Below are 55,162 nucleotides of genomic sequence, written 5' to 3'. Positions count from 1 at the left end.
AGGACGACCTTCAAACCGTCCAGACGGTTCGGAACCGCCGTGATGAGGTGGGCGACGTACCGCTCGAACCCCTCCTCGTACGTCCGGACGCGCCCGACGCCCGCACCGGTGGGCCGGTCCCAGGGAGCCCCGGTGCGGTGCTCCTCGTACACGGCCTCGATCCGGTCCTCCAGCTGGTCGGCGAGTTTGTGGCCGCCGCGCTCGAAGAACTTGATGCCGTTGTCGGGCATGGCGTTGTGGCTGGCGGAGAGCATCACGCCGAGGTCGGCGCCGAGTGCGCCGGTGAGGTACGCCACCGCCGGCGTCGGCAGCACGCCCACGCGCAGTACGTCCACGCCCGCGCTGGCGAGGCCGGCGACCACGGCGGCCTCCAGGAACTCCCCGGACGCCCGTGGGTCCCGCCCGACCACCGCCGTGGGCCGGTGGCCCTCGAAGGTGCCCGCCTCGGCCAGTACGTGCGCCGCCGCGACGGACAGGCCGAGCGCCAGCTCAGCCGTCAGGTCCGCGTTGGCAACACCGCGCACGCCGTCCGTGCCGAAGAGTCGTCCCACTGGTGTCCTCCGAACATGCTCAGAAATTGCGGCTCAAGCCGAGTGTCCAGGTAAGGCCTTGCTCACGAGTATCCCCAGTTCCCAGGCTGATGGACGGTGACGTAAGGCCGCGATAAGTGCTACTTGCCGTAAACGCCACGCCCCGGCGGCACAGGAGTGCCGCCGGGGCGGATGCTGCGTGCGGTGCCCCGTACGGGGCACAGGGCCGCGCCCCGAAGGGGCGCGGGGGAACTGCGCGACCAGCCACAACGAACCCGCAGCTGATAACCCAGCCCCTCAGCGGAGCGTTACCGCTTGCTGTACTGCGGCGCCTTGCGGGCCTTCTTCAGACCGGCCTTCTTGCGCTCGACCGCACGGTCGTCGCGGCGGAGGAAGCCGGCCTTCTTCAGGGCGCCGCGGTTGTTGTCCACGTCCGCCTCGTTCAGCGCGCGGGCCACACCGAGGCGCAGGGCGCCGGCCTGGCCGGAGACGCCGCCACCCGAGATGCGGGCGACAACGTCGTAACGGTCGTCGAGCTCGAGCACCTTGAAGGGCTCGTTGACTTCCTGCTGGTGCACCTTGTTGGGGAAGTAGTCCTCAAGGGTGCGACCGTTGATCTTCCACTTGCCGGAGCCCGGAACGATCCGGACGCGGGCGATGGCGTTCTTGCGGCGGCCCAGTCCGGCGGCCGGCTGCGGCTCGCCGAAGCGGGAGGCCAGGGACTCCGAGGTGTACTCGCCCTCGACGGGGACCTCGGACTCGGTGGTGTACTGCTCGATGTCGACGAGCTCGGTCTCGGTCTCTTCGACCGGCTGCTCGGTAGTGGTCTCGGCCACGATTCTCCTCAGATTCTCTTCTGGTCTTAGGGGTGGCCGGACTTACTGCGCGACCTGGGTGATCTCGTACGGCTGCGGCTGCTGCGCGCCGTGCGGGTGCTGGTCACCCCTGTAGACCTTCAGCTTCGAGAGCATCTGACGGCCCAGGGTGTTCTTCGGGAGCATGCCCTTGACGGCCTTCTCGACCGCCTTCTCGGGGTTCTTGTCCAGCAGCTCGTCGTAACGGACGGAGCGCAGACCACCCGGGTACCCGGAGTGGCGGTACGCCAGCTTCTGGGTCCGCTTGTTGCCGGACAGGTGGACCTTGTCCGCGTTGATGATGATGACGAAGTCACCAGCGTCGACGTGCGGAGCGTAGATCGGCTTGTGCTTGCCGCGCAGAAGGGTGGCAGCGGTGGTCGCCAGACGGCCGAGAACGACGTCCCGGGCATCGATGACGTGCCACTGGCGAGTGATGTCGCCGGGCTTGGGGCTGTACGTACGCACGGTTCGTAGCCTTCGCTTCTTCAGTGAGTGGGGTCCTGACAAGGCCACCACGGACGATCACGACAGCCCTGACCGCACGGCGGCGACGCAACCGCATGCAGATCGCTGGTCATCGGCCCCGGTGGACCGGTGTAAGGGCCTCTCACGTGAGAATGAGCAAGCCAATACACATAACGAAGGGCAAGAATAGCTCCGGCGGCCCACACGGGTCAAAACGCGCGGGGGCCGAGGGTTACCACTGTTACCGCTGTGGTACCAGTAGACGCCTTGTCCTGTCATAAGATGCGCCCCATGAGCTTTGGGCAGGGGGGACCTCAGTGGGGTCCCGGGGGATCGGGTTCTCAGCCGCCGCAGTGGGGAAACCAGACCCCCGACTGGGCGGCGCTCGCCGAGGCGTCCGAATCGCGCAACCGGCGCCGCAGATGGCTGATGGTCGGCGGCGGCGCGCTCGCCACGGTCGCGATAGGCGCGGCCGTCGCCGTGGCCGTGGTCTCGGCCGACGGCAACGACGGCCAGGTGGTGAACCAGCCTGCCTCCGACCTGCCCGCCACCTCGGACATCCCGCCGGACACCACCAGCCCCGGCCCTTCGTTCGCGGAGACCTCGGCGCCTCCCCCGCTGGACCCGAAGGACTTCATCTCCAGCGCGAAGAAGGACACGGCGCCGCTCAGCCCGGACATCCTCTTCCCCGGTTCGCGGCTGACGATGGGCGAGTCCCGCTATGAGAAGGGCAAGACCGCGTCCACGAAGGACTGCGCGTCGGCCGTCCAGGGCACGCTCGGCACGGTCCTCACGAAGAACGACTGCACGCGGCTGATGCGCGTCACGTACTCCCTGAACGGTGTGGCGGTGACGGTCGGCGTGGCCCTCTTCGACACCGAGGCCCAGGCGGCCAAGGCCAAGAACGACGCGGACACCAAGAGCGTCGTCCAGTCGCTGTCGGGCGACGGCGTCCCCGCCTTCTGCCGCGCGGCGGTCTGCCGCTCGACGACCAACTCGTACGGCCGCTACGCCTACTTCACGGTCGCCGGCTTCACCAACGGCAAGGACGTGACCCAGAAGGACACCAAGGTCTTCTCCACCGGTGACGACCTCGCGGAGTTCACCTTCCGCCAGATCCGCCGCCGGGGCGAGGCGCAGGCTTCGGCCGCGGCCAACGAGTAGGAATCCGCGGGGAGTTGAGCCCGGGGCGACGGCGACGGCTGAACACGGCGCCGGGCAGTACGCGGGCAACGGGAAGGCGGTGGCCCCCACGGGCGACCACCGCCGACAACCAACCCCCGCTCTCCCTTCAGCAACACCCCGCCCCCGGCAACGACCGCCGGTTCCGCGCCTCTTTGTTCCGCGCCGCCAGCAACTCGTCCGCCGGGTACCCGACTTCCTCCAGCGTCAGCCCGTGCGGCCGTACGACATGCACGGCGGAGTCCCGCACCCCGGCGGCGAGCACCTTCCCCGGCCAGTCGGGACCGCGATGTCCGTCCCCCACGAACAGCAGCGCCCCGATCAGCGACCGCACCATGTTGTGGCAGAAGGCATCGGCCCGCACCGTGGCGGTGATCACTCCGTCCGCCCCCCGCGCAAGGCTCAGCTCCTGAAGCGTACGAATGGTCGTCGCCCCGTCCCGCTTCTTGCAGTACGCGGCGAAGTCGTGCTCCCCGAGCAGCGGCCGCGCCGCCTCGTTCATCGCGCCGACATCGAGCGGCCAGTCGTGCCAGAGGACGTGGCTGCGCAGCAGCGGATCGACGCCACCCGGGTTGTCGGTGACGCGATAGGCGTATCGCCGCCAGACCGCCGAGAAACGGGCGTTGAAGCCGCTGGGCGCCTCCCGCAGCGACCACACCCGCACATCCTTCGGCAACCGCCCGGCCAGCCGCTTGAGCAGCTTCTCCCGATGCTCGGCCCACAGCCCTTCGGGCAGATCGACATGCGCCACCTGCCCCCGCGCATGCACCCCTGCATCGGTCCGCCCGGCCACGGTCAGCTCGTACGTCACCTCCCGCGACCGCGTCACCGTACGCAGCGCGTCCTCGATCTCCCCCTGCACGGTCCGCCGCCCCCCGGCCTGCTTGGCCCACCCGGAGAACGCGCTCCCGTCATACGAAAGATCAAGCCGCACCCGTACGAACCCGGGCTCTACCTCGTCACTCACACCTGGATCCTTTCAGGAACACGAAAACGGGCCCGCCCCCGGAGGGGCGGACCCGCTCGACGCGAGGTGAAACCTCAGGCGTCCTTGGACTCGTCGCCCTCGGCAGCAGCCGGCTTCGCGTCCTCGACGACCTCTTCGGCCTCGGCCTCAGCGGCCTCGTCCTTCTTGAGAACGTCTTCCTTCTTGAAGGCGTCCTCCTTGACGGCACGCTTGGTGGCCGCCTCGGCCTCACCGGTGGCCTCCTGGGCCACGGTCAGCGCCTCCACCAGCTCGATGACAGCCATGGGCGCGTTGTCGCCCCGGCGGTTACCGATCTTGGTGATACGGGTGTAGCCACCCGGACGGTTCTCGTACCGCGGGCCGATCTCGGTGAAGAGCGTGTGCACGATGCTCTTGTCCGTGATGACCTGGAGCACCTGACGGCGGTTGTGAAGGTCGCCCTTCTTCGCCTTGGTGACCAGACGCTCGGCGTACGGCCGCAGCCGGCGGGCCTTCGCCTCGGTCGTGGTGATACGACCGTGCTCGAACAGCGCCTTCGCAAGGTTCGCAAGAAGCAGCTTCTCGTGCGCGGCACCGCCGCCCAGACGGGCACCCTTGGCGGGCTTCGGCATGGTTCTTCTCCTAGGTGTCTGCCCCGGCCGTACTAGGTACCGAGGTCAGTATCCGAGCAGGCGGTCGCCTGTCGGAGATCCGGGCACCCTTTTCAAGGCGCCCGGAGCACCCGCGCCCCTTCAGGGGCGCGGGGAACTGCGCGACCAGCCACAGCGGACCCGCAGTCAAAAATCCGGCCTACTCGCGGAGCGACTAGTACTGCTCGGTCTCGACGAAACCGGCATCCGCGTCGTCATCGGCGCCAAAGGCGTCCGCCGCAGCGGTCGGGTCGAATCCGGGCGGGCTGTCCTTCAGGGCCAGACCCATCCCGTTCAGCTTCGCCTTGACCTCGTCGATGGACTTCGCACCGAAGTTACGGATGTCGAGCAGGTCGGCCTCGGAACGCGCCACGAGCTCACCCACGGAGTGGATGCCCTCGCGCTTGAGGCAGTTGTACGACCGGACGGTGAGCTCCAGCTCCTCGATCGGCAGCGCCAGATCGGCGGCGAGGGCTGCGTCCGTCGGCGACGGGCCCATGTCGATGCCCTCGGCGTCGATGTTGAGCTCACGGGCCAGACCGAACAGCTCGACCAGCGTCTTACCGGCGGAAGCCATCGCGTCACGCGGACGCATCGCCTGCTTGGTCTCGACGTCGACGATCAGCTTGTCGAAGTCGGTGCGCTGCTCGACACGCGTGGCCTCGACCTTGTACGTGACCTTGAGCACCGGCGAGTAGATCGAGTCGACCGGAATACGCCCGATCTCCTGACCGACCTGCTTGTTCTGCACGGCGGAGACATAACCACGGCCACGCTCGACCGTGAGCTCCATCTCCAGCTTGCCCTTGCCGTTGAGCGTGGCAAGAACCAGATCCGGGTTGTGCACCTCGACACCGGCCGGCGGCGCGATGTCGGCGGCGGTCACCAGACCCGGCCCCTGCTTGCGCAGGTACATCACCACAGGCTCGTCGTGCTCCGAGGAGACGACCAGCTGCTTGATGTTGAGGATCAGGTCGGTGACGTCCTCCTTGACGCCCGGCACGGTGGTGAACTCGTGCAGGACACCGTCGATACGGATGCTGGTGACAGCAGCTCCGGGAATCGACGACAGGAGAGTACGACGCAGGGAGTTGCCGAGGGTGTAACCGAAGCCCGGCTCCAGCGGCTCGATCACGAACCGGGAGCGGAATTCGTCGACGACCTCTTCGGTCAACGAGGGACGCTGAGCAATCAGCATGTTGCGTTCCTTCTGTCAGGGGCGCCCGCTATTTGACGCCCTGATGTATTGCAAGGGTACGGGCGATACGGCTCCGAAGAGCCATACCGCCCGAAAACCTCAGACCAAGCAGCCGTACGTCAGGTCAGACGCGACGGCGCTTCGGCGGACGGCAGCCGTTGTGCGGGGTGGGCGTGACGTCCTGGATGGAGCCGACCTCAAGACCGGTCGCCTGAAGCGAACGGATGGCGGTCTCACGACCCGAACCCGGGCCCTTGACGAACACGTCCACCTTGCGCATGCCGTGCTCCTGCGCGCGGCGGGCGGCCGACTCGGCGGCCATCTGCGCGGCGAAGGGGGTCGACTTGCGCGAGCCCTTGAAGCCGACGTGGCCGGCGGAGGCCCAGGAGATCACGTTGCCGGTGGGGTCGGTGATCGAAACGATGGTGTTGTTGAACGTGCTCTTGATGTGCGCGTGGCCGTGAGCGACGTTCTTCTTTTCCTTGCGGCGCACCTTCTTGGCAGCGCCCTGACGTCCCTTGGGGGGCATCTATTACTCCTACGGGGAGGTGGTCGGTCCTACAGCGAAGACCGCTGATGAAGCGTTGTCCGCTGAGGACTACTTCTTGCCCGGCTTCTTCTTACCGGCGATGGCGCGACGCGGACCCTTGCGGGTACGGGCGTTGGTGCTGGTGCGCTGACCGTGGACGGGCAGGCCACGACGATGGCGGATGCCCTGGTAGCAACCGATCTCGATCTTGCGGCGAATGTCGCCCTGAACCTCGCGACGGAGGTCACCCTCGGTCTTGATGTTGTTGTCCACGTACTCGCGGATCTTGACCAGCTCCTCCTCGGAGAGGTCGCGAACGCGGGTGTTCGGGTTGACGCCGGTCTCGGCCAGCGTCTTCTGCGAGAGGGTCCGGCCGATGCCGAACACGTAGGTGAGGGCAACCTCCACGCGCTTTTCGCGCGGGATGTCAACACCGGAAACGCGTGCCATTCAATGGCTCCAGTTGTCGTTCGGAGGTCTTCCGCAGAACCGGCTCCCGCCCGCCGTCCTCTTGGACTCCAAGATTCGGTACGAACGGGTCCCCAGCCTCCGACCGGGGGTATCGGATCCTTGCTGAACATGGGATCCGGGCTCTGCGTATGAACATGTGCTGCTTGCGTCGCGCGAAGTCTGCGGATGCAGAAGGTTGGTCGTGCGTCAGCCCTGGCGCTGCTTGTGGCGCGGGTTTTCGCAGATGACCATGACCCGACCGTGACGGCGGATCACCCTGCACTTGTCGCAGATCTTCTTGACGCTCGGCTTGACCTTCATTGGGTGAGGTTCTCCGGGTCAGTGCCACCACCCCGCGGGTGCGGGGCACAGGCAAGATCTACTTGTAGCGGTAGACGATCCGGCCACGCGTCAGGTCGTACGGAGACAGCTCCACCACGACCCGGTCGTCAGGGAGGATGCGGATGTAGTGCATACGCATCTTGCCGCTGATGTGTGCCAGGACCTGGTGGCCGTTCTGGAGCTCGACCTTGAACATCGCGTTCGGAAGAGACTCGACGACAGTGCCCTCGATCTCGATGGCACCTTGCTTCTTGGCCACGCTTCGCCCTTCGAATCGACTACCTTGATCGGCTCCACACAACCGCATGCAGACATGCGGGTACACAAGAGCCGACGAGTCAGTCTACGTCAGGGCCATCGGAAACACGAATTGAGAGCCTGCCCACCCAGGAAGATCCTTAAGCGGGCAGACAGGAGCCGCCCCGCCAGGGGCGCCCTTCAGGGGCGCGGGGCTGTATCCGATTTGCGGCTCCGCCGAGTGGGCGCGACAAGCCACAACGCACCCGCAGCCACGACATGACATGTCACCCCACCCCCTGGCGGGGGGCCTGGGGGCGCAGCCCCCTCACGCGACGGAGCCGCAAATTGATACAGCCGGGAAGGGGCGGGCCTGGGGAAAGAAAACCCCTCCCCGCCACCCCGTCACCCCAGCGGATCAGGCGCAGCCACAACGCCGTACTCGGCAAGCTTCGCCTTACCCCCGTCCGGAGCCGTCAGCACGAGCGGCCCCGCCTCCGTCAGAGCGACCGAGTGCTCCCAGTGGGACGACCACGTGCCATCCGTGGTGATGACCGTCCAGTCGTCCGAGAGCACCTCGGTCTTCGCCGTCCCCAAGGACACCATCGGCTCGATGGCAAGGCAGAAGCCGGGCACCAGCTTCGGCCCCCTCCCCCGCTTCCGCTCGACGTAGTTCAGCAGATGCGGATCCATGTGCATCTCCGTACCGATGCCATGCCCGCCGTAGTCCTCGATGATCCCGTACCGCCCGCCGCCGGGCTTGGGCTGCCGCCGGATATACGTCTCGATGGCACGGGAGACATCGACAAGCCGGTGCCCCACCTTCATCGCGGCGATCCCCGCCCACATCGATTCCTCGGTCACCCGCGAGAGCTCAACGAGTTCGGGAGCGTGCCCGCCCCCCACGAACGCGGTGTACGCCGCGTCCCCGTGCCACCCGTCCACGATCGCGCCGGCGTCGATGGAGATGATGTCGCCGTCCTTGAGGACGACCTCGTCACTGGGGATGCCATGGACGACGACCTCGTTCGCGGAGGTGCAGATCGTCGCGGGAAAGCCGCCGTACCCGAGGAAGTTCGACTTCGCCCCGTGCTCGTCCAGCACCTTGCGGGCGACCTCGTCGAGATCCTTGGTCGTGGCCCCGGGCACCGCCGCCTCACGCGTCGCCTTGTGGACGGCGGCGACAACAAGGCCCGCCTCACGCATCTTGGCGATCTGCTCGGGCGTCTTGATCTGCACCATGGGGGCCTGCGCTCTCCGTCTTCTTGACCGTCACGTACACACAACAGTACGGCCGCGGCACCCTGAAGGGGACCGCGGCCGAATCAGCAGGACACCTACGCGCTCGCGTCGCTCACGGAGTTCGTGTCGCCCTCACGCTTGAGCGCGTCCATGGCCCGCTTGGTGACCTCGTCCACCTTGCCGAGCGCCGAGATCGTCACGACCAGGCCTTGCGCCCGGTAGTAGTCGATGATCGGCTCGGTCTGCGTGTGGTAGACCTCCAGCCGCCGGCGAACGGTTTCCTCGGAGTCGTCGTCGCGCTGGTACAGCTCGCCGCTGCAGACGTCGCAGACGCCTTCCTTCTTCGGCCGGCTGTACACCACGTGGAAGACATGGGCCGAGTCCCTGCGGCAGATGCGGCGGCCGGCGATGCGCTTGACCACCTCGTCCTCGGGGACCTCCAGGTCCAGCACCGCGTCCAGCTCCACCCCGTCGGCCTTCAGCGCCTGGTCCAGCGCCTCGGCCTGCGAGACGTTGCGCGGAAAGCCGTCCAGCAGGAAGCCGTTCACGGCATCGGGCTGCTCCATGCGGTCCCGCGCCATCCCGATGGTGACCTCGTCCGGTACCAGGTTCCCCGCGTCCATGTAGGACTTGGCAAGTTTGCCGAGTTCCGTCTGCCGGTTGATGTTGGAGCGGAAGAGGTCGCCCGTGGAGATGTGCGGGATCGACAGGTTCTTGGCAAGAAACGCGGCCTGCGTTCCCTTGCCGGCACCGGGCGGTCCGACGAGGACGATTCGCATCAGCGGAGGAACCCTTCGTAATTGCGCTGCTGGAGCTGGCTCTCGATCTGCTTCACCGTCTCCAGACCCACACCCACGATGATCAGGATGCTGGTACCACCGAACGGGAAGTTCTGATTGGCGCCGAAACCAGCCAACGCCACTGTCGGCACGAGAGCGATCAGCCCCAGGTACAGCGAACCCGGCCAGGTGATCCGGTTGAGTACGTATCCCAGGTACTCAGCGGTCGGTCGGCCAGCCCGGATGCCCGGGATGAAGCCACCATACTTCTTCATGTTGTCCGCGACTTCCTCGGGGTTGAACGAGATGGCCACGTAGAAGAACGCGAAGAAAATGATCAGGAAGAAGTAGAGGATGATGTGCGGCGTCGCACCCGGATCCGCGAGATTCTTCTCGATCCAGGTCTTCCAGCCGGAGGTTCCACCGGAGAACTGTGCGACCAGTGCCGGGATGTAGAGCAGCGACGAGGCGAAGATCACGGGGATGATGCCCGCCTGGTTCACCTTCAGCGGGATGTACGTCGATGTGCCGCCGTAGGAGCGGCGGCCGATCATCCGCTTCGCGTACTGGACCGGGATACGGCGCTGAGCCTGCTCGACGAAGACCACCAGGCCGACCATGAACAGGCCGACCGCGATCACGACGCCGAACTCGATCCAGCCGCCCGCCAGGCTGCCCTGCTGCTTGATGGCCCACAGCGCGGACGGGAAGGTGGCGGCGATCGAGATGAACATCAGGATCGACATGCCGTTGCCGATGCCGCGGTCGGTGATGAGCTCACCGAGCCACATGACGAAGGCCGTACCGGCGGTCATGGTGATGACCATCGTGATGGTCACGAAGATCGAGCGGTCGGGCACGATCTGCGTGGCGACCGGGCAGCCCTGGAACAGCGCGCCCGTGCGGGCGGTGGCCACCAGGCCGGTGCCCTGCAGGACGGCCAGCGCCACCGTGAGATAACGGGTGTACTGCGTGATCTTCGCCGTGCCGGACTGGCCCTCCTTCTTCAGGGCTTCCAGGCGCGGGATCACCACGGTCAGCAGCTGCAGAATGATGCTCGCCGTGATGTACGGCATGATGCCGAGCGCGAAGACCGTGATCTGCAGCAGAGCGCCACCGCTGAACATGTTGACCAGGCCGAAGATGCCCTGGTTCGCGTTGGCGTTGTCGATACAGGTCTGGACGTTCCCGTAGTCGACGCCCGGGATCGGGATATGCGTACCGACCCGGTAGATCACAATGATGCCGAGCGTGAAGAGCAGCTTCTTGCGCAGGTCGGGCGTCTTGAACGCCCGGGCGAACGCGGTGAGCACGGTGCCTCCTGCGACCCCCGCGCAACTGCGTCAGAGGCGGTCTTGAGGTTCGACGAGTAATGGACAGCTAACTAACAGTCAAAAGCCGTCTGGAGTTCCCAGTGGGCACACCAGGCGAAAATGAGCAGTGCTGGCCACCATACCGGCGACACAGCTTTCCTTGGAACGACCGACCGGGGATGCCCCATTTGTGGGGCATCCCCGGTCGGGTGCGCTCAAGTCATCGAGACGCCTGTGGTGTTCAGACGAGCTCGGTGACGGTGCCGCCGGCGGCGGCGATCTTCTCCTTGGCGGAGGTGGAGGCCGCGTCGACCTTCACCTCGAGTGCCACGGAGATCTCGCCCTGGCCGAGGACCTTGACAAGGCTGTTCTTGCGAACGGCGCCCTTGGCGACCAGATCGGCCACCGTGACCTCGCCACCCTCGGGGTAGAGGGAGGCCAGCTTGTCCAGGTTCACGACCTGGTACTCGGTCTTGAACGGGTTCTTGAAGCCCTTCAGCTTCGGGAGCCGCATGTGGAGGGGCATCTGCCCGCCCTCGAAGCGCTCCGGAACCTGGTAGCGGGCCTTTGTGCCCTTGGTGCCACGACCGGCCGTCTTACCCTTCGAGGCCTCACCACGACCGACGCGGGTCTTGGCGGTCTTGGCGCCCGGGGCAGGACGGAGGTTGTGGATCTTGAGCGGGTTCTGCTCCGCCATGATCAGTCGACCTCCTCGACCGTCACGAGGTGGCGGACGGTGTGCACCATGCCGCGGAACTCGGGGCGGTCCTCCTTGACGACCACGTCGTTGATCCTCTTGAGACCAAGCGAACGCAGGGTGTCACGGTGGTTCTGCTTGCTGCCGATGTACGACTTCGTCTGCGTGATCTTGAGCTGAGCCATTACGCAGCACCAGCCCCGGCACGCGCACGCAGCAGAGCCGCGGGAGCGACGTCCTCGAGGGGCAGACCGCGGCGGGCCGCGATCTCCTCGGGACGCTGCAGACCCTTCAGGGCTGCCACGGTCGCGTGCACGATGTTGATCGCGTTCGACGAGCCGAGCGACTTCGACAGGATGTCGTGCACGCCGGCGCACTCGAGCACGGCACGCACCGGGCCACCGGCGATAACGCCGGTACCGGGGGAAGCCGGCTTGAGCAGGACGACGCCCGCGGCCTTCTCGCCCGTGATCGGGTGCGGGATGGTGCCCTGGATACGGGGGACCTTGAAGAAGTGCTTCTTGGCCTCCTCGACACCCTTGGCGATGGCGGCCGGCACCTCCTTGGCCTTGCCGTAACCGACACCGACGGTGCCATCGCCATCGCCCACTACGACGAGCGCAGTGAAGCTGAAGCGACGACCACCCTTCACAACCTTGGCGACGCGGTTGATCGCGACGACGCGCTCAACGTACGCGGTCTTCTCGGCGGCAGACGCACCGCCGTCACGGCCCTTCCGGTCCCGCCGCTCGCCGCCACCGGCACCGCTTCCGCGGCGCTGGGGTCCAGCCATTGGATTTACCTCTCTCTGTTTCCGCTAGCTACGGCAGGCTCAGAACTTGAGCCCGGCTTCGCGGGCGGCGTCCGCCAGGGCGGCGATGCGCCCCGCGTACTGGTTGCCACCACGGTCGAACACGACGGCCTCGACGCCCGCGGCCTTGGCGCGCTCGGCGACCAGGGCGCCGACCTGCTTGGCCTGCGAGGACTTGTCGGACTCTCCGCCGCGGATCGAGGTGTCCAGGGTGGACGCCGACGCAAGGGTGTGCCCCTTGAGGTCGTCGATCACCTGGGCCACGATGTGGCGGTTCGAGCGCGTCACGACCAGGCGGGGACGCTCAGCCGTACCCGAGACCTTCTTACGGATCCGGATGTGGCGCCGCTTGATGGCAGCACGCTTGTAGGCGTCGCCCTTGGCGATCTTCTGCCCGTATGCCATGGCTTACTTACCCGCCTTTCCGACCTTGCGGCGGATGACTTCGCCCTCGTACTTGACGCCCTTGGCCTTGTACGGGTCGGGCTTGCGCAGCTTGCGGATGTTGGCCGCAACCTCGCCGACCTTCTGCTTGTCGATGCCCTCGACCGAGAACCGCGTCGGGTTCTCGACCTTGAAGGTGATGCCTTCGGGGGCCTCGACCAGGATCGGGTGGCTGTAGCCGAGCGAGAACTCCAGGTTGGAACCCTTCGCCAGGACTCGGTAACCGACACCGCTGATCTCGAGCTTCTTCACGTAACCCGTGGTCACGCCGGTGATCATGTTCGCCACCAGCGTGCGGGACAGGCCGTGCAGGGCCTTGTTCTGACGCTCGTCGTTCGGGCGAACGACATTGAGAATGCCGTCCTCGCCCTTAGCGATCTCGATCGGCGCCGCAATGGTGTGGGAGAGGGTGCCCTTGGGGCCCTTCACCTGGACCGTGCGGCCATCGATGGTGACGTCCACGCCGGCGGGAACCGTGATGGGGAGCTTGCCAATGCGCGACATAGCTGTTTCCTCCGTTCCCTTCCGCTACCAGACGTAGGCGAGAACTTCTCCGCCTACGCCCTTCTTGCCGGCCTGCTTGTCGGTGAGGAGTCCGTGGGACGTGGAGATGATCGCCACGCCCAGGCCGCCGAGCACCTTGGGCAGGTTGGTGGACTTCGCGTACACCCGGAGACCGGGCTTGGAGATCCGCTTGATGCCCGCGATGGAGCGCTCACGGTTCGGGCCGAACTTCAGCTCGAGAACGAGGTTCTTGCCGACCTCGGCGTCCTCGGTCTTCCAGCCCGTGATGAAGCCCTCCTGCTGGAGGATCTCCGCGATGTGCGACTTGATCTTGCTGTGCGGCATCGCCACGGTGTCGTGGTATGCCGAGTTCGCGTTACGCAGACGCGTCAGCATGTCTGCGATCGGATCAGTCATGGTCATGAATTGGCCTTCGGCCTCTCTCGCCGGGGTTTCCTGGTGCGCCATCCCTCTCCCCGATCCGAGACGGGACGGGTGCGGCGCGGTGGACCTACGGCGTAGTAAGTCGTACGGGCGTCAGGCGCCCAACCCTCCTAGCCTAAGCCATGGAGGGGTGGGCCCCTGACCGGACCCTTTACTTACCGAGAGCCCTGACAATCCCAATCCAGCCTGTCGGCCCGAAGGGCCGCCCTTGAGGGGCGGTGGTCGGGCGACGGGTGGGCGGAATTACCAGGAGCTCTTGGTCACGCCCGGCAGCTCGCCACGGTGAGCCATCTCACGAAGGCACACGCGGCAGAGGCCGAACTTGCGGTACACGGAGTGCGGACGACCACAGCGCTGGCAGCGCGTGTAGCCACGTACACCGAACTTGGGCTTACGAGCAGCCTTGGCAATCAGAGCCTTCTTCGCCATCTCGCTTACGCCTCCTTGAAGGGGAAGCCGAGGTGACGGAGGAGCGCGCGGCCCTCGGCGTCGTTGGTCGCCGTGGTGACCACGGTGATGTCCATACCCCGGACGCGGTCGATCTTGTCCTGGTCGATCTCGTGGAACATGACCTGCTCCGTGAGACCGAAGGTGTAGTTGCCACGGCCGTCGAACTGCTTGGGGGACAGACCACGGAAGTCGCGGATGCGCGGCAGCGCGAGCGACAGGGTGCGGTCCAGGAACTCCCACATGCGGTCGCCACGGAGCGTGACGTGGGCACCGATCGGCTGGCCCTCACGCAGCTTGAACTGCGCGATGGACTTACGGGCCTTGGTGACGGCCGGCTTCTGACCGGTGATCGTGGTGAGGTCGCGGATGGCGCCCTCGATCAGCTTGGAGTCGCGGGCGGCGTCGCCCACACCCATGTTGACCACGATCTTGACGAGGCCGGGGATCTGCATGACGTTCTCGTACTTGAACTCGTCACGCAGCTTGCCCGCGATCTCCTCGCGGTACTTCAGCTTCAGACGCGGAGCGGTGGTGGTAGTCATCAGATGTCCTCACCCGTCCGCTTGGCAACGCGGATCTTGTTGCCTTCGTCGTCGAAGCGGTAACCGACACGCGTGACAACCTTGTTGCCGTCCTTCTCAACGACCAGCTGGACGTTGGAGACGTGGATCGGCGCCTCGGTCGTGACGATGCCGCCGGCCTGCGAACCGCGAGCGGTCGGAGCGGCCTTGGTGTGCTTCTTGACCCGGTTGACACCCTCGACCAGGACACGCTCGTCGCGCGGGTAAGCGGCAATGACCTTGCCCTGCTTGCCCTTGTCCTTGCCGGTGATGACCTGAACCAGGTCGCCCTTCTTGATCTTCATGCTCACAGCACCTCCGGCGCGAGGGAGATGATCTTCATGAACTTCTTCTCGCGCAGCTCACGGCCCACGGGGCCGAAAATACGGGTGCCGCGAGGGTCGCCGTCGTTCTTGAGAATGACAGCGGCGTTCTCGTCGAAGCGGATGTACGAGCCGTCCGGACGGCGGCGCTCCTTGACGGTGCGAACGATGACCGCCTTGATGACGTCACCCTTCTTCACGTTGCCACCGGGGATCGCGTCCTTGACGGTGGCGACGATGACGTCACCGATGCCCGCGTAGCGGCGACCGGAGCCACCGAGCACACGGATGCAAAGGATTTCCTTCGCTCCCGTGTTGTCGGCGACACGCAGCCGCGACTCCTGCTGGATCACGTCTATCTCCTGTTTGTCTGCCGGTTCCCGCAGGGCCCTTTCGGGGCGACCCTGCGAGCCTGGCGGAACCGTCCTGCGGGTTGCTCCCGCAGGAATTACTGGTGCCTCTAGAGGCGGAAACCCTCGCCGGGCTCGGCGCCACCGGGCCCGAGGGCCGGTGGCGCCGCCTTGCGGGGGCCGCGGGGCTTTCGCCCACCTGGCCCGGGAGCCTGGGGGCGGAGCCCCCAGCGGGGGTCAGCGGGGGCGGAGCCCCCGCTTATTACTTCGCCTTCTCGAGGATCTCCACGATGCGCCAGCGCTTCGTCGCCGAGAGCGGGCGGGTCTCCATGAGGAGGACCCGGTCACCGACACCGGCGGCGTTCTGCTCGTCGTGCGCCTTGAGCTTGTTCGTACGGCGGATGACCTTGCCGTACAGCGCGTGCTTGACGCGGTCCTCGACGGCGACGACGACGGTCTTGTCCATCTTGTCGCTGACGACGAGACCCTCACGGGTCTTGCGGAAGCCGCGCGCGGCCTTCGTCTCTTCAGTCACGTTGTTCTCGCTCATCAGGCGCTCTCCACCGTCTCGATGCCCAGCTCGCGCTCACGCATCAGGGTGTAGATCCGCGCGATGTCCTTACGGACCGCCTTCAGACGGCCGTGGTTCTCGAGCTGACCGGTCGCCGCCTGGAAGCGGAGATTGAACAGCTCTTCCTTGGCCTCGCGAAGCTTCGCGAGAAGCTCCTCGTCGCCCAGTTCGCGCAGCTCGGACGCCTTGGTACCGGCCGACATCACGCTTCACCTGCCTCGCGCCGCACGATGCGGCACTTCATCGGAAGCTTGTGAGCAGCGCGGGTAAGCGCCTCACGCGCAATCTTCTCATTCGGGTAGGACAGCTCGAACATCACCCGACCGGGGTGAACGTTCGCGACCCACCACTCCGGCGAACCCTTACCGGAACCCATGCGGGTCTCGGCGGGCTTCTTCGTGAGGGGACGGTCCGGGTAGATGTTGATCCAGACCTTGCCGCCACGCTTGATGTGGCGGGTCATCGCGATACGAGCCGCCTCGATCTGGCGGTTCGTCACGTACGCCGGCGTGAGGGCCTGGATGCCGTACTCGCCGAACGCAACCGTCGTACCACCCTTGGCCTGACCGCGGCGCTTGGGGTGGTGCTGCTTGCGGTGCTTGACCCTACGAGGGATCAGCATGTCGGTCAGGCCTCCGTTCCAGTGCTCTCAGCCGGAGCGGCAGCGGCGGCGGGAGCCTCAGCCTTGGGGGCCTCGGCAGCCGGCGCGGACTGCTGCTGCGGCTTGCGACCGCGACCGCCACGCTCGCCACCGCGGCCACCGCCACGGGCCGGGCGGTCAGCGCCGCCACGGGCCGGACGGTTGCCGGCGCGGGCGGCGGCGTTCTCGGCGCGGACCTCGGCGATGTTCTTGACGTCGCCCTTGTAGATCCAGACCTTCACACCGATGCGGCCGAAGGTCGTCTTGGCCTCGAAGAAGCCGTAGTCGACGTTCGCGCGGAGCGTGTGCAGGGGCACGCGGCCCTCGCGGTAGAACTCCGAGCGGGACATCTCGGCGCCGCCGAGACGGCCACCACACTGGATCTTGATGCCCTTGGCGCCGGCCTTCATCGTGCCCTGCATGCTCTTACGCATGGCGCGACGGAAGGAGACGCGGGAGGACAGCTGCTCGGCGACGGCCTGGGCCACCAGCTGAGCGTCCGTCTCCGGGCTCTTGACCTCAAGGATGTTCAGCTGGACCTGCTTGCCGGTCAGCTTCTCCAGGTCGCCGCGGATACGGTCGGCCTCGGCGCCACGGCGGCCGATGACGATGCCCGGACGCGCGGTGTGGATGTCGACGCGGACGCGGTCACGGGTGCGCTCGATCTCCACCTTCGAGATGCCGGCGCGCTCCATGCCGGACGTCATCATCCGACGGATGGCGACGTCTTCCTTGACGTAGTCCTTGTACAGCTTGTCGGCGTACCAACGGGACTTGAAGTCCGTGGTGATGCCGAGCCGGAACCCATGCGGGTTAACCTTCTGGCCCATTACCGGGTTCCTTCCTTGCTGCTGACGACCACGGTGATGTGGCTGGTCCGCTTGCGGATCCGGTAGGCCCGGCCCTGGGCACGCGGCCGGAACCGCTTCAGGGTCGGACCCTCGTCGACGTACGCCTCGGTGATGACGAGGCTGTCGGCGTCGGTGTGGTCGTAGTTGTGCGCGGCGTTGGCGATGGCGCTGTCCAGCACCTTGCCGACCGGCACGCTCGCGGCCTGCGGGGTGAAACGCAGGACCGCCTGGGCCTCCGTGGCATCCATGCCACGGATGAGGTCCACCACTCGGCGGGCCTTCATGGGCGTGACGCGGATGTACCGCGCCTGGGCCCTGGCTTCCATGGTTGTCCCTTCAGTGTCTGTCATGGTCATTCACCCCGCGTTAGCGGCGCTTCGACTTCCGGTCGTCCTTGACGTGACCCCGGAAGGTGCGCGTCGGCGAGAACTCGCCGAGCTTGTGGCCGACCATGGACTCGGTGACAAACACCGGGATGTGGGTCTTGCCGTTGTGCACCGCGATCGTGTGGCCCAGCATGGCCGGGACGATCATCGAGCGACGGGACCAGGTCTTGATGACGTTCTTGGAACCGGCTTCGTTCTGGGCGTCCACCTTCTTGATCAGGTGGTCGTCGACGAAGGGCCCCTTCTTGAGACTGCGCGGCATCTAAACCCGCTCCTAGCGCTTCTTGTTCGTCTTGCGGCGGCGGACGATGTACTTGTTCGAAGCCTTCTTCGGCGAACGAGTACGACCCTCCTTCTGACCCCACGGCGAGACCGGGTGGCGACCACCGGAGGTCTTGCCCTCACCACCACCGTGCGGGTGGTCAACCGGGTTCATCGCCACACCGCGGACGGTCGGGCGAACGCCCAGCCAGCGCTTGCGGCCGGCCTTACCCCAGTTGATGTTGGACTGCTCGGCGTTGCCGACCTCGCCGACGGTGGCGCGGCAGCGCACGTCGACCAGGCGGATCTCTCCGGACGGCATACGAAGGTGGGCCATCGTGCCCTCCTTCGCGAGCAGCTGCACGGAGGCACCGGCGGAACGGGCGAACTTGGCGCCGCCACCGGGACGGAGCTCGATCGCGTGGATCGTGGTACCGACCGGGATGTTGCGGAGCGCCAGGTTGTTGCCGGGCTTGATGTCGGCCCCGGGACCGTTCTCCACACGGTCGCCCTGCCGCAGGTTGCGCGGGGCGAGGATGTAGCGCTTCTCGCCGTCCGCGTAGTGCAGCAGCGCGATGCGCGCGGTGCGGTTGGGGTCGTACTCGATGTGCGCGACCTTCGCCGGCACGCCGTCCTTGTCATGGCGACGGAAGTCGATGACGCGGTAGGCGCGCTTGTGGCCACCACCCTGGTGGCGGACGGTCACACGACCGGAATTGTTACGGCCGCCCTTGCTGTGCAGCGGGCGAACCAGCGACTTCTCCGGCGTGGACCGCGTGACCTCGACGAAGTCGGCGACGCTGGAGCCACGGCGGCCCGGCGTAGTCGGCTTGTACTTGCGGATTCCCATTTCTCAGTCCTCGTCCGATATCGGACCAGGGCGCTCCGTTAGGAGGCCTGGCCGAAGATGTCGATACGGTCGCCCTCGGCAAGGGTCACGATCGCGCGCTTGGTGTCGGCACGCTTGCCGAAACCAGTGCGGGTCCGCTTGCGCTTGCCCTGGCGGTTGATCGTGTTGACCCCGGTGACCTTGACCGAGAAGACCGCCTGGACGGCCTGCTTGATCTGGGTCTTGTTGGCACGCGGGTCCACGACGAACGTGTACTTGTTCTCGTCGAGGAGCGCGTAGCTCTTCTCGGAGACGACCGGCTTGATCAGTACGTCACGGGGGTCCGTGTACGACTTGCTCAGCGGCGTCTCGACGGTGTTCTTGCCCTCGGTGGCGTGGCGACGCGCCTTGGCGACGCGCGCTTCCTTGGCCTTCTTCGCGGCCTTCGAGGCGATGGAGGGATGACGGATAGCCATCAGACCTCGCTCCCTTCAGTGTCGGTGGCCTTCGGGCCGGACACGAAGGACTCGAAGGCGGCCTGGGTGAAGACCACGTCGTCCGAGACGAGAACGTCGTACGTGTTCAGCTGGCCCGGCTCCAGGATGTGCACCTGGGGCAGGTTGCGGGCGGAGAGCAGCGAGGCCTCGTCCGCGCGGTCGATCACCAGGAGCACGTTCTTGCGCTCCGAGATCTTGCCGAGCAGCGACTTGGCGGCCTTGGTGGAGACCTCGCTCTCGACAACGCCGGTGACGACGTGGATGCGGTTGTTGCGGGCCCGGTCGGTGAGGGCGTGGCGCAGGGCCGCGGCCTTCATCTTCTTCGGGGTCCGCTGCGAGTAGTCACGCGGCACGGGACCGTGCACGACGCCACCACCGGCGAACTGCGGAGCGCGGGTCGAGCCCTGGCGCGCGCGGCCGGTGCCCTTCTGGCGGTAAGGCTTCTTACCGCCACCACGAACCTCGCCGCGGGTCTTGGTCTTGTGCGTGCCCTGACGGGCAGCGGCCAGCTGGGCGACGACGACCTGGTGGATCAGCGGGATGCTGATCTTCTCGACGTCGAAGATCTCCGCGGGGAGCTCGACCGTCCCGGTCTTGTCGCCTGCCGGCGAAATGATGTCAACAGTGCTCATCGTTACCTCAGGCCCCCTTGGCCGCGGTGCGGACCAGGACGAGGCCGCCGTTCGGACCGGGAACCGCGCCCTTGATGAGCAGCAGACCCTTCTCCGCGTCAACGGCGTGGACGGTCAGGTTCTGGGTGGTGACCCGCTCGTTGCCCATACGACCCGCCATGCGGAGGCCCTTGAACACACGGCCCGGGGTGGCGCAGCCACCGATGGAGCCGGGAGAGCGGTGCTTGCGCTGCGTGCCGTGACCGGCGCCGAGGCCCTTGAAGTTGTGACGCTTCATGACACCGGCGAAGCCCTTGCCCTTGCTCTTGCCGGTGACGTCGACCTTCACGCCGGCCTCGAAGGTTTCGGCGGTGATCTCCTGCCCGAGCGTGTACTCGCTGGCGTCCGCGGTGCGGAGCTCCACGAGGTGGCGGCGGGGGGTCACGTCGGCCTTGGCGAAGTGGCCCTTGAGGGGCTTGTTCACCTTGCGCGGGTCGATCTCGCCGAAGGCGATCTGCACGGACTCGTAGCCGTCGGTGTCGTTCGTACGGACCTGGGTGACGACGTTCGGCCCGGCCTTGACGACGGTGACGGGAACAACGCGGTTGTTCTCGTCCCACACCTGCGTCATGCCGAGCTTCTCGCCCAGGATGCCCTTGATCTGCTTAGCCATTCTCAGATCACCGGCCCTCAGAGCTTGATCTCGATGTCGACACCGGCCGGGAGGTCGAGTCGCATCAGAGAGTCAACGGTCTTGGGCGTCGGGTCGAGGATGTCGATCAGGCGCTTGTGGGTACGCATCTCGAAGTGCTCGCGCGAGTCCTTGTACTTGTGCGGCGACTTGATGACGCAGTACACGTTCTTTTCAGTGGGCAGCGGCACCGGGCCCGCGACCGACGCACCAGTACGCGTCACCGTCTCGACGATCTTCTTCGCCGAGGAGTCGATGACCTCGTGGTCGTAGGCCTTGAGCCGGATGCGGATCTTCTGTCCCGCCATGGCTACTCCGTAGTCCTGTCTCTCAAAAACGCTCTGGCGACCCGGAAGGTCCGCGTCTCGTTCCTCCGACCCACGCGGTCGGGCGTGTCGCTCCCTCACTGACACAGATATCCACAAGGGATTCCCTGCCAGGGGGTGCGATCATCGACCGCGGATCCGAGGGTGAGACACCCACCGGGCGCCTGGCCGGTACCCCGCTGACACTTCCCGGAAGATTCCCGTACGTCCGCCTCAGCGCTGCCCTGAGAGGCAGTTGAGACGACGAGTACTGTGGGACTCGCTTCCGGTCCTCCCGGCGGGAGGCGCGCAGCATCGGCACTCAACCGAGCAACCCGGACAGTCTGCCATACGGGCCACTGCGCTGGCCAATCGAGCCGTAGAGGGTACCCGGGCGGTGACGTGGGTCAAACCAAGGGCGCGCGCCCCAGGTACACATCCGAAGAGGGTGTGCCCGCCATCGCCGTCCGCGCGACGCGGCAGATGAACGTGATGTGCACACGAGATGGATGCGATGTGCGTGTGCACAGAGGCAAGTGGATCACCTGATAACCCCTGTGTCAGGCTTGCGCCATGACTGATTTCGGGGGCAGCCAGGGCTCGCGAAGGCAGCGGCGGTCGCGTCTCGCCGACTACGCGGACATGGCCGGCCCACCACGGTCGGCAGACACGGCCGGGGGACGGCCGCAGGCAGCGGCCCTGTCACCAACCGCTTCGCCGACGTCGCCTGTTGCCCCTGGGCCGAACGCTGAAGCACAGGTCTCCACGGCCCCGACCGAGGCCGGCATCCGCGAGGTGTCCGACGAGGAGATTGCCGCACGGCTCCGCGAGTTCACTGCCGCACTGGAGACGTTCCGTGACACCGCGGTGCTCGTCCCGCTCCGGGGTGACGGCTGGCTGACGGCCGACACCTCAGGCGTGCGGTGGTTTCTTGCTTTCTCCGACGAGACGGCACTGGCCCGGTACGCGCTGGCCCGCGGCGAGGGCGGCGAGGAGTGGCCGTACGAGACGGTGCTCGGCGCGCGGCTGCTCGACACGGCGGTGCCGGAGGTCGGGGTGCCGTGCGGCGTGGCACTGGACGCGGCCGACGGCCCCGAGTACGCGGTGCTCTTCCCGCCCGTGGCCGGGATCGTGCCCGACGCATTCGCGGTGGACAGGGGCTTCACGGGTCGTGCGGACGTGGCCGACGAGGAGGGGTCGGAGCGGTGAGCGCGGATGGCAGGGATCTGGACACCCGAGGTCTGGACGAGATCGCCAAAGGGCTGACCCTGGCTCTGGGCGAGCTGAAGGAACTCGGCATGGTCGGCGAGGCCGGTGCGGGCCGCGGGTTCGGCGACCTCGCCTTGTCGGGCCTCGACGTGGGGCACGAGGGCCTGACGAGCACGTTCTCCTCGTTCTGTGAACGGTGGGAGTGGGGCGTGCGCTCGCTCATCAACGAGGGCAACGCGTTCGCCGTGAAGACAGGCTTGGCGGCAGGTACGTACTACGAGACCGACCAGTACGTCCAGGGATCGATGAAGGTCGCAGTGAACGCGGGCATGGGCAACCCGTACGCGTCCGAGGAAGAGATCACCGGGCAGAGCTGGGGCGGGGTCTTGTCGAGCAACGCCTACACGCACATCCGGGACGCGGACTACAGCAAGGAGTCCTTCGACGAGGCCCGGGAGAACAGCGTGCAGGGCTGGAAGGACGCCGGCCGCGATGTGATGACCTCGCGCATCGTCGGCCCGATGGGGCTCAACCCCGAGAACCTGCGTGAGACCTACGGAGTGTCCGACGCCGAGTACGACCGGATGCTCGACGACACCTTCGGCCCCTCTCCCGAGGAACGAGCCCGGCAGCAGGGCGGAGACGCCGGCTGATGGGGGTCTTCGGCGACATCGGCGGTGGCATCAAGGACGGCCTCAACGACGGCCTGGGCGCGCTGGAAGACGGCGTAGACGCGGGCAAGAGAGTGCTCGGCGAGGGCGTCGACTGGGGGACCGACAGAGTCGGCGAGGGCCTCGACAGGGCCGGCCTGCACGACGCCGCCGACGCCGTGGAGGACTGGGGTGACGGCGTCGCCTCCGATCTCGGCGCCACGCCCGGCGAACAGCAGCTCGGCCAGACCGAGCAGGCCAACGAGCTCATTCACGGCAAACCCGACGTGATCCGTGCGAGCGCCGGGCACCTCAAGGACTTCAGCGCCGCCTTCGACAAGGTCGGCTCGGGACTGAAGAAGGTGGACTCCTCCGGCTGGCGGGGCGAAGGCGGAAACACCTTCCGCGAGAAGTTCGGCGTGCACCCCACGAAATGGCTGCACGCAGCCGACGCCTGCGAGACGGCCGCCGACGCCCTGGAGGCCTATGCGGACACCGTGCGGTGGGCGCAGGGTCAGGCCCGTGACGCCATCGAGCTGTACAAACAGGGCAAGCGCGCATCCGAGGACGCCATCGGGGCGTACAACGCGCGCGTCGACGCCTACAACGCCAAGGTCAAGGCGGACCAGGACCCGGGACCCAGGCCCGAGCCTTTCCGCGACCCGGGCGATGCCGACATCAGGGCGGCGCAGGAAAAGCTCGCCGAGGCCCGCAAACAACGGAACAGCGCCGCCTTACACGCCCAGGACAAGGTCAAGGAGGCGCTGACTCACGCCCCCGCAGAGCCGCCACCGCTCGACCGCCTCGGCAACAACATCACAGACGGCTACCAGGCGGTCAACACCGAGCTCACCCATCTCGTGGGCGGTGCCATCAAGGGCACGGCCGGACTGCTCAACTTCGTCCGCGGCCTCAACCCCATGGACGTGTACAACCTGACCCACCCTGCCGAGTACATGCAGAACGTCTCCATGACGCTCTCCGGCCTGGTCTCCACCGCCTCCCACCCCGAGCGGGCGGCCAAGGCCGCCGTGGACGGGTTCAAGAAGGACCCTTCCGAGTTCGTCGGCCGCCTCATCCCCGAACTCATCGGCACGAAGGGCGCGGGGCTGGGGCGTACGGCGCTGCGGACCGGGCTCAAGGAAGGGCTGGAGAGCAGTGCGGCCCACGGACTCAAACACGGTGACGAACTCGCCGACGCGCAGAAGGCCGCCCAGGCCGGGGACGCCCCGAAGGACTGGAGCGATCTCGCCCGCAATACGGATCACACGTCGGAGAAGGCCATTCACGCCGACTCCGTGGACCCGAAGGTGGCGGAGGAGTTCGTCGACGACCAGTTCCCGTGGTTGAAGGATGTCAACAACCGCTGGGAGGACGGGTACACGCAGAACTGTGCGTACACCACGATCTCGACCGCTCGCCGGATGGAGGGCATCGAGGTCAGCGCGGCGCCCAGGGAAGGCCCGGGCCATCTCCCGCTGGAGCCGTTCAAGCTCGTGGACGATGCGCAACCCTGGCAGAAAGTCGACAACTACGATGACATCATTCGCGATCTTCAGAATCGAGGTGAGGGCGCGAAGAGCGCCGTCTTCATCGGCCGAGGAAACTCTGGGCACTTCTTCAACGCGGTGAACACGGAACACGGAGTGGTCTTCCTCGATGGCCAGACCGGAATGCTGGGCCAGCTGGAGAAGAACGTGGTGGACATCCGACACGTCCCGTACGAAAAGATGGTCGAGTGATGCTGAGTAAAGAAGAGGCCCTGGACTTTGCGGCCGCGCTCCTCAGGAGGGTGTATCCCGAGAAGACGGATTCCTTGGTCATGGTCCCGGAGAAGTGCGTCGAATACGCCTACGGCTGGGCGATCGCGTTCGACTGGAAAGAGCACATCGAGACGGGCGACTGGCTTCTGTCACCGATCACCAGCGTGGTCATCGTTCCGCATGACGGGGGAAAGGCCCACTTCCCCCCGAGTGTCCTTCCCGTGGACGACTACATGCACCGTCGCGCTTCCGGCGACTGGCCCCCCAAGGAGTAGGCAGCCGTGACGAGCCCTGACACCCGAGCGGCAACGTGGCTGAAGGAAACGTACCGGGGCCTGGTCGAACTATCCGTCCCCCAGCCGGTTCACGAGACCTCCGCCGCCTGGATGTTCTCCTGTCGGACCATGACCCAACCGGGCTACCCGGCCACGCCCATGCTCGCGGCCTCGGTCGTCGTCCCGAAGGACGGGAGCTCCCCCTTCCACCCGTCGGCCAGCGACCCCCTCGCGGACCTCGAGCCGGCCGACCCACATAAGGCAGCCAGCAGGGTCGCCAACCAGGCACGGAGAATCAATGCACGCGGTTGCCTGGTGGCCGTGAACTCCGCGATCGACCACGCCCCATCGGTCCCGTTGCCCTGGCAGCCATCCGACGAGGCACCCGGCTGGTGGGCCAGACTGACGCAGCGCTATTTCCCGTCGTTCCAGCACGTTGCCGTCAGCGACTGGGATTCCGTGATCAGGGCCATGGCCGAGCCGGGTCCGGACACCCGAGGCGTGGTCTGGGTGCGTCGCGAGCTGGGTGGGGCGGAGGCGACCGGGAACCTGCTGTACGCACACAACAACAAGGGCCAGGTTGTCTTCCTGGACGGCGTGACCTCGTCCCTCGCCAGGCTCGACACGAACCTGGTGCGCGAGCTGATCTTCATGCGGTCATCGCCCGAGGCACACTTGCCGCCGCGGCAACCGTGGGAACGGGAGGCGCGCGATTTCGCGTCCGCGGTGGCCAAGGCCCGCCTCTGGCTCGACGACGCGTACCACGGACAGGTCGACCTGGCAGCGCCGACAGACCTGGACGAGACCCGGCGCGGCTGGGTCTTCTCCTGCAACACCAAACGGTTCCTGAGTGACGGCCACTGGCAGGACGCCCTCCTCGATGCCACCCTCGTCGTCCCCAAGGACGACACCGCGCCGTTCGGTTTGCCCAACTCGGACCCCTGGGCCTGGCTGGCCCGCTGGGACGCGGGCGAGAACCCCGGCTCGGCGAGCCTACCCGCGCCGCCCCAGCCGGGCCGCGCCGCCTGGTTCGAACCGACGCTCTCGGAGCTGGGCCCGGTCCTCTCTGCCTCCGAGCACGAAGAATGGCCGAGCGCGCTCGAAGCCCTGTCGGCCCTGCCCGCCGAAGCGCGGGCGCTCGTCTGGGTGCGCCGTACGGACGGCCAGTCGCGAGAAGCCGTGGGGTGGTTGGTGAACGCGCGCAAGATCGCTGGCGGCGTGATGCTGGTCGACGGTGCCACCGGCTCCCCCGCGTCCCTGGATCCGACGGGTGTGCGTCGGCTGCACGTGATCCAGTACCGCTGAGACCTTTACGAGCTTGCGCATGCTGACCCGAGAACAGCGCGAACAGGCCACCGCCTACCTGAAGCCCCAGGCGTTACTCGGACCGCTCAGCCTCCGTCGCGATACTCCCCGACACGGCCGTCGACTCCGCCTACGGCTGGACCGTGCGCGCGAAGGGCTCGTCGGCAAAGGACCGAGCCCTGCACGGCAAGAACGGGCGGGGACAGGTGCATGCCTTCGCCCTGGGCAGCCAGGTGCGCTGGACGAGCGTCAACGAGGCCGCGGAAGGCCGACAGCAGCTGGTGATCGAGGCGGACCGACACTCGATGGACGAGTTCGAGATCGGCGATCCGGAACCCGTCGCCGACCTCACTGGCACACTCTTCGAGGCATTCGGCGGCGATGAGCTGGACATGCTCGGTGAATGCCGTGCCAGGTCTTCGCTTACTACGGCTTTCGCCACGTACCTGGAAAGATATCCGGACGTGCGTATCGAGTACGACGGCCAGGAACTCGACCCGGCGGCAGAGCAGTTGCACGTACGCGACTACGTGCTGCCCTCTCCCTCCGGCTGGACCGGCGAGCCCGCCCGGCTGAAGGTCGTCGAATGGCGCCGCCCCGTCCCACGGGCGCTCTTCCTCTGCGACGGCGAGGGCATGTCCCGAGCCCAGTTGAAGCCCGGCATCCAAGCCCCGGGCTTTGAGTTCACGGCGCATCTGAGCTGGGCCGGTTTCGACGACGTCGACTCCGAGGATCTCGCCTTCACCGACTGGGCGCCGGACGGGCCGCCGGCCGACGTGCTCGCGGCAGCACGCGGCCAGCTCCGGTCGCACTTCCGGAGTCGCGTGGACGACAGGCGACGGGAGCAGGTCACCGAGTGGCGGCAGGAGGGCATCTACCCGTACGCGGGCGACCCGGCCGACGAAAAGGAGCGTGCCGAACGCGAGACCTTCGACGCGGTGGCCACCACGGTGTTCCGGCACCTTCCCGAGTCTCAGGGCACCCGCAGGACCACCTTCGCGCTCCTCCGGTCCGTACTGGCGCACGAGCCCTCGGACGTGCTGCGCATCGCGGACGAGTTGTTCACGCTCTCCAAGAATGAGCGCGAGGAACTGAACCGGCTCCTGAAACGCACCACGCTCTCAGCGTTGATCAAGGCGTCGACAGCGGCAGCCGACCGTATCGACTTCCTCACCGCTTTGGAGCACCTCGTTTTCGCCCCGGAAACCAAGCAACGGGTCACGGAGCGGGACGAGTTGCACCGCGTCCTGGAAGACCAGTGCTGGGTGTTCGGCGAGGAGTACGCGCTCCACGTCAGCGACCGCAGTCTGAACGCGGTGCTCACACAGCACTGCCGACTGCTCGGACGGGACACACCCACGCCGGAACCGGTTCTCCGCGAGGACGGTCGACGCGGCAGGGTCGACCTCATGCTGTCCCGGGCCGCGCGGCACAGGAAGGGCGAGCGGCACCATCTGGTCGTCGAACTGAAGCGTCCGGGCATCGTCCTCGGTATGGCTGAGTTCGGCCAGATCAGCAGCTACGCGGAAGCCGTCATGTCCGACGACCGCTTCCGGGATCCGGCCGTGACATGGGACTTCTGGCTCGTCGGCAATGCCATGGACAAGGCGCTCCAGCAGATGGCCCACCAGGTGGACCGAATTCCGGGGTGCGCCGTCTCCACACCGCGCTTCCGGATCATGGTGAAGACCTGGGGAGAGATCATCGAGGACTGTCAGGAGCGCCTGCGTTTCCACAGCGCACAGCTGGAGTACCAGTCCTCCACCGAGCACGCCATGGACTACCTGGTCCGCAACCACGGCGACGCCGTGGCGGAGCTCGTCGCCGACGGCACGATCCCCACCGCGCGCAGCTGCGGCACGGAGAGCGTCACTCCGTAACCGCCGCTAATCCGCTCGCTCACCCCTCCCCCGCGCTCCTACGCTGATCAAGTACGTCGGCTGCCACGGGGGAGGGGGTTCACCATGCGTACGCACTACCCACGGACCCGGCATCTGCCCTGGTCGCCCGGCGCCACCGCGGACGACCTCCGGGTCACGGACCTGTCGGGTCTGCGGGGACGCGAGGTCGTCGTCACCGAGAAGCTCGACGGCGAGAACACCACGCTGTACGCCGACGGCCTGCACGCCCGCTCGCTCGACTCGGCCCACCACCCCTCCCGGGCCTGGGTCAAGGCGCTCCAGGGGCGCGTCGGTCATGCCGTCCCCGAGGGCTGGCGCGTGTGCGGGGAGAACATGTACGCCCGGCATTCGATCGCGTACGAGGACCTGGAGAGCTGGTTCTACGGCTTCTCGGTGTGGGACGCGGACGGCCGCTGCCTGGACTGGGACCGGACGGTCACGTATCTGCGCGGGCTCGGCGTTCCCGTGCCGCGCGTGCTGTGGCGGGGCGTTTTCGACGAGCGCGCACTGCGGGCGCTGCGGCTGGATCCCGTGCGGCAGGAGGGATACGTCGTCCGGGCCGTCGACGCCTTCGGCGCGCAGGAGTTCGGGCAGCGGGTCGCCAAGTGGGTGCGGGCCGGGCATGTGCGGACGGACACGCACTGGATGCACGCGGCCGTCGTGGAGAACGGGCTCGGGGCGAGGGCCGCCCTGTGGGCAGTGCGTTCGGGAGCGGCCGTCGACGTGGATGCCCTGATGCGTGCGGTGGGGCTGGCCGGCGAGGGGGATCCCGAGGCCGTCGCCCGACTCGATCCGGCGGGGCGGTCCGGGGACGACCGGCTCGCGGGCGTACTGGCCGCGCTGCTGCACGGAAGCCGACGGGCACGGATCGCCGCCAAGATCGCCGCGGCGGCGGACATGCCGCTCGCACGCCGGGTCGCGGACCTCGTCGGACTGCACCCTGCGCTGCACCGGCCGTATCCGGACGAGGACCGGCGGGCCGGCCTGGTGCGGCTGTCGTACGCCGCCGATCTCGGTCTCCTGCACGCGGTCGCCCGGGCCACGGCGGACACGGACGAGGCACGCGAGCAGGTGGAGTGGTCGGCACTGCACGCCGAGGACATCGACGGCCTGGACGAACGCGGGCTGCGGGAGGCCTTCGCCGGCCTGCCGGACGACGCGGCCGTCCGCTGCCGGGCCGAGGCACGCGAGGCGTACGCGCAGGGACGGATCCACGGTCTCGACGAGGCGGTCGCCGCCACGTGGCGCTGGCGCTCCGGCGCCTTCCCCAAGCTGATCCAGACGGTCGGCCCCGCAGGCAGCGGCAAGAGCACCTTCGCCCGAGGGCTCCCCGGCGTGGACGCGTACATCTCCCTGGACGACCTGCGCGAGGCCCGCGGTGCACGCGCCGACCAGCGGGCGAACGCGGACATCCTGCGCGAGGGTCTCGACCGCCTGGACACCGCCCTGGCTGCCGGAGGGACCGTGGTGTGGGACGCCACGTCCCTCAACAGACAGCAGCGCTCGCTCGTCCACGCGATCGCCCACCGCCGCGACGCCCTGCTCACCCACGCCGTGGCCCTGGTCGACGAGGACGAGCTGACACGGCGCAACGCCCGCCGCGAGCACCCGGTGCCGCCCGAGGTGCTCACCGCCCAGCTGCGCCGCTTCGGCCCGCCGTACGCGGGCGACGCGCACCGCACCTGGTACATCGGGGCGAGCGGGAACGTCGAAGAGGAGATCTGACCGATGCGCACGAGCGAGGAGATCTATCACCGGGTGCGCTGGGACGCGCGCTTCGACCCGGCCCGCTTCGTGCTGGGCATCCTGCAGCGCGGCGCCGACCCCAAACGCGTTCCGCTGCCCGCCTTCGTGCCCGGCGGGGAGATCCCGTGGCACCGGGTGCTGTTCTTCGAGGCCGACGGCGAGGTGGTGTGGGACCGGACCACGGGCGTGGACCGGATCGATGCGACGGAGGCCGGGCGGGTGCGGGAGGCGCGGCGGCTCCGGGCGCCGTTCTTCGAGGCCCGTACGCCGTACGCCTGGGACGGCGACGACTGGCGGCCCGCTCGCCCGCCCCACGGGACCGCGCCCGCCCACGGCGCTGTGCGGGTCCTGACCTGGAACACCCTCTGGGACCGGTACGACGCCGACCTGATCGACAGCGCCCGGCGCAGACCGCTGCTCCTGCGGGCCCTGCACGACGCCGACGTGGACGTGATCGCGCTGCAGGAGGTTGAGGCGGAGCTGCTGGCCATGCTGCTGCGGGAGCCGTGGGTCCGGGCGGACTGGACGCTGGCCACGGACCCCCGGGCGCGGGACGTGGACGAGTGCGGTCTGCTGCTGCTGAGCCGGCTGCCGGTCCGCGAGGCCGCACACCACGAGCTGGGGCCGCACAAGGCGGTGACCGCGGTGGTCGTGGAGACGGGAGTACGACCCCTCGTCGTCGCCGCGACCCACCTCAGCAGCGACCACTCCGAGAACGGTGCGGGCAGACGCGAGGCCGAACTCGCCCGTATCGCCGACGGGTTGGCGGCCCTGGAGGACGACCTTGTCCTGATGGGCGACTTCAACGACGGCGGGAACACACCACAGCTGACACTGGGCCTGCGGGACACGTGGAGCGAGGCGCACGGTGCCGACGACCGGACGCCGACGTTCGACCCGGGCGCCAACCCGCTGGCCGCGGTCTCCTCCCTGACCGGCCGGGCCTCCCGGCTGGACCGGGTGCTGCTGCGCGCGGAGGGCATGCGCGTACGGCGTGCCGAGCTGTACGGCGACACTCCCTCGGCCGACGGCCTCCACATCTCCGATCACTACGGGGTGCGGGTCGAGTTGACGGCGGGCTCGACGGACTCGGCTGAGACGGGGGCGTACGACGTCGTCGACGCGCGGCCGACTCCCCGTACGGCCCTGGCGTGGGTCCCGCCCCAGGAGCTATGGCCGCCCCTCCAGGACATCCGCCGGAACCACGACCCGCAGATCCACCGCTGGCCCCCACACGTGAACGTCCTCTTCGGCTTCGCACCGGAACACGCCTTCGAGCAGGCGGCATCCGTGCTCGCGGCGGCCAGGACGGCTCCCTTCGACGCCCGGCTGGAGGGCGTGCAGTGGTTCGGCCACCGGGACTACGCGACGGTGTGGCTCGACCCGGCGGCGGCCGACGAGGAGCCATGGGCCGAACTGCACCGCACCCTCGTACGCCACTTCCCCCACTGCCGCGGCCGCCACGCGGGCTTCACCCCGCACCTGAGCCTGGGCCGCACCACCGACCCGAACACCCTGGCCGCCGCCTGCGAGGCCCGGCTCACCCCCATGCCGGTCCGGATCGGCGAGCTGGCGCTGCTGTCGCGGCGCGGGGACGAGCCGATGCGGTTGCGGGGGACGGTGACCTTGGGCACGGGAGAGGTGCGGTGGGCGGAGGAGGCCCCGCACCACGGGTACGAGGCTGCCGAGCACTACGGGTACGACGCCGGCGACACGGGTGTGGACTACGAGTACGGGGACGGGTATGCCGCCGCCGACATGGACGTGCCCGACACCGCCGTGGCAGACACCGCTGTGGCCGACCGCATCACCCATCGCATCGCGCAGGCCCTCCCCGGCGGCGTCGTACACGTCGTCGGCTCCCGGCGCATGGGCTGCGCGCTGCCGGGTGCGGACCTGGACCTGGTGGCGGCGCTCCCCGGCACGATCGAACTCGCCGCCGTACAGGCGGAGTTGACCGAGGCCTTGCCCGAGGCGAGCGACGTACGCGAGGTGGTCGGGGCGCGCGTACCCGGCCTGCGGTTGTGGCTGGACGGGCTGAACGTGGACGTGGTCGTCGTGGTCACCGGCTCGATGGACCCCACAGAGGCGGTGAACCGCCGGGCCGAACTGGGCGAGGCGGCGGCGATCGCACTCAGCGCGGTGAGCGACGCCGACGCGGTGCTCGCGGCGGCGGGCGCCCATGGGCCCGCCTTCGCCCGGCTGGCCAGGCAGGTCAAGGCATGGGCGAAGGCACGCGGCCTGGATTCGGCACCGTTCGGCGGGCTGCCGGGCCTGGCCTGGTCCGTCCTGGCGGCCCGTACCGCGAGCGAGGCCGGCGACCTGCCCCCGGCCGATCTCCTACGGCACTTCTTCGCGACGTGGGCCGCCTGGGACTGGCGCACCCCAGTGGGCGAACCGGGCGAAGGGGATCGTCAGGCCCTCCCCCTCACGATCACCACGCTGTCCGATCCGGTCCGCCCCTGCACGGACCAGGTCACGGCGGGCATGCGAGACCTCATCACCCAAGAGCTGTTCCGCGCCTGGGAGTTGCTGGACGCGACCACGGACCCGTTCCCGTGGCCCGAACTGCTGTCCCCTCCCCCGCTGCACCGCCGCCACGCGGCCTGGGCGGTCGTGACGGTGGGCCCCGGCGCTGACGAGGGCCGGGTACGGGGCAGGATGCGGGCCCTGCTGACCGACCTGTCGGACGCAGCTCCGGCTGCCCATGCCTGGCCCCGGGCCTTCACCAGGGGCCCTCTCCGCTACGCCATTGGGCTGGGCCCCAACCCACCGGTTTCGGGTCACCTCGCGGCGATCGCAGAACACCGACTGCGCGGCCTGACCGGGGTCACACTGACGAGAGTTGAGGGCGGCGAGATCCCAACCTTGTACTGATCGGGGTGTCAGCTCTCGGACGCGTACGAGATGAAATCGGCCCAGGCGGAAGGAGGAAAGGTGAGGCAGGGGCCGGTGGTGTTCTTGGAGTCGCGGACGTGGATGGTGGTGGAGGTGGGGGCTATTTCGACGCAGTCGTTGATGTCGCTGCTGTCGCTGTAGCTGCTCTTGAACCAGTCGAGGGCCACTTCGACGCAGTCGTTGGGATCGCTGCTGCTGCTGTAGCTGCTCTTGAACCAGTGGAGTTCCGTGGCGCTCATAGTTCTCCCAGCGCTCGCTCGATGAAGACCAGCGACTCCCCCGGGGTGAGAGCCTGCGCCCGGATCATGCCATAGCGCAGTTCAAGGATACGAAGATCCCTCGGGTTTGAGACCGGGCGGCCATTGAACGCGCCATCGGAACGCCCGACCCCCGTGCCGTCGGCGAACTTCAGCACCTCGATCAGGCCCTCCATGCCAGCGTGCCCCTCACGGCAAGTCGGCATGACATGAAGCGTGACGTTCCGCAACTGCCCTACCTCCAGCAGGTGTTCGAACTGTCGGCGCAGCACCGTCTTCCCACCGATGGGGCGTTCCAACGTCACCTGTTCCTGGACGAAGCTGAGCGTCGGGGCAGGGTCCCGCTCGAAGATCATCTTTCGGTCCATGCGCCCCGCGGTCGCCCGTTCCACCACGTCCTGGGAGAGCGCCGGTTGCCGAGTCTCGAACAATGCCCGCGCGTACTCGGGCGTCTGCAACAGACCATGGATGTTGTGGTTGCTGTAGAGCAGCACTTCCACCGCCCGGTCCTCCAACTCCTTCAGCTCGCGCACCCTCTTGGGATACCGAGCCTTCCGCATGTCCTCCTTGAACGCCTTCAGATGCCCACCCGCGTTCAGCACCTCATCCGCCCGGTCCAAGAACTCCGGCCGAGGAATCCGCGCCCCCGCTCGATCTTCCGAATCATGTCCTCGCCGTACCCCATGGCTTCGGCGAAGTCGGCCACCCGCATCCCGGCCGCCTCGCGGCAGAGCCGCACCAGCCGCCCCACGGCCTCCACCAACGGCGCGCTCTCGTCCCCCGGTTCGAGGTCCCAGCCCGCCTCGTCCACACCCTCGCTACTCATGCCCACCCACCTCCAACGCCCACCCGTACCCGTACGACACCCAAGACAGCCGAGACAGAACAAGACAACGGAGGGACAGTCCCGGTACGCACAGGCGTCATCGCAGCTCAGCGTAGGCAACCTCCGGCACGCTGAGTCACATGAACGCCGAAACCGCTCAAGCCGCCCAAGTCCCCGCCACCGCACGCCGGTTCGCCGTGCAGCTCTCCTCAACTCGGCGCGGCGCCCGCCTGGCCCGACTGCTCGCCACCGAGCAACTCCGTTCCTGGGGGCTGCCGTTCGAGAAGGCGGCGCACGTCGTCGGGGAGTTGGCCGCCAACGCCGTGACGCATGGACGCGTACCGAGAAGGGACTTCCACCTCCGCCTGACGGCAACTGACGACCTCGTACGCATCGAGGTGACCGACACACGCGGAGACCGACCGCTTCCCGACCCTCAACAACCCTCCCCCGAGGCCGAGTCCGGCCGTGGGCTCCTCCTCGTCGAGGCCCTGGCCGACCGCTGGGGCGTCACACCCGACCTGCCTCCGCGCAAAACGGTCTGGGCCGAGCTGACGATCACGCCACCCGGACCGCGGCCCGTCCCGCCCCTGTGAACGGCGCAACGGCGCCCGCGCTTTCTCGGCGAAATTCGCCGTTACACAGCGCTGTTAGGATCGGCACATGAACGAGCTGGCCACCATCACTTCCCTTTCCGATCCCGCGATGCAGCGAATTCTCGACGTCACCAAGCCGTCGAGATCCAGCATCAAGACGGTATTGATCGAGGACACCGAACCCCTCATGCAATGCCTGGCAGCGGGGGTGGAATTCATCGAGGTGTACGGCAGCGACAGCATTCCGTTCTCTCCCGAACTGCTCGACCTGTGCCGGCAGCGAAATGTGCCGGTCCGCCTCGTTGAATCGTCGGTCGTCAATCAGCTGTTCAAAGGGGAGCGAAAGGCCAAGACCTTCGGTATCGCACGCGTCCCCCGGCCGGCGCGGTTCAGTGACATCGCGGAGCGCGGCGGAGACGTCGTCGTTCTCGACGGCGTGAAGATCGTCGGGAACATCGGCGCGATCGTCCGGACCTCCCTCGCGATGGGGGCCTCGGGAATCGTCCTGGTCGACAGCGATCTCGCCACCATCGCCGACCGGCGCCTGCTGAGGGCCAGCCGGGGCTACGTCTTCTCCCTCCCCGTCGTTCTCGCCAGTCGCGAGGAAGCGGCCGCCTTCGTCCAGGACAGCGGAATGCCGTTGATGGCGTTCGAAGCGGGCGGTGAACTCACCGTCAAGGACCTCGGCGGCAACCAGGACCGGCTGGCCCTGCTGTTCGGCAGCGAGAAGGGCGGCCCTTCCGAATTGTTCAAGAAGACGTCCGCCACAACGGTCTCCATCCCGATGATCGATTCCACCGAGTCCCTCAATGTCTCGGTCTCAGTCGGTATCGCGCTGCACGAGCGCTTCCAAAGGAATATCGCCGTCAGCCGCTGAGCCGGACGTCGGCCGCAGATGCCGACACCAATGCCGATGCCGCGTCAGCGAATGCGACGACTTCTCCAGCCACCCCAGAACAACAACCCCAGAGCACGCAAAAGGGCCCGTACGACCGAAGTCGTACGGGCCCTTTCAGCAGCTCGCTGAGCTACCAGGTCAAGTCAACAAGCTTACTTGTTGATCTTGGTGACCTGGCCGGCGCCCACGGTCCGGCCACCCTCACGGATGGCGAACTTCAGGCCCTCTTCCATGGCGACGGGCTGGATGAGCTCGACCTTCATCTCAGTGTTGTCGCCCGGCATGACCATCTCCGTGCCCTCGGGGAGGGTCACAACACCGGTCACGTCAGTCGTACGGAAGTAGAACTGAGGACGGTAGTTGTTGAAGAACGGCGTGTGACGGCCACCCTCGTCCTTGGACAGGATGTACGCCTGCGCCTCGAACTCGGTGTGCGGGGTGACCGAGCCCGGCTTGATGATGACCTGGCCGCGCTCGACGTCCTCGCGCTTGATGCCACGAAGCAGCAGACCGACGTTCTCACCGGCCTGGCCCTCGTCGAGCAGCTTGCGGAACATCTCGATGCCGGTGACCGTGGTGGTGGTCTTCTCCTGCTTGATGCCCACGATGTCAACGGTCTCGTTGACCTTGAGGACACCGCGCTCGATGCGACCGGTGACGACGGTGCCACGACCGGTGATCGTGAAGACGTCCTCGATCGGCATCAGGAACGGCTTGTCGACGTCACGCTCGGGCTGCGGGATCGCCTCGTCGACGGCCTTCATCAGCTCGAGGACGGAGTTGCCCCACTCCTTGTCGCCCTCGAGAGCCTTGAGCGCCGAGACCTTGACGACCGGCAGGTCGTCGCCCGGGAACTCGTACTCGGAGAGGAGCTCACGAACCTCGAGCTCGACGAGCTCCAGGATCTCCTCGTCGTCCACCATGTCGGCCTTGTTCAGGGCGACGACGATGTAGGGAACGCCGACCTGACGGGCCAGGAGCACGTGCTCCTTGGTCTGCGGCATCGGGCCGTCGGTGGCGGCGACCACGAGGATGGCGCCGTCCATCTGGGCCGCGCCCGTGATCATGTTCTTGATGTAGTCCGCGTGACCGGGGCAGTCGACGTGCGCGTAGTGACGCGTCTCCGTCTGGTACTCGACGTGCGCGATGGAGATGGTGATACCGCGCTGGCGCTCCTCAGGAGCCTTGTCGATCTGGTCGAAGGCCGAGGCCTCGTTCAGGTCCGGGTACGCGTCATGCAGCACCTTGGTAATGGCGGCCGTGAGGGTCGTCTTACCGTGGTCGATGTGACCGATGGTGCCGATGTTGACGTGCGGCTTAGTCCGCTCGAACTTCGCCTTCGCCACTGGGGTCCTCCTGTGGAGTGGTTCTGTACGCCTTACTCATCGGCGCCAGGTGATCTTTGCTGGAAAGCCGGGGCCCGGGGCACTCCAGCCACGATCGTGACGGAATGCCCCAGCAAGCTCCGGAGTCAAGCCTACGGCGTGAACTCGGGTGAGTTACTCGCCCTTGGCCTTCGCGATGATCTCCTCGGCGACGTTCCGGGGAACCTCGGCGTAGGAGTCGAACTGCATCGAGTAGCTCGCGCGACCCGATGTCTTGCTGCGGAGGTCGCCGACGTAGCCGAACATCTCCGACAGCGGAACCAGGCCCTTCACGACGCGGGCACCGGCACGCTCCTCCATGGCCTCGATCTGACCACGTCGGGAGTTGATGTCGCCGATGACCTCGCCCATGTAGTCCTCGGGCGTGGTGACCTCTACGGACATCATCGGCTCGAGCAGTACGGGGCTGGCCTTGCGCGCGGCCTCCTTGAAGGCCTGCGAACCGGCGATCTTGAACGCGAGCTCGGAGGAGTCGACCTCGTGGTAGGCGCCGTCGATGAGCGTGACGCGAACGCCCGTCATCTCGTAGCCCGCGAGGATGCCGAACTGCATGGCCTCCTGCGCACCGGCGTCGACCGAAGGGATGTACTCCTTCGGGATGCGACCACCGGTCACCTTGTTCACGAACTCGTACGAGGCGTCGCCGCCCTCGATCGGCTCGATCGCGATCTGCACCTTGGCGAACTGGCCGGTACCGCCAGTCTGCTTCTTGTGCGTGTAGTCCACACGCTCGACGGCCTTGCGGATCGTCTCGCGGTAGGCCACCTGCGGCTTGCCGACGTTGGCCTCGACCTTGAACTCGCGCTTCATGCGGTCGACCAGCACCTCGAGGTGCAGCTCGCCCATGCCGCCGATGATGGTCTGGCCGGTCTCCTCGTCCGAGTGGACCTGGAAGGAGGGGTCCTCCTCCGCGAGACGCTGGATGGCGACACCCAGCTTCTCCTGGTCACCCTTGGACTTGGGCTCGATGGCGACCTGGATGACCGGCGCCGGGAAGTCCATGGACTCCAGGATCACCGGCTGCTTGTCGTCGCACAGCGTCTCACCGGTGGTGGTCTGCTTCAGGCCCATCACGGCGACGATGTCGCCGGCGCCCACCGCCGCGATCTCCTCACGCTTGTTCGCGTGCATACGGTAGATCTTGCCGATGCGCTCCTTCTTGCCCTTGACCGGGTTCAGCACCGCGGTGCCGGTCTCCAGGCGGCCCGAGTAAACCCGGACGAAGGTGAGCTTGCCCAGGTGCGGGTCGCTCATGATCTTGAACGCGAGGGCGGACAGCGGCTCGTCCTCGGACGGCTTGCGCTTGACGACCAGCTCCGGGTCCTTGACGTCGTGGCCCTCGATGGCCTCGACGTCGAGCGGAGTCGGGAGGTAGCGCACAACCGCGTCGAGCAGGGGCTGTACGCCCTTGTTCTTGAACGCGGTGCCACAGAACACCGGGGTGACCGTGGTGTCGTTGGACTTGCCGGACGCGATGGTGATGCGACGGATCGCGGCGTACAGCTGCTCCTCGGTGGGCTCCTGGCCCTCCAGGTACAGCTCCATGATCTCTTCGTCGTTCTCCGCGACGGCCTCGAGCAGCTTGCCGCGCCACTCCTCGGCGGCCTCGGCGTGCGTGGCCGGGATGTCGACGGTGTCGTACATCTCGCCCTTCGCCGCCTCGGCGGACCACACGAGCGCCTTCATGCGGACCAGGTCCACAACGCCCTTGAAGTCGGCCTCGGCACCGATCGGCAGCTGCATGACGATCGGCTGGGCGCCCAGACGGTCCGAGATCATGTCCACGCAGCGGTGGAACTCGGCGCCGGTACGGTCCAGCTTGTTGACGAAGCAGATACGCGGCACGCCGTAACGGTCGGCCTGACGCCACACCGTCTCGGACTGCGGCTCGACACCGGCGACACCGTCGAACACCGTCACGGCACCGTCGAGTACGCGCAGCGAGCGCTCCACCTCGACGGTGAAGTCGACGTGCCCCGGGGTGTCGATGATGTTGATGGTGTAGTCGTCGTTGTCCAGCGGCCAGTGACAGGTGGTGGCAGCGGAGGTGATCGTGATGCCACGCTCCTGCTCCTGCTCCATCCAGTCCATGGTGGCAGCGCCGTCGTGGACCTCACCGATCTTGTAGGAGACGCCGGTGTAGAACAGGATCCGCTCGGTGGTGGTCGTCTTGCCCGCGTCGATGTGGGCCATGATCCCGATGTTGCGGACCCTGGCCAGGTCAAGTGAAGTGGTAGCCATAAGGCTTCGGTCTTCTCTCGGTCTCGATGTGGGTAGCGACTACCAGCGGTAGTGCGCGAAGGCCTTGTTGGACTCGGCCATCTTGTGGGTGTCCTCGCGCTTCTTCACAGCGGCACCAAGGCCGTTGGAGGCGTCGAGAAGCTCGTTGAGCAGACGCTCGGTCATGGTCTTCTCGCGACGGGCGCGGGAGTAACCGACCAGCCAGCGCAGCGCCAGGGTGTTGGCACGACCGGGCTTGACCTCGATCGGAACCTGGTAGGTGGCGCCACCGACACGGCGGGACTTGACCTCGAGGGTCGGCTTGATGTTCTCCAGCGCGCGCTTCAGCGTGATGACCGGGTCGTTGCCCGTCTTCTCACGCAGACCCTCCATGGCGCCGTAGACGATGCGCTCGGCGGTGGAGCGCTTGCCGTTCAGCAGCACCTTGTTGATGAGGGAGGTCACCAGAGGAGAACCGTAGACCGGGTCGATGATGACCGGGCGCTTCGGGGCGGGGCCCTTACGAGGCATTCTTACTTCTCCTTCTTGGCGCCGTAGCGGCTGCGGGCCTGCTTGCGGTTCTTGACACCCTGGGTGTCGAGCGAGCCACGGATGATCTTGTAACGAACACCCGGCAGGTCCTTCACACGGCCGCCGCGCACGAGCACGATGGAGTGCTCCTGCAGGTTGTGTCCCTCACCCGGAATGTAAGCGGTGACTTCGATCCCGCTGGTCAGACGCACACGCGCGACCTTACGCAGGGCCGAGTTCGGCTTCTTCGGGGTGGTCGTGAACACACGCGTGCAGACGCCGCGACGCTGGGGCGAACCCTCGAGTGCGGGCGTCTTGTTCTTCTCGACCTTGTCCTGCCGGCCCTTCCGGACCAGCTGCTGGATCGTAGGCACTACTTCTCCGGTTTCTGTGTGCCGAATGGTGAAGCTAACCTGGAACGTTGCCGACCCACGCGGTCGGGTGTGTCGAATGCTGCAGACTCCCACCGCAAGGCAGAAAGGGCGCAGATTACGGTGGCCGGTGACGGTTTCCGTTGCGGTCTGAAGGCACGCACGGAAGCCAGGGCACACCCCAGGCACAAGGTCTGAGCGTACCTACCTCATACGCTGCGGTCAAAACAAATGGGCGCAGACAGGAAACCGGCCGTCAGGCGCCCGAGGCTTCCGCCACGATCATGAGCATCAGGAACAGGCCCCAGCCCGCGACGGACAGCCAGCCGAGGATGAGTCCGGCCATCGCGAAGCCCTCGCCGCTCTCGCCGGTGCGGCGTATCTCGGCGCGTGCCGAATGGCCCAGGATCACGGCGGGCAGGCCGGTGAAACCGAAGGTCATCGTGGTGAGCACACCACAGACCATGGAACCGACCGCCTTGCCGTTGGTGGGTGGCGGCTGTGCGGGCAGGAAGGTCCGCGGTACAGGCATCGAGGCGGCCATGGGCACGGGCATGGGGCCCTGCGGCAGGTCGGCGACGAGCAGGGCCAACTCGCCGACCGTACGGGCCTCGTAGGCCCTTGCGATGCGCTTCTCGAGCTCGGCCTGCTGCAGGCGTCCCTCGCCGAAGCCCGCTCTGAGCACGTCGACTGCGCGCTCTCTGTCGGCGTGGGAAGCCAGCATCGACGAGCCGTTCTGGCCCTGCCAGGGCTGCGGACTACTGCCCTGGCCCTGCCACGGCTGCCACTGCGATGGGTACGACACGGACACCTCCCCCGGGAGCTGAATGCCTCCATCATCCTCTAACGCGCCAATATCGGCATCGGTTCCCTGCCCGGCTTTTTCGTTTCCGTAGAAGCACGCAGCACGCCGAAGGGCGGTCACCCCGAACCCGGGGTGACCGCCCTTCAACTCAAGCTGCTCGCTTACTGGTTGTACGGACCGTAGTCGTAGTCCTCCAGCGGAACGGCCTGGCCGGAGCCCGTGCCGAACGGCGAGTAGTCGATGTCGTCGTAGCCGACGGCCGAGTACATCGCGGCCTTGGCCTCCTCGGTCGGCTCGACCCGGATGTTGCGGTAGCGGGACAGGCCCGTACCGGCCGGGATGAGCTTACCGATGATGACGTTCTCCTTGAGGCCGATCAGGGAGTCGGACTTGGCGTTGATCGCCGCGTCCGTGAGGACCCTGGTCGTCTCCTGGAAGGACGCCGCCGACAGCCACGACTCGGTGGCCAGCGAGGCCTTGGTGATACCCATCAGCTGCGGACGGCCGGAGGCCGGGTGGCCGCCTTCCTGGACCACACGACGGTTCTCGGTCTCGAACTTCGAGCGCTCCACGAGCTCGCCGGGCAGCAGCTCGGCGTCGCCGGACTCGATGATCGTCACCCGGCGCAGCATCTGCCGGATGATGATCTCGATGTGCTTGTCGTGGATCGACACACCCTGCGAGTTGTAGACCTTCTGCACCTCGCCGACCAGGTGGACCTGAACGGCCCGCTGACCGAGGATGCGCAGCACGTCGTGCGGGTTGGTGGCACCGTAGGTGAGCTTCTGGCCCACCTCGACGTGGTCGCCCTCGCGCACCTGGAGCTTGGCACGCTTCGAGATCGGGTACGCCGTCTCGTCGCTGCCGTCGTCCGGGGTCACGACGAGCTTCTTGGTCTTCTCGGTCTCCTCGATCCGTACGCGGCCGGAGGCCTCGGAGATCGGGGCGACACCCTTCGGCGTACGAGCCTCGAAGAGCTCGACGACACGGGGCAGACCCTGGGTGATGTCGTCACCGGCCACACCACCGGTGTGGAAGGTACGCATCGTCAGCTGCGTGCCGGGCTCACCGATGGACTGGGCGGCGATGATGCCGACCGCCTCACCGATGTCGACCAGCTTGCCGGTGGCCAGCGAGCGGCCGTAGCACATGGCGCAGGTGCCGACGGCGGACTCACAGGTCAGGACCGAGCGGGTCTTGACCTCCGAGACGCCGTGCCTCACCAACTCGTCGATGAGGACGTCACCCAGGTCGGTGTTGGCGGGGGCCAGCACCTTGCCGTCGGCGACGATGTCCTCCGCCAGCGCACGTGCGTACACGGACGTCTCGACGTTGTCCGCCTTGACCAGGTTGCCCGCCGCGTCCCGGTCCGCGATCTGCAGCCGGAGGCCACGGTCGGTGCCGCAGTCCTCCTCGCGGATGATGACGTCCTGCGAGACGTCGACCAGACGACGGGTGAGGTAACCCGAGTCGGCGGTACGCAGAGCGGTGTCGGCCAGACCCTTACGGGCACCGTGCGTGGAGATGAAGTACTCCAGCACGGACAGACCCTCACGGAACGACGCCTTGATGGGACGCGGGATCGTCTCGTTCTTGGCGTTCGACACCAGACCACGCATACCGGCGATCTGGCGCATCTGCATCATGTTTCCTCGGGCACCCGAGTCAACCATCATGAAGATGGGGTTCGTCTTCGGGAAGTTCGCGTTCATCGCCTCGGCAACCTCGTTGGTCGCCTTGGTCCAGATCGCGATGAGTTCCTGCGTGCGCTCGTCCTTGGTGATCAGACCGCGCTCGTACTGCTTCTGGACCTTCTCGTCCTGCGCCTCGTAACCCTTGACGAGCTCCTTCTTCGCCTCGGGAACGACGATGTCGGAGATGGCCACGGTGACGCCGGAACGGGTCGCCCAGTAGAAGCCGGCAGCCTTCAGGTTGTCGAGCGTCGCCGCCACGATGACCTTGGGGTAGCGCTCGGCGAGGTCGTTGACGATCTCGGAGAGCTGCTTCTTGCCGACCTCGTAGTCGACGAAGGGGTAGTCCTCGGGCAGCAGCTCGTTGAAGAGCGCACGGCCCAGGGTCGTCTTCAGGCGGAAGGTGTCACCCTGCTGCCACTCCGGCTCGCCCTCCTCGCGCGCCGGCGGGGTCCAGCCGCGCGGCGGGATGGTGCCCACCGGGAAGCGGATGTCCACGCGCGACTGCAGCGAGAGCTCGCCGGCGTCGAACGCCATGATCGCCTCGGCCGCGGAGCCGAAGGACCGGCCCTCGCCCTTGACGTCCCGCAGCTCGCCGTCGGTGGTGAGGAAGAACAGACCGAGGACCATGTCCTGGGTCGGCATCGTCACCGGACGGCCGTCGGCGGGCTTGAGGATGTTGTTCGAGGACAGCATCAGGATGCGGGCCTCGGCCTGCGCCTCCGCGGACAGCGGCAGGTGCACGGCCATCTGGTCACCGTCGAAGTCCGCGTTGAACGCGGTGCAGACGAGCGGGTGGATCTGGATGGCCTTGCCCTCGACCAGCTGCGGCTCGAAGGCCTGGATGCCGAGGCGGTGCAGGGTGGGAGCACGGTTCAGCAGAACCGGGTGCTCGGCGATGACCTCTTCGAGGACGTCGTACACGACCGTACGGCCGCGCTCCACCATGCGCTTCGCGCTCTTGATGTTCTGCGCGTGGTTCAGGTCCACCAGGCGCTTCATCACGAACGGCTTGAAGAGCTCCAGCGCCATCGCCTTCGGCAGACCGCACTGGTGCAGCTTCAGCTGCGGACCGACGACGATCACGGAACGCGCCGAGTAGTCGACTCGCTTACCGAGCAGGTTCTGCCGGAAGCGACCCTGCTTGCCCTTCAGCATGTCGCTGAGGGACTTCAGGGGACGGTTACCGGGACCGGTCACCGGGCGACCACGACGACCGTTGTCGAAGAGGGCGTCAACGGCCTCCTGAAGCATGCGCTTCTCGTTGTTGACGATGATCTCGGGCGCGCCGAGGTCGAGAAGCCTCTTCAGACGGTTGTTGCGGTTGATCACACGGCGGTACAGGTCGTTCAGGTCGGAGGTCGCGAAGCGGCCACCGTCCAGCTGCACCATCGGGCGAAGGTCCGGCGGGATGACCGGGACGCAGTCGAGGACCATGCCCTTGGGGCTGTTGGAGGTCTGCAGGAAGGCAGACACGACCTTCAGCCGCTTCAGTGCACGGGTCTTCTTCTGGCCCTTGCCGGTACGGATGATCTCGCGGAGGCGCTCGGCCTCCTCGTCGAGGTCGAAGGACTCCAGGCGCTTCTGCAGGGCAGCCGCACCCATGGAACCGTCGAAGTACGTGCCGAAGCGGTCACGCAGCTCGCGGTAGAGGAGCTCGTCGCCCTCCAGGTCCTGGACCTTGAGGTTCTTGAAGCGCGTCCACACCTCGTCGAGACGGTCGATCTCGCGCTGCGCACGGTCACGCAGCTGCTTCATCTCCCGCTCGGCACCTTCGCGCACCTTGCGGCGTACGTCGGCCTTGGCGCCCTCGGCCTCGAGCTCGGCCAGGTCGGTCTCGAGCTTCTTGGCGCGGGCCTCGAGGTCGGCGTCGCGACGGTTCTCGACCTGCTGACGCTCCACGGAGACATGCGCCTCCAGGGAGGGCAGATCGCGCGTACGGCGCTCCTCGTCCACGTACGTGATCATGTACGCGGCGAAGTAGATGACCTTCTCGAGGTCCTTCGGGGCGAGGTCGAGGAGGTAGCCGAGCCTCGACGGAACGCCCTTGAAGTACCAGATGTGAGTGACGGGCGCGGCCAGTTCGATGTGGCCCATCCGCTCACGACGCACCTTGGCGCGAGTGACCTCGACGCCACAGCGCTCGCAGATGATGCCCTTGAAGCGGACGCGCTTGTACTTGCCGCAGTAGCACTCCCAGTCCCTGGTCGGACCGAAGATCTTCTCGCAGAAGAGTCCGTCCTTTTCGGGCTTGAGGGTGCGGTAGTTGATGGTCTCCGGCTTCTTGACCTCACCGTGGGACCACTGACGAATGTCGTCAGCGGTAGCAAGGCCGATCCGCAGCTCGTCGAAGAAGTTGACGTCGAGCACTGGTCGTCAATCCCTCTTTCGGGGTCGATTCTTCACTGGTCTGACTGGGGTCCGGGGTTAGCCGGGGCTCTTGTTCAGGGAGCCCCGGCCAGACCCGTCAGACCTCTTCGACGCTGCTCGGCTCGCGCCGGGACAGGTCGATACCGAGCTCCTCCGCGGCGCGGAAGACGTCCTCGTCCGTGTCGCGCATCTCGATGGACATACCGTCCGAGGACAGCACCTCCACGTTGAGGCAGAGCGACTGCATCTCCTTGATGAGCACCTTGAAGGACTCGGGGATGCCGGGCTCGGGGATGTTCTCGCCCTTGACGATGGCCTCGTAGACCTTCACGCGGCCGGTGACGTCGTCGGACTTGATGGTCAGCAGCTCCTGGAGGGCGTACGCGGCGCCATAAGCCTCCAGCGCCCACACCTCCATCTCGCCGAACCGCTGGCCACCGAACTGGGCCTTACCACCCAGCGGCTGCTGAGTGATCATCGAGTACGGACCGGTCGAGCGGGCGTGGAGCTTGTCGTCGACCAGGTGGTGGAGCTTGAGGATGTACATGTAGCCGATCGAGATCGGCTCCGGGAACGGCTCGCCGGAGCGGCCGTCGAACAGTCGCGCCTTGCCGGACGGGAGGACCATGCGGTCGCCGTCGCGGTTCGGGACGGTGTGCTCCAGCAGACCGGCCAGCTCGTCCTCACGGGCACCGTCGAAGACCGGGGTCGCCACGTTCGTACGCGGGTCGACCTGGTCGGCGCCGATGACCTGGAGGCGCTGCGCCCAGTCCTCGCCGAGTCCGGAGACGTCCCAGCCCTGGCTGGCGAGCCAGCCGAGGTGGATCTCCAATACCTGTCCCGGGTTCATTCGGGACGGCACACCCAGCGGGTTGAGGATGATGTCGACCGGGGTGCCGTCCTCCAGGAACGGCATGTCCTCGATCGGCAGGATCTTCGAGATGACGCCCTTGTTGCCGTGACGGCCGGCGAGCTTGTCACCGTCGGTGATCTTGCGCTTCTGCGCCACGTACACGCGCACCAGCTGGTTCACACCGGGGGGAAGCTCGTCGCCCTCCTCGCGGTCGAAGACGCGGACGCCGATGACCTTGCCGATCTCGCCGTGCGGCACCTTCAGCGAGGTGTCGCGCACTTCGCGCGCCTTCTCACCGAAGATCGCACGGAGCAGGCGCTCCTCCGGCGTCAGCTCGGTCTCACCCTTGGGCGTGACCTTGCCGACGAGAATGTCGCCGGCGACGACCTCGGCACCGATACGGATGATGCCGCGCTCGTCGAGGTCGGCGAGGACCTCCTCGGAGACGTTCGGGATGTCCCGGGTGATCTCCTCGGGGCCCAGCTTGGTGTCACGGGCGTCGACCTCGTGCTCCTCGATGTGGATCGAGGAGAGGACGTCGTCCTGTACGAGGCGCTGCGACAGGATGATCGCGTCCTCGTAGTTGTGGCCCTCCCAGGGCATGAAGGCGACGAGCAGGTTCTTGCCCAGCGCCATCTCGCCTTCCTGGGTGGCCGGTCCGTCGGCGAGCACCTGGTGCTCGACGACCCGGTCGCCCTCGTGGACGATGACCTTCTGGTTGACCGAGGTTCCCTGGTTGGAGCGGGAGAACTTCGCGACCCGGTACGTGGTGTACGTACCGTCGTCGTTGGCGACGGTGACGTAGTCCGCGGAGACCTCCTGGACCACACCCGCCTTCTCGGCCTTGATGACGTCACCGGCGTCGACGGCGCAGCGGTACTCCATGCCCGTACCGACGAGGGGGGCCTCGGCGGTGATCAGCGGCACGGCCTGACGCATCATGTTCGCGCCCATGAGGGCACGGTTGGCGTCGTCGTGCTCGAGGAACGGGATCATGGCGGTCGCGACCGACACCATCTGGCGCGGGGAGACGTCCATGTAGTCGACGTCGTCACCGGGGACGTAGTCGACCTCGCCACCACGGCGGCGAACCAGCACGCGGGACTCCTCGAACCGCATGTCGTCCGACAGCGGCGCGTTGGCCTGCGCGATGACGAAGCGGTCCTCCTCGTCGGCGGTCAGGTAGTCGACCTCGTCGGTGACGAAACCGTCGGTGACCCGGCGGTACGGCGTCTCGACGAAGCCGAACGCGTTGACCCGGCCGTACGAGGCGAGCGAGCCGATCAGGCCGATGTTCGGGCCTTCCGGGGTCTCGATCGGGCACATGCGGCCGTAGTGCGAGGGGTGCACGTCACGGACCTCGAAGCCGGCCCGCTCACGGGAGAGACCACCCGGGCCAAGAGCCGACAGACGGCGCTTGTGGGTGAGACCCGACAGCGGGTTGTTCTGGTCCATGAACTGCGACAGCTGGCTGGTGCCGAAGAACTCCTTGATGGAGGCGACGACCGGCCGGATGTTGATCAGGGTCTGCGGCGTGATCGCCTCGACGTCCTGAGTCGTCATGCGCTCACGGACAACGCGCTCCATACGCGCCAGACCCGTACGGACCTGGTTCTGGATGAGCTCGCCGACGTTACGCAGACGACGGTTGCCGAAGTGGTCGATGTCGTCGGTCTCGACGACGATCGACGCGCCGTTTTCACCCATGACGGTCTCGGTCTCACCGGCATGCAGCTTCACCAGGTACTTGATCGTCGAGATGATGTCCTCGACGGTCAGGATCCCGGCGTCCAGCGGGGCGTCGCCGCCCAGCTTCTTGTTGACCTTGTAGCGGCCGACCTTGGCGAGGTCGTAACGCTTGGGGTTGAAGTAGAGGTTCTCGAGCAGCGTCTGCGCGGCCTCACGGGTCGGGGGCTCGCCCGGACGCAGCTTGCGGTAGATGTCGAGCAGTGCGTCGTCCTGGCCCTGGGTGTGGTCCTTCTCCAGGGTTGCGCGCATGGACTCGTACTCGCCGAACTCCTCGAGGATCTGCTCGGTCGTCCAACCGAGAGCCTTGAGCAGAACGGTCACGGACTGCTTGCGCTTGCGGTCGATGCGCACACCGACCATGTCGCGCTTGTCGATCTCCATCTCCAGCCAGGCACCCCGGGACGGGATGACCTTCGCGGAGAAGATGTCCTTGTCGGACGTCTTGTCGATGGAGGAGTCGAAGTAGACACCCGGCGAACGGACCAGCTGCGACACCACGACACGCTCGGTGCCGTTGATGACGAAGGTGCCCTTGCCGGTCATGAGCGGGAAGTCGCCCATGAAGACGGTCTGGGACTTGATCTCGCCGGTCTCGTTGTTGGTGAACTCGGCGGTGACGAAGAGCGGGGCGGCGTACGTGAAGTCGCGCTCCTTGCACTCGTCGATGGAGTTCTTCGGAGGCTCGAAACGGTGGTCGCGGAAGGTCAGCGACATCGACCCGGAGAAGTCCTCAATCGGAGAGATCTCCTCGAAGATCTCCTCCAGGCCGGACTTGGTGGGGACGTCCTGTCCACTGTCCAGAGCCGCCTCGACACGAGCCTTCCACGCGTCGTTACCGAGCAGCCAGTCGAAGCTCTCGGTCTGCAGCGCAAGAAGGTTCGGAACCTCGAGGGGCTCCTTGATCTTTGCAAAGGAGATGCGCAGCGGGGCGGTGCTGGCGCCGTTGTTCGTATTCGCGGTCGAGGCAGTGCGCGAGGCGGCCAAGAGGGGGTCCTTCCGAGGGCTCGGACTCACTACGCGCGTACCGGTCCCAAGCCGGGCACAGAGACAGACGTTTCCCGAATCAGCCGAACAAGGCCAGGTCAGAACCGTTTCAATCCACAGTGCTCAAGCGAGGGCATGCCCCTGGTGACGGGCAGGAGGCAGCTAACAGGCAGCGCAAAGGGTCAGTGTAGCCACTAGGCCCACTGATGTCCAGTGCGGGTTTTTGAAGACCCTCGTTGTTCTCAACCCCTGCTGCAAGCCACGCCCTCAATGCACATCGATACTTCCCTCTTCGCCGTCGATCCATGCCTCGGATCCGGATCGTTGTGACGACGCGTCCTGAGAATTGCGCGCTGCGTGCGGTTCGTCAAGGCCCCCCATGCCCAAACCGGATGCTGCCATCGTCACTTGCAGCCCGGCCTGCTGCCCGTCACCGGGGCGGCGGGAGGCACTACGAAGATCACCCTACCCACCGCGACCTACAGCGCAAGGCAGCCGCCACGGCACCCCCTCGAACGCCGAAGAGCGACCACCCAACTGGGTGATCGCTCTTCAGTGCGTCCGCGTTACAGCCCTACGGGAGAGCCGTGGGTCACGGAAGTCGCCGCGCGGCCGTAGCCGCACACGGAGACTTACTTGACCTCGACGGAGGCGCCGGCGCCCTTGAGGGACTCGGCGGCCTTGTCAGCGGCCTCCTTGGCGACCTTCTCGAGGACGGCCTTCGGGGCGCCGTCCACGAGGTCCTTGGCCTCCTTCAGACCCAGGGAGGTCAGCTCACGCACGACCTTGATGACCTGGATCTTCTTGTCGCCGGCGCCGGTGAGGACGACGTCGAACTCGTCCTGCTCGGGCTCGGCCTCGACCGGGGCGGCCGGGCCGCCCGGGACGGCGACGGCGGCCGGGGCGGCAGCGGTGACGTCGAACTTGTCCTCGAACGCCTTCACGAACTCGGAGAGCTCGATGAGGGTCATCTCCTCGAACTGCGCGAGCAGGTCTTCCTGGCTGAGCTTCGCCATGATGGGCGATCCTTCCACTAAATCGGCTGGTGCCGGATGTACATGTCGGCGGGCGTACGTTGGGCCCGCTTCGACCGTCGCCTCAGGACTGCTGCCTTGAGACCGCGGTCAATGTGCGAGCCGAATTACTCGGCACCGCCCTGCTCGGCCTTCTTGGCACGAAGCGCCTCCGCGGTGCGGACGAACTTCGAGGGAAGCGCCTGGAAGACCGCGGCAGCCTGGGACGGCTTGGCCTTCATGGCACCTGCCAGCTTGGCGAGCAGAACCTCGCGGGACTCGAGGTCCGCAAGCTTCTTGATCTCGTCGGCGGACAACGCCTTGCCCTCAAGGACACCGCCCTTGATGACGAGAGAGGGGTTGTTCTTGGCGAAGTCACGCAGACCCTTCGCCGCCACGACCGGGTCACCGGTCACGAAGGCAACAGCGGTCGAGCCCTCAAGATGCTCGTCCAGCTCGACCCCGGCCTGCTTGGCCGCGATCTGGGTCAGCGTGTTCTTCACCACTCGGTACTGAGCGTTCTCGCCGAGAGAACGACGGAGCTCCTGGAGCTGCGCCACGGTCAGTCCGGTGTACGAAGTGACGACAGCGGCGTTGGAGTCACGCAGCTTCGTCGTGATCTCTTCAACGGCTGCGACCTTGTCGGACGTCGCCATGAGCCTCGGCCTCCTTCCGGGGTGATGATCCTCGACTGACCTCTCGATCAGCCGCACGTCGCCGGACCGCCTGAATCAGGCACGCGAAGAAGGGGCTCGTCTTCAAAACGAAACGCCCCGGCGCAGGCGCACGGGGCGTGAACTCGACCGGACGTCCTTACGGACACGGGAGCTCTTCCACAGTCACCTGCGCGGGCCGTCCGCAGTTCAGCGGATCCTTCGGCCACCATGTCCTCGTACGAGCACACGGCAACGACCAGCGGTCTTTGGCTTCCGGGGAAGAGTACGCGACCGGCCGAGCGTCAAGCAAATCCGCCGTCTGGCGAACGGGACGCCTGCACCCCCAGCGACCCCTGCGGAGCGTTCACGCCGTCGGCTGAGTCTCCACCAGGCCCTTGAAGTCCGCGGTGTAGGCAGCCGGCGGCTCCTCCGCGGAGACCTCCACCCCGTAGTCGCTGCAGTACGCCGTGGAGAACAGCGGCCCGCCCCAACTGCCGCTTCAGGTCGGCCAGTTGATCCTCGCTGAGACTCGAGTTCCGCACCGCGAGATCCGCGACGTCCACCGTCCCCGAGTAGTACGTGGTGTTCTGCATCTGGTCCTTCAGATACGCCCCGAGCCACCCGCGAGGCCCGCAAGATCGTCGTACACGTACTTGATCCAGTGCTTGCCACCCGACTGCGCGGCGAACTGATCGCCCACCTTGGCGGAGTCGGCCTTGTCGGTGGTCGTCTCCACGGAACGCAGGGCCGCCAACGCGGCCACCACCGGCCCGCAGCCTCATCACTGCTACTTCCAGCGGAGCGCTTGACGCAGGCCACTGACACCCGGCTCAGGAAAACCACAGCCACCAAAGGGACGGGCCCCGCACCTCGAAAGGTTGCGGGGCCCGCTGACAAGAACGCGTACGCGACTGCCGGGTCAGCGTCGGACTCAGACGGCTGCCCGGTCCTCCTCGACGAGGAGGTTGCGGGTGCGGTTCGGGTCGAGCGGAATGCCGGGGCCCATCGTGGTGGTGAGGGCGGCCTTCCTGATGTACCGGCCCTTCGCGGCGGACGGCTTCAGACGGAGGATCTCCTCCAGCGCGGCGCCGTAGTTCTCCACCAGCTTGGTGTCGTCGAAGGACGCCTTGCCGATGATGAAGTGCAGGTTCGAGTGCTTGTCGACGCGGAACTCGATCTTGCCGCCCTTGATCTCGGTCACGGCCTTGGCCACGTCCGGGGTCACGGTGCCGGTCTTCGGGTTCGGCATCAGACCGCGCGGGCCGAGGACCCGGCCGAGGCGGCCGACCTTGCCCATGAGGTCCGGGGTGGCGACGACGGCGTCGAAGTCCAGACGGCCCTTCGACACCTCGTCGATCAGTTCGTCGGAGCCGACGATGTCGGCGCCCGCGGCGGTCGCGGCCTCGGCACGGTCACCGGTCGCGAAGACCAGGACCCGGGCGGTCTTACCGGTGCCGTGCGGGAGGTTCACGGTGCCACGGACCATCTGGTCGGCCTTGCGCGGGTCAACACCCAGGCGGAAGGCGACCTCGACGGTGCCGTCGAACTTCGTGGTGGAGGTCTCCTTGGCGAGACGCACGGCCTCGAGCGGGGCGTACAGCTTCTCCCGGTCGATCTTGGCGTCCGCAGCGCGGAGAGACTTGCTGCGCTTGCTCACTGCTGCTCCTGATGTCTTCTAAAGGAGTCGTGGTCCGGGCCGAGCAGGCCCTTCCACGTGCCCGGATGCGGTTGTCGCCGCACAGGCTTTACGGATGGTGGAGGTCAGCCCTCGACCGTGATGCCCATGGAACGGGCGGTACCGGCGATGATCTTCGCCGCGGCGTCCAGGTCGTTCGCGTTCAGGTCGGGCATCTTCGTGGTGGCGATCTCGCGGACCTGCGCCTGGGTGATCTTGGCGACCTTGGTCTTGTGCGGCTCGCCGGAGCCCTTCTGGACGCCCGCGGCCTTGAGGATCATCTTGGCGGCCGGCGGCGTCTTGGTGATGAAGGTGAAGGAGCGGTCGTCGTAGACCGTGATCTCCACCGGGATCACCGAGCCACGCTGCGACTCGGTCGCGGCGTTGTAGGCCTTGCAGAACTCCATGATGTTGACGCCGTGCTGGCCCAGCGCCGGGCCGACTGGCGGAGCCGGATTGGCGGCACCGGCCTGGATCTGGAGCTTGATCAGCCCCGTGACCTTCTTCTTCTTGGGAGGCATTCCGGGTCCTCTGCCTTTTCTTGTCTGTCTTGCCTGTCATGTTGCCGCGAAGGCAACCGCACCACGATAACGGTCAAGGTGGCGCAGCCTGAAACCGAGCAGGTCAGACCAACTGTGAAAGCCGGTCTGACCTGGACGAAACTGGGTGTTCCAGAAGGCTCCGAGGAGCTAGTTCTTCTGAATCTGGTCGAAGGACAGCTCGACCGGCGTCTCACGCCCGAAGATCTCGACGAGGCCCTTGACCTTCTTCGAGTCGGCGTTGATCTCGTTGATGGTCGCCTGGAGCGTCGCGAACGGGCCGTCGGTGACGGTGACCGAGTCGCCGACCTCGAAGTCCAGCACCTGGACCTCCATCTTGCGGCTCGGAGCCGGCTTGCCCTCGGCCTCGGCGGCCTCCCGGGCGGCCTTCTCCTCGGCCTCCGGGGCGAGCATCTTGACGATCTCGTCCAGGGTCAGCGGGTACGGGTCGTAGGCGTTGCCCACGAAGCCGGTGACACCGGGCGTGTTGCGGACGACGCCCCAGGACTCGTTCGTCAGATCCATGCGGACGAGGACGTAACCGGGCAGTTTGTTCTGCCGGACGTTCTTGCGCTCGCCGTTCTTGATCTGGACGATCTCTTCCTCGGGGACCTCGGCCTGGTAGATGAAGTCCTCGACGTTCAGCGAGACGGCGCGCTGCTCCAGGTTGGCCTTCACGCGCTTCTCGTAACCGGCGTAGGTGTGGATGACGTACCACTCACCGGGCAGCCCGCGAAGTTCCTCGCGGAGGGCGGTGACCGGGTCGACCGGCTCAGCCTCTTCCTCCGCCGCCTCGGCTTCCTCCGGGCCTTCTTCCGTGGCTTCCTCGGCGACGGCCGCGTCCTCGTCCGACGCGTCCTCGTCCGACGCGTCCTCGTCCGACGCGTCCTCGTCCGACGCGTCCTCGGCAGCCTCGGTCAGAGCAGCGTCTTCGGTGTTCTCAGTGTTCTCGACGTCGTCGGTGTTCTCGACGTTCTTCTCAGCATCCGCAGCCTCGACGATGTCGAGCTCGTCCTCAACGGACTCCGCCGACTCGATGGCGTCGTTCAGGTTCGGGTCAGACACGGTGGCTGCTTCTTCCTGGATACATGGGGGTGGAACACGCGAAAGGGGGCGCCGGGTACGGCGCCCTTCGCGCTTGGCTCAGCCGAAGACGTACTTGGCCGCCTTGTCGAGTCCAAAGTCAATCACAGTCACCAGACCGATCATGACGACAACAAAGACGATCACCACAGTGGTGTATGTCGTCAGCTGACTGCGAGTCGGCCAGACGACCTTGCGGAGTTCCGCGACGATCTGGCGGTAGAAGAGGGCGAAACGCCTCAGCGGGCCTTTCTTGGCGCGCTTGCCGCCCTTGCGGCCCTTCTTCTTGGACTCCGGCACCTCATCCTGGGCATCAGGCATGTCGATGGAGCCCACGGCGTCCGTCACTCGTCCTCACCTGATTCCGGGTCGTGGCCGTGCCGCGCCCGGTTGAGCCGCACGGCGGGTGCATTGCAGTACGTACATGCGCACACATCCTGGCGAAAGGAGTGTGTAGCAGGGCCGGAGGGACTTGAACCCCCAACCGCTGGTTTTGGAGACCAGTGCTCTACCAATTGAGCTACGACCCTTTGTTTCCCTTCAACGTACCGCATCCGTCCGGGTGCTCGGTGTGCACCCGGGGCGTGCGGCCGGTGAAGGCCAACGAGGTGAGAGTGTACGTGGTCGGCGGCCGGTCGTCGAACAGAAAGCGCCCGTACGGGCCTTGGCGGGGCCCGCTCAGTCTGTGAAACCCGTGTGCCGTGGACGTTTCGGGTCTGGAACGATGGGGCCCATGAGCGCTGCAACCCCTCCCACCGAGCGCCGGGTCTCCACCCGAGTCGGTGCGATCTCCGAGTCCGCCACCCTCGCCGTGGACGCCAAGGCCAAGGCCCTGAAGGCCGCCGGACGTCCGGTGATCGGCTTCGGCGCCGGTGAGCCAGACTTCCCGACGCCGGACTACATCGTCGAGGCCGCCGTCGAGGCGTGCAAGAACCCGAAGTACCACCGCTACACGCCGGCCGGTGGCCTTCCCGAGCTGAAGGCCGCGATCGCCGCCAAGACGCTGCGCGACTCCGGCTACGAACCCGAGGTCTCGCAGATCCTGGTGACCAACGGCGGCAAGCAGGCCATCTACGAGGCATTCGCCGCGATCCTCGACCCGGGCGACGAGGTGATCGTCCCGGCCCCGTACTGGACGACATACCCGGAGTCGATCCGCCTCGCCGGCGGGGTCCCGGTCGAGGTCGTCGCCGACGAGACCACCGGCTACCGCGTCTCGGTCGAGCAGCTGGAGGCGGCCCGTACGGAGAAGACCAAGGTCGTCCTCTTCGTGTCCCCGTCCAACCCGACCGGTGCCGTCTACAACCGGGCCGACACCGAGGCCATCGGCCGCTGGGCCGTCGAGCACGGCCTGTGGGTGATGACGGACGAGATCTACGAGCACCTCGTCTACGGAGACGCCGCTTCCGTGTCGCTGCCGGCCCTCCTGCCCGAGCTGCGTGACAAGTGCGTCGTGGTCAACGGTGTGGCGAAGACGTACGCGATGACGGGTTGGCGCGTCGGCTGGATCATCGGCCCGAAGGACGTGGTGAAGGCCGCGACGAACCTCCAGTCGCACGCCACGTCCAATGTGTCGAACGTGGCGCAGATCGCCGCGCTCGCCGCCGTCTCGGGCGATCTGGACGCCGTCGCCAAGATGCGTGAGGCCTTCGACCGGCGCCGCAAGACCATCGTGCGGATGCTGAACGAGATCGACGGCGTCGTCTGCCCCGAGCCCGAGGGCGCCTTCTACGCGTACCCCTCCGTGAAGGCCCTCATCGGCAAGGAGATCCGCGGCAAGCGTCCGAAGGACACGGTCGAGCTGGCCGCCCTGATCCTGGAGGAGGTCGAGGTCGCGGTCGTTCCGGGCGAGGCCTTCGGCACTCCGGGTTACCTGCGGCTTTCTTACGCCCTGGGTGACGAGGACCTCGTCGAGGGTGTCTCCCGGATGCAGAAGCTGCTGGCGGAGGCGCGGGCCTGAGGTCCCGC

At 66.9% G+C, this 55,162-nt stretch carries 60 protein-coding genes, 1 tRNA gene and 2 pseudogenes (1 of these 63 cut by a window edge); 12 read left to right on the top strand and 51 right to left on the bottom strand.

Annotated features, from left to right (window positions below; translation table 11 throughout):
* From glmM to rplM, 3 genes are all read right to left on the bottom strand, one after another.
* A protein-coding gene (glmM, locus tag IEZ21_RS32065) for a phosphoglucosamine mutase (RefSeq protein WP_189325332.1) crosses the window boundary here: on the bottom strand, positions 1-551 show its beginning. It extends 811 nt beyond the left edge of the window; 551 of the gene's 1,362 nt are visible here — the first part of the coding sequence; its start codon is at positions 549-551; the stop codon falls past the left edge of the window.
* Positions 552-838: 287 nt separating this feature from the next.
* The gene (gene rpsI / locus IEZ21_RS32060; RefSeq protein ID WP_037973880.1) at positions 839-1,366 is read right to left on the bottom strand and encodes a 30S ribosomal protein S9; all 528 of its coding nucleotides are present in this window, start codon (positions 1,364-1,366) and stop codon (positions 839-841) included.
* Positions 1,367-1,408: 42 nt separating this feature from the next.
* Positions 1,409-1,852 (bottom strand): 50S ribosomal protein L13, encoded by a 444-nt coding sequence (gene rplM / locus IEZ21_RS32055; RefSeq protein ID WP_033329151.1) that lies wholly within the window; start codon positions 1,850-1,852, stop codon positions 1,409-1,411.
* Positions 1,853-2,143: 291 nt separating this feature from the next.
* Between rplM and IEZ21_RS32050 the strand changes: the two genes are divergently transcribed.
* Entirely contained in the window at positions 2,144-3,016 is an 873-nt protein-coding gene (locus IEZ21_RS32050; protein ID WP_189325331.1) for a hypothetical protein, read from the top strand.
* A gap of 127 nt (positions 3,017-3,143) precedes the next feature.
* On the opposite strand, the gene truA is transcribed toward IEZ21_RS32050, so the two are convergent.
* The 31 genes from truA to rpsJ all read right to left on the bottom strand — a co-directional run bounded on the left by truA (position 3,144) and on the right by rpsJ (position 20,948).
* Positions 3,144-4,001, bottom strand: a complete 858-nt coding sequence (gene truA, locus IEZ21_RS32045; RefSeq protein WP_189325330.1) for a tRNA pseudouridine(38-40) synthase TruA — start codon at positions 3,999-4,001, stop codon at positions 3,144-3,146.
* A gap of 74 nt (positions 4,002-4,075) precedes the next feature.
* Positions 4,076-4,612, bottom strand: a complete 537-nt coding sequence (gene rplQ / locus IEZ21_RS32040; RefSeq protein ID WP_189325329.1) for a 50S ribosomal protein L17 — start codon at positions 4,610-4,612, stop codon at positions 4,076-4,078.
* Positions 4,613-4,805: 193 nt separating this feature from the next.
* Entirely contained in the window at positions 4,806-5,828 is a 1,023-nt protein-coding gene (locus IEZ21_RS32035) for a DNA-directed RNA polymerase subunit alpha (RefSeq protein WP_189325328.1), read from the bottom strand.
* Between the two features lie 124 nt (positions 5,829-5,952).
* Positions 5,953-6,357, bottom strand: coding sequence for a 30S ribosomal protein S11 (gene rpsK, locus IEZ21_RS32030; RefSeq protein WP_003948617.1), 405 nt, complete (start codon positions 6,355-6,357; stop codon positions 5,953-5,955).
* A 69-nt stretch (positions 6,358-6,426) separates the two neighbouring features.
* Entirely contained in the window at positions 6,427-6,807 is a 381-nt protein-coding gene (rpsM, locus tag IEZ21_RS32025) for a 30S ribosomal protein S13 (protein WP_033319652.1), read from the bottom strand.
* Between the two features lie 207 nt (positions 6,808-7,014).
* Positions 7,015-7,128, bottom strand: a complete 114-nt coding sequence (gene rpmJ / locus IEZ21_RS32020) for a 50S ribosomal protein L36 (RefSeq protein ID WP_003998809.1) — start codon at positions 7,126-7,128, stop codon at positions 7,015-7,017.
* Between the two features lie 58 nt (positions 7,129-7,186).
* The gene (infA, locus tag IEZ21_RS32015) at positions 7,187-7,408 is read right to left on the bottom strand and encodes a translation initiation factor IF-1 (RefSeq protein ID WP_003948620.1); all 222 of its coding nucleotides are present in this window, start codon (positions 7,406-7,408) and stop codon (positions 7,187-7,189) included.
* A gap of 383 nt (positions 7,409-7,791) precedes the next feature.
* Positions 7,792-8,628 (bottom strand): type I methionyl aminopeptidase, encoded by an 837-nt coding sequence (gene map / locus IEZ21_RS32010; RefSeq protein WP_189325327.1) that lies wholly within the window; start codon positions 8,626-8,628, stop codon positions 7,792-7,794.
* 95 nt (positions 8,629-8,723) lie between these two features.
* The gene (locus tag IEZ21_RS32005; RefSeq protein WP_189325326.1) at positions 8,724-9,407 is read right to left on the bottom strand and encodes an adenylate kinase; all 684 of its coding nucleotides are present in this window, start codon (positions 9,405-9,407) and stop codon (positions 8,724-8,726) included.
* Entirely contained in the window at positions 9,407-10,720 is a 1,314-nt protein-coding gene (gene secY, locus IEZ21_RS32000) for a preprotein translocase subunit SecY (RefSeq protein ID WP_189325325.1), read from the bottom strand. Before secY ends, IEZ21_RS32005 begins: the two co-directional genes overlap by 1 nt.
* A gap of 241 nt (positions 10,721-10,961) precedes the next feature.
* Positions 10,962-11,417 carry a 50S ribosomal protein L15 gene (gene rplO, locus IEZ21_RS31995; RefSeq protein WP_033319648.1) on the bottom strand — a complete coding sequence of 152 codons (456 nt, stop codon included), beginning with the start codon at positions 11,415-11,417 and terminating at the stop codon, positions 10,962-10,964.
* A gap of 2 nt (positions 11,418-11,419) precedes the next feature.
* On the bottom strand, positions 11,420-11,602 hold the full coding sequence (gene rpmD / locus IEZ21_RS31990; protein WP_033319647.1) for a 50S ribosomal protein L30: 183 nt from the start codon (positions 11,600-11,602) through the stop codon (positions 11,420-11,422).
* Positions 11,602-12,210, bottom strand: coding sequence for a 30S ribosomal protein S5 (gene rpsE, locus IEZ21_RS31985; protein WP_033319646.1), 609 nt, complete (start codon positions 12,208-12,210; stop codon positions 11,602-11,604). The genes rpmD and rpsE overlap by 1 nt, the downstream gene beginning before the upstream one ends.
* Positions 12,211-12,249: 39 nt before the next feature.
* Positions 12,250-12,633, bottom strand: coding sequence for a 50S ribosomal protein L18 (gene rplR, locus IEZ21_RS31980; protein WP_189325324.1), 384 nt, complete (start codon positions 12,631-12,633; stop codon positions 12,250-12,252).
* Positions 12,634-12,636: 3 nt separating this feature from the next.
* Complete coding sequence (gene rplF / locus IEZ21_RS31975; protein ID WP_033319645.1) at positions 12,637-13,176, bottom strand: 50S ribosomal protein L6; 540 nt, start codon at positions 13,174-13,176, stop codon at positions 12,637-12,639.
* 24 nt (positions 13,177-13,200) lie between these two features.
* Entirely contained in the window at positions 13,201-13,599 is a 399-nt protein-coding gene (gene rpsH, locus IEZ21_RS31970; RefSeq protein WP_033319644.1) for a 30S ribosomal protein S8, read from the bottom strand.
* 264 nt (positions 13,600-13,863) lie between these two features.
* Positions 13,864-14,049 carry a type Z 30S ribosomal protein S14 gene (locus tag IEZ21_RS31965; RefSeq protein WP_003948630.1) on the bottom strand — a complete coding sequence of 62 codons (186 nt, stop codon included), beginning with the start codon at positions 14,047-14,049 and terminating at the stop codon, positions 13,864-13,866.
* Positions 14,050-14,054: 5 nt separating this feature from the next.
* On the bottom strand, positions 14,055-14,612 hold the full coding sequence (gene rplE, locus IEZ21_RS31960) for a 50S ribosomal protein L5 (protein ID WP_033319643.1): 558 nt from the start codon (positions 14,610-14,612) through the stop codon (positions 14,055-14,057).
* Positions 14,612-14,935: a 50S ribosomal protein L24 gene (gene rplX, locus IEZ21_RS31955; RefSeq protein WP_033319642.1), complete on the bottom strand. Its 324-nt coding sequence runs from the start codon at positions 14,933-14,935 to the stop codon at positions 14,612-14,614. Before rplX ends, rplE begins: the two co-directional genes overlap by 1 nt.
* 2 nt (positions 14,936-14,937) lie before the next feature.
* Positions 14,938-15,306 carry a 50S ribosomal protein L14 gene (gene rplN / locus IEZ21_RS31950; protein WP_003992364.1) on the bottom strand — a complete coding sequence of 123 codons (369 nt, stop codon included), beginning with the start codon at positions 15,304-15,306 and terminating at the stop codon, positions 14,938-14,940.
* Between the two features lie 259 nt (positions 15,307-15,565).
* A complete protein-coding gene (gene rpsQ, locus IEZ21_RS31945) occupies positions 15,566-15,853 on the bottom strand; it encodes a 30S ribosomal protein S17 (protein WP_016645175.1) in 288 nt (95 codons plus the stop codon).
* The gene (gene rpmC / locus IEZ21_RS31940) at positions 15,853-16,077 is read right to left on the bottom strand and encodes a 50S ribosomal protein L29 (RefSeq protein WP_003998824.1); all 225 of its coding nucleotides are present in this window, start codon (positions 16,075-16,077) and stop codon (positions 15,853-15,855) included. The genes rpsQ and rpmC overlap by 1 nt, the downstream gene beginning before the upstream one ends.
* Complete coding sequence (gene rplP, locus IEZ21_RS31935) at positions 16,077-16,496, bottom strand: 50S ribosomal protein L16 (RefSeq protein ID WP_033319640.1); 420 nt, start codon at positions 16,494-16,496, stop codon at positions 16,077-16,079. Before rplP ends, rpmC begins: the two co-directional genes overlap by 1 nt.
* Positions 16,497-16,501: 5 nt before the next feature.
* Positions 16,502-17,344 (bottom strand): 30S ribosomal protein S3, encoded by an 843-nt coding sequence (rpsC, locus tag IEZ21_RS31930; protein WP_189325323.1) that lies wholly within the window; start codon positions 17,342-17,344, stop codon positions 16,502-16,504.
* A complete protein-coding gene (rplV, locus tag IEZ21_RS31925; protein ID WP_033319638.1) occupies positions 17,344-17,691 on the bottom strand; it encodes a 50S ribosomal protein L22 in 348 nt (115 codons plus the stop codon). Before rplV ends, rpsC begins: the two co-directional genes overlap by 1 nt.
* A gap of 40 nt (positions 17,692-17,731) precedes the next feature.
* Positions 17,732-18,013: a 30S ribosomal protein S19 gene (gene rpsS / locus IEZ21_RS31920; RefSeq protein ID WP_007384069.1), complete on the bottom strand. Its 282-nt coding sequence runs from the start codon at positions 18,011-18,013 to the stop codon at positions 17,732-17,734.
* A 12-nt stretch (positions 18,014-18,025) separates the two neighbouring features.
* On the bottom strand, positions 18,026-18,862 hold the full coding sequence (gene rplB / locus IEZ21_RS31915; protein WP_033319637.1) for a 50S ribosomal protein L2: 837 nt from the start codon (positions 18,860-18,862) through the stop codon (positions 18,026-18,028).
* A 38-nt stretch (positions 18,863-18,900) separates the two neighbouring features.
* On the bottom strand, positions 18,901-19,317 hold the full coding sequence (gene rplW / locus IEZ21_RS31910) for a 50S ribosomal protein L23 (RefSeq protein ID WP_033319636.1): 417 nt from the start codon (positions 19,315-19,317) through the stop codon (positions 18,901-18,903).
* Positions 19,317-19,970 (bottom strand): 50S ribosomal protein L4, encoded by a 654-nt coding sequence (gene rplD / locus IEZ21_RS31905; protein ID WP_033319635.1) that lies wholly within the window; start codon positions 19,968-19,970, stop codon positions 19,317-19,319. Before rplD ends, rplW begins: the two co-directional genes overlap by 1 nt.
* Positions 19,971-19,977: 7 nt before the next feature.
* Positions 19,978-20,622 carry a 50S ribosomal protein L3 gene (rplC, locus tag IEZ21_RS31900; protein WP_165337683.1) on the bottom strand — a complete coding sequence of 215 codons (645 nt, stop codon included), beginning with the start codon at positions 20,620-20,622 and terminating at the stop codon, positions 19,978-19,980.
* 17 nt (positions 20,623-20,639) lie between these two features.
* A complete protein-coding gene (gene rpsJ / locus IEZ21_RS31895; protein WP_003948644.1) occupies positions 20,640-20,948 on the bottom strand; it encodes a 30S ribosomal protein S10 in 309 nt (102 codons plus the stop codon).
* Between the two features lie 570 nt (positions 20,949-21,518).
* Here rpsJ and IEZ21_RS31890 point away from each other — a divergent pair.
* The 8 genes from IEZ21_RS31890 to IEZ21_RS31855 all read left to right on the top strand — a co-directional run bounded on the left by IEZ21_RS31890 (position 21,519) and on the right by IEZ21_RS31855 (position 32,671).
* Positions 21,519-22,154 carry a hypothetical protein gene (locus tag IEZ21_RS31890; RefSeq protein ID WP_246568339.1) on the top strand — a complete coding sequence of 212 codons (636 nt, stop codon included), beginning with the start codon at positions 21,519-21,521 and terminating at the stop codon, positions 22,152-22,154.
* Complete coding sequence (locus IEZ21_RS31885; protein ID WP_189325322.1) at positions 22,151-22,807, top strand: hypothetical protein; 657 nt, start codon at positions 22,151-22,153, stop codon at positions 22,805-22,807. Before IEZ21_RS31890 ends, IEZ21_RS31885 begins: the two co-directional genes overlap by 4 nt.
* Positions 22,807-24,546, top strand: coding sequence for a putative T7SS-secreted protein (locus tag IEZ21_RS31880; protein ID WP_189325321.1), 1,740 nt, complete (start codon positions 22,807-22,809; stop codon positions 24,544-24,546). Before IEZ21_RS31885 ends, IEZ21_RS31880 begins: the two co-directional genes overlap by 1 nt.
* The gene (locus IEZ21_RS31875) at positions 24,546-24,842 is read left to right on the top strand and encodes a YrhB domain-containing protein (RefSeq protein WP_189325320.1); all 297 of its coding nucleotides are present in this window, start codon (positions 24,546-24,548) and stop codon (positions 24,840-24,842) included. Before IEZ21_RS31880 ends, IEZ21_RS31875 begins: the two co-directional genes overlap by 1 nt.
* 129 nt (positions 24,843-24,971) lie before the next feature.
* A complete protein-coding gene (locus IEZ21_RS31870; RefSeq protein WP_189325319.1) occupies positions 24,972-26,147 on the top strand; it encodes a YrhB domain-containing protein in 1,176 nt (391 codons plus the stop codon).
* Positions 26,148-26,290: 143 nt separating this feature from the next.
* Complete coding sequence (locus IEZ21_RS31865) at positions 26,291-28,027, top strand: histidine kinase (protein ID WP_189325318.1); 1,737 nt, start codon at positions 26,291-26,293, stop codon at positions 28,025-28,027.
* Positions 28,028-28,111: 84 nt separating this feature from the next.
* Positions 28,112-29,773, top strand: coding sequence for an RNA ligase family protein (locus IEZ21_RS31860; RefSeq protein ID WP_189325317.1), 1,662 nt, complete (start codon positions 28,112-28,114; stop codon positions 29,771-29,773).
* Between the two features lie 3 nt (positions 29,774-29,776).
* Positions 29,777-32,671 (top strand): poly(A) polymerase, encoded by a 2,895-nt coding sequence (locus IEZ21_RS31855; RefSeq protein WP_189325316.1) that lies wholly within the window; start codon positions 29,777-29,779, stop codon positions 32,669-32,671.
* 8 nt (positions 32,672-32,679) lie between these two features.
* On the opposite strand, the gene IEZ21_RS31850 is transcribed toward IEZ21_RS31855, so the two are convergent.
* Together IEZ21_RS31850 and IEZ21_RS31845 are read right to left on the bottom strand one after the other, a co-directional pair.
* Entirely contained in the window at positions 32,680-32,931 is a 252-nt protein-coding gene (locus IEZ21_RS31850) for a DUF397 domain-containing protein (protein ID WP_189325315.1), read from the bottom strand.
* A pseudogene (locus tag IEZ21_RS31845) lies at positions 32,928-33,775 on the bottom strand (helix-turn-helix domain-containing protein). The gene IEZ21_RS31850 and the pseudogene IEZ21_RS31845 overlap by 4 nt, the downstream one beginning before the upstream one ends.
* 140 nt (positions 33,776-33,915) lie before the next feature.
* Between IEZ21_RS31845 and IEZ21_RS31840 the strand changes: the two are divergent.
* Together IEZ21_RS31840 and nshR are read left to right on the top strand one after the other, a co-directional pair.
* Positions 33,916-34,371, top strand: coding sequence for an ATP-binding protein (locus IEZ21_RS31840; RefSeq protein WP_189325314.1), 456 nt, complete (start codon positions 33,916-33,918; stop codon positions 34,369-34,371).
* A gap of 67 nt (positions 34,372-34,438) precedes the next feature.
* Positions 34,439-35,248, top strand: coding sequence for an NshR/TsnR family 23S rRNA methyltransferase (nshR, locus tag IEZ21_RS31835; RefSeq protein WP_189325313.1), 810 nt, complete (start codon positions 34,439-34,441; stop codon positions 35,246-35,248).
* 173 nt (positions 35,249-35,421) lie between these two features.
* Here nshR and tuf read toward each other — a convergent pair whose 3' ends face one another.
* The 15 genes and pseudogenes from tuf to IEZ21_RS31760 form a co-directional block, all read right to left on the bottom strand.
* Positions 35,422-36,615, bottom strand: coding sequence for an elongation factor Tu (gene tuf, locus IEZ21_RS31830; RefSeq protein WP_033319627.1), 1,194 nt, complete (start codon positions 36,613-36,615; stop codon positions 35,422-35,424).
* 153 nt (positions 36,616-36,768) lie between these two features.
* Entirely contained in the window at positions 36,769-38,895 is a 2,127-nt protein-coding gene (gene fusA / locus IEZ21_RS31825) for an elongation factor G (protein WP_033319626.1), read from the bottom strand.
* A gap of 39 nt (positions 38,896-38,934) precedes the next feature.
* The gene (gene rpsG, locus IEZ21_RS31820) at positions 38,935-39,405 is read right to left on the bottom strand and encodes a 30S ribosomal protein S7 (RefSeq protein WP_003974303.1); all 471 of its coding nucleotides are present in this window, start codon (positions 39,403-39,405) and stop codon (positions 38,935-38,937) included.
* 2 nt (positions 39,406-39,407) lie between these two features.
* Positions 39,408-39,779 carry a 30S ribosomal protein S12 gene (rpsL, locus tag IEZ21_RS31815; RefSeq protein ID WP_003948652.1) on the bottom strand — a complete coding sequence of 124 codons (372 nt, stop codon included), beginning with the start codon at positions 39,777-39,779 and terminating at the stop codon, positions 39,408-39,410.
* A gap of 253 nt (positions 39,780-40,032) precedes the next feature.
* On the bottom strand, positions 40,033-40,581 hold the full coding sequence (locus IEZ21_RS31810; RefSeq protein WP_246568337.1) for a DUF1707 and DUF4190 domain-containing protein: 549 nt from the start codon (positions 40,579-40,581) through the stop codon (positions 40,033-40,035).
* A gap of 161 nt (positions 40,582-40,742) precedes the next feature.
* Entirely contained in the window at positions 40,743-44,642 is a 3,900-nt protein-coding gene (locus tag IEZ21_RS31805) for a DNA-directed RNA polymerase subunit beta' (RefSeq protein WP_165337688.1), read from the bottom strand.
* A gap of 97 nt (positions 44,643-44,739) precedes the next feature.
* Complete coding sequence (gene rpoB / locus IEZ21_RS31800) at positions 44,740-48,228, bottom strand: DNA-directed RNA polymerase subunit beta (protein WP_189325312.1); 3,489 nt, start codon at positions 48,226-48,228, stop codon at positions 44,740-44,742.
* Positions 48,229-48,860: 632 nt separating this feature from the next.
* On the bottom strand, positions 48,861-49,244 hold the full coding sequence (rplL, locus tag IEZ21_RS31795; protein WP_033319617.1) for a 50S ribosomal protein L7/L12: 384 nt from the start codon (positions 49,242-49,244) through the stop codon (positions 48,861-48,863).
* A gap of 125 nt (positions 49,245-49,369) precedes the next feature.
* Positions 49,370-49,897 carry a 50S ribosomal protein L10 gene (gene rplJ, locus IEZ21_RS31790; RefSeq protein WP_033319616.1) on the bottom strand — a complete coding sequence of 176 codons (528 nt, stop codon included), beginning with the start codon at positions 49,895-49,897 and terminating at the stop codon, positions 49,370-49,372.
* Between the two features lie 364 nt (positions 49,898-50,261).
* Positions 50,262-50,603 (bottom strand): annotated as a pseudogene (locus tag IEZ21_RS49225) (hypothetical protein); the annotation flags it as partial.
* Positions 50,604-50,828: 225 nt separating this feature from the next.
* The gene (gene rplA, locus IEZ21_RS31780; protein WP_033319615.1) at positions 50,829-51,554 is read right to left on the bottom strand and encodes a 50S ribosomal protein L1; all 726 of its coding nucleotides are present in this window, start codon (positions 51,552-51,554) and stop codon (positions 50,829-50,831) included.
* Positions 51,555-51,658: 104 nt separating this feature from the next.
* Complete coding sequence (gene rplK / locus IEZ21_RS31775) at positions 51,659-52,093, bottom strand: 50S ribosomal protein L11 (protein WP_033319614.1); 435 nt, start codon at positions 52,091-52,093, stop codon at positions 51,659-51,661.
* A gap of 168 nt (positions 52,094-52,261) precedes the next feature.
* Positions 52,262-53,176, bottom strand: coding sequence for a transcription termination/antitermination protein NusG (gene nusG, locus IEZ21_RS31770; RefSeq protein WP_189325310.1), 915 nt, complete (start codon positions 53,174-53,176; stop codon positions 52,262-52,264).
* A gap of 78 nt (positions 53,177-53,254) precedes the next feature.
* A complete protein-coding gene (gene secE / locus IEZ21_RS31765) occupies positions 53,255-53,542 on the bottom strand; it encodes a preprotein translocase subunit SecE (protein ID WP_189325309.1) in 288 nt (95 codons plus the stop codon).
* Positions 53,543-53,651: 109 nt separating this feature from the next.
* A tRNA-Trp gene (locus tag IEZ21_RS31760) sits at positions 53,652-53,724 on the bottom strand.
* A gap of 203 nt (positions 53,725-53,927) precedes the next feature.
* Here IEZ21_RS31760 and IEZ21_RS31755 point away from each other — a divergent pair.
* Entirely contained in the window at positions 53,928-55,154 is a 1,227-nt protein-coding gene (locus IEZ21_RS31755) for a pyridoxal phosphate-dependent aminotransferase (protein WP_189325308.1), read from the top strand.
* The last annotated feature ends 8 nt before the right edge of the window (positions 55,155-55,162 follow it).

It is taken from the genome of Streptomyces flaveus (assembly GCF_014647675.1).
Classification (GTDB): domain Bacteria; phylum Actinomycetota; class Actinomycetes; order Streptomycetales; family Streptomycetaceae; genus Streptomyces; species Streptomyces flaveus.
The sequence above is the reverse complement of the archived record's forward strand: the minus strand, read 5'-3'. Positions and strand labels throughout refer to the sequence as shown.

What these genes read in the sequence shown, in the direction of transcription:
- IEZ21_RS32050 (WP_189325331.1), top strand. Translation starts at nt 2,144, where the DNA reads ATGAGCTTTGGGCAGGGGGGACCTCAGTGGGGTCCCGGGGGATCGGGT.
- rplQ (WP_189325329.1), bottom strand. Translation starts at nt 4,612, where the DNA reads ATGCCGAAGCCCGCCAAGGGTGCCCGTCTGGGCGGCGGTGCCGCGCAC.
- IEZ21_RS32035 (WP_189325328.1), bottom strand. Translation starts at nt 5,828, where the DNA reads ATGCTGATTGCTCAGCGTCCCTCGTTGACCGAAGAGGTCGTCGACGAA.
- rpsK (WP_003948617.1), bottom strand. Translation starts at nt 6,357, where the DNA reads ATGCCCCCCAAGGGACGTCAGGGCGCTGCCAAGAAGGTGCGCCGCAAG.
- rpsM (WP_033319652.1), bottom strand. Translation starts at nt 6,807, where the DNA reads ATGGCACGCGTTTCCGGTGTTGACATCCCGCGCGAAAAGCGCGTGGAG.
- rpmJ (WP_003998809.1), bottom strand. Translation starts at nt 7,128, where the DNA reads ATGAAGGTCAAGCCGAGCGTCAAGAAGATCTGCGACAAGTGCAGGGTG.
- map (WP_189325327.1), bottom strand. Translation starts at nt 8,628, where the DNA reads ATGGTGCAGATCAAGACGCCCGAGCAGATCGCCAAGATGCGTGAGGCG.
- IEZ21_RS32005 (WP_189325326.1), bottom strand. Translation starts at nt 9,407, where the DNA reads ATGCGAATCGTCCTCGTCGGACCGCCCGGTGCCGGCAAGGGAACGCAG.
- rplO (WP_033319648.1), bottom strand. Translation starts at nt 11,417, where the DNA reads ATGGCGGAGCAGAACCCGCTCAAGATCCACAACCTCCGTCCTGCCCCG.
- rpmD (WP_033319647.1), bottom strand. Translation starts at nt 11,602, where the DNA reads ATGGCTCAGCTCAAGATCACGCAGACGAAGTCGTACATCGGCAGCAAG.
- rpsE (WP_033319646.1), bottom strand. Translation starts at nt 12,210, where the DNA reads ATGGCTGGACCCCAGCGCCGCGGAAGCGGTGCCGGTGGCGGCGAGCGG.
- rplR (WP_189325324.1), bottom strand. Translation starts at nt 12,633, where the DNA reads ATGGCATACGGGCAGAAGATCGCCAAGGGCGACGCCTACAAGCGTGCT.
- rplF (WP_033319645.1), bottom strand. Translation starts at nt 13,176, where the DNA reads ATGTCGCGCATTGGCAAGCTCCCCATCACGGTTCCCGCCGGCGTGGAC.
- rpsH (WP_033319644.1), bottom strand. Translation starts at nt 13,599, where the DNA reads ATGACCATGACTGATCCGATCGCAGACATGCTGACGCGTCTGCGTAAC.
- IEZ21_RS31965 (WP_003948630.1), bottom strand. Translation starts at nt 14,049, where the DNA reads ATGGCGAAGAAGGCTCTGATTGCCAAGGCTGCTCGTAAGCCCAAGTTC.
- rplE (WP_033319643.1), bottom strand. Translation starts at nt 14,612, where the DNA reads ATGACTACCACCACCGCTCCGCGTCTGAAGCTGAAGTACCGCGAGGAG.
- rplX (WP_033319642.1), bottom strand. Translation starts at nt 14,935, where the DNA reads ATGAAGATCAAGAAGGGCGACCTGGTTCAGGTCATCACCGGCAAGGAC.
- rpsQ (WP_016645175.1), bottom strand. Translation starts at nt 15,853, where the DNA reads ATGAGCGAGAACAACGTGACTGAAGAGACGAAGGCCGCGCGCGGCTTC.
- rpmC (WP_003998824.1), bottom strand. Translation starts at nt 16,077, where the DNA reads ATGTCGGCCGGTACCAAGGCGTCCGAGCTGCGCGAACTGGGCGACGAG.
- rplP (WP_033319640.1), bottom strand. Translation starts at nt 16,496, where the DNA reads ATGCTGATCCCTCGTAGGGTCAAGCACCGCAAGCAGCACCACCCCAAG.
- rpsC (WP_189325323.1), bottom strand. Translation starts at nt 17,344, where the DNA reads ATGGGCCAGAAGGTTAACCCGCATGGGTTCCGGCTCGGCATCACCACG.
- rplV (WP_033319638.1), bottom strand. Translation starts at nt 17,691, where the DNA reads ATGGAAGCCAGGGCCCAGGCGCGGTACATCCGCGTCACGCCCATGAAG.
- rpsS (WP_007384069.1), bottom strand. Translation starts at nt 18,013, where the DNA reads ATGCCGCGCAGTCTCAAGAAGGGGCCCTTCGTCGACGACCACCTGATC.
- rplB (WP_033319637.1), bottom strand. Translation starts at nt 18,862, where the DNA reads ATGGGAATCCGCAAGTACAAGCCGACTACGCCGGGCCGCCGTGGCTCC.
- rplW (WP_033319636.1), bottom strand. Translation starts at nt 19,317, where the DNA reads ATGGCTATCCGTCATCCCTCCATCGCCTCGAAGGCCGCGAAGAAGGCC.
- rplD (WP_033319635.1), bottom strand. Translation starts at nt 19,970, where the DNA reads ATGAGCACTGTTGACATCATTTCGCCGGCAGGCGACAAGACCGGGACG.
- rplC (WP_165337683.1), bottom strand. Translation starts at nt 20,622, where the DNA reads ATGGCTAAGCAGATCAAGGGCATCCTGGGCGAGAAGCTCGGCATGACG.
- rpsJ (WP_003948644.1), bottom strand. Translation starts at nt 20,948, where the DNA reads ATGGCGGGACAGAAGATCCGCATCCGGCTCAAGGCCTACGACCACGAG.
- IEZ21_RS31890 (WP_246568339.1), top strand. Translation starts at nt 21,519, where the DNA reads ATGACTGATTTCGGGGGCAGCCAGGGCTCGCGAAGGCAGCGGCGGTCG.
- IEZ21_RS31880 (WP_189325321.1), top strand. Translation starts at nt 22,807, where the DNA reads ATGGGGGTCTTCGGCGACATCGGCGGTGGCATCAAGGACGGCCTCAAC.
- IEZ21_RS31875 (WP_189325320.1), top strand. Translation starts at nt 24,546, where the DNA reads ATGCTGAGTAAAGAAGAGGCCCTGGACTTTGCGGCCGCGCTCCTCAGG.
- IEZ21_RS31870 (WP_189325319.1), top strand. Translation starts at nt 24,972, where the DNA reads ATGACCCAACCGGGCTACCCGGCCACGCCCATGCTCGCGGCCTCGGTC.
- IEZ21_RS31860 (WP_189325317.1), top strand. Translation starts at nt 28,112, where the DNA reads ATGCGTACGCACTACCCACGGACCCGGCATCTGCCCTGGTCGCCCGGC.
- IEZ21_RS31855 (WP_189325316.1), top strand. Translation starts at nt 29,777, where the DNA reads ATGCGCACGAGCGAGGAGATCTATCACCGGGTGCGCTGGGACGCGCGC.
- IEZ21_RS31850 (WP_189325315.1), bottom strand. Translation starts at nt 32,931, where the DNA reads ATGAGCGCCACGGAACTCCACTGGTTCAAGAGCAGCTACAGCAGCAGC.
- IEZ21_RS31840 (WP_189325314.1), top strand. Translation starts at nt 33,916, where the DNA reads ATGAACGCCGAAACCGCTCAAGCCGCCCAAGTCCCCGCCACCGCACGC.
- nshR (WP_189325313.1), top strand. Translation starts at nt 34,439, where the DNA reads ATGAACGAGCTGGCCACCATCACTTCCCTTTCCGATCCCGCGATGCAG.
- fusA (WP_033319626.1), bottom strand. Translation starts at nt 38,895, where the DNA reads ATGGCTACCACTTCACTTGACCTGGCCAGGGTCCGCAACATCGGGATC.
- rpsG (WP_003974303.1), bottom strand. Translation starts at nt 39,405, where the DNA reads ATGCCTCGTAAGGGCCCCGCCCCGAAGCGCCCGGTCATCATCGACCCG.
- rplL (WP_033319617.1), bottom strand. Translation starts at nt 49,244, where the DNA reads ATGGCGAAGCTCAGCCAGGAAGACCTGCTCGCGCAGTTCGAGGAGATG.
- rplJ (WP_033319616.1), bottom strand. Translation starts at nt 49,897, where the DNA reads ATGGCGACGTCCGACAAGGTCGCAGCCGTTGAAGAGATCACGACGAAG.
- rplK (WP_033319614.1), bottom strand. Translation starts at nt 52,093, where the DNA reads ATGCCTCCCAAGAAGAAGAAGGTCACGGGGCTGATCAAGCTCCAGATC.
- IEZ21_RS31755 (WP_189325308.1), top strand. Translation starts at nt 53,928, where the DNA reads ATGAGCGCTGCAACCCCTCCCACCGAGCGCCGGGTCTCCACCCGAGTC.